Source organism: Pseudomonas sp. GW823-FHT05G12, from assembly GCF_058795575.1.
In genome coordinates this window covers 1935920-1992967 of sequence record NZ_CM179501.1, presented here as the reverse complement: position 1 = coordinate 1992967, position 57048 = coordinate 1935920, and the positions used below count along the sequence as shown (strand labels likewise).

Below are 57048 nucleotides of genomic sequence, written 5' to 3'. Positions count from 1 at the left end.
TTGTCAACGCACCGCGGGTGACCAGCAGCTCCTTGCCGACCTGGACTACGTCCAGCAGCTTGGTCGGGTCGCTGTCCAGGTCGACCATGTTGGCGGCCTCCCGCGCAGCCTGAGTGCCGTCGTTCATGGCCATGCCTACGTCAGCCTGGGCCAGTGCCGGGGCGTCGTTGGCACCGTCGCCACACATGGCAACCAGGCGGCCGTCATTCTGCTCCTGGCGAATGCGCGCCAGCTTCTTCTCGGGCGTGGCTTCGGCCAGCACGTCATCTACCCCCGCTTCGGCGGCGATGGCGGCCGCAGTCAACGGGTTGTCGCCGGTTACCATCACCGTGCGGATGCCCAGCTTGCGCAGCTCGGCGAAGCGCTCGCGGATGCCAGGCTTGACCACGTCCTTGAGGTGGATCACACCCAGCAAACGCTTGTCGACGCACACCAGCAACGGGGTGCCGCCACTCTGCGCGATGCGTTCGACTTCACGGGCCAGCGCCGCCGGCATTTCCAGGCGTTGCATACCGACGAAGGCCAGCACCGCATCGACGGCGCCCTTGCGGTACCGGTGCTGCTGGAAGTCGATGCCCGACAGGCGTGTCTCGGCACTGAAAGCCACCGCTTCGAACTGCCCGGCAAGCGGGTCGACAAAGTCGTGCAACTGGCGCAGGTATTCGACAATCGATTTGCCTTCAGCGGTGTCATCGGCCAGCGAGGCCAGCAAGGCGCCCTCCCCCAGCTCCTTGGCGGTAATGCCCGGTGCAGCATGCAGTGCGCTGCAGCGGCGGTTACCGAAGGTGATGGTGCCGGTCTTGTCGAGCATCAGCGTATGCACGTCCCCGGCCGCCTCGACGGCGCGGCCCGAGCGGGCAATGACATTCAGCCGTACCAGCCTGTCCATGCCGGCGATACCGATGGCCGACAGCAGGCCGCCGATGGTGGTCGGGATCAGCGTCACCAGCAGCGCGGCCAGGAAGATCAGCGGCAGGCTGCCACCCACGAAGTGGGCGAACGGCTGCAAGGTCACCACCACGATCAGGAAAATCAGGGTCAGGCCGATCAGCAGGATGTCGAGGGCGATTTCGTTCGGGGTCTTCTGCCGCTTGGCCCCTTCAACCAGGGCGATCATGCGGTCCAGGGTCGACTCGCCCGGGTTGCTGGTGATGCGGACAAGCAGCCAGTCGGAGACCAGCCGCGTATTGCCGGTCACCGCCGAGCGGTCGCCACCTGATTCGCGTATGACCGGCGCGGACTCGCCGGTAATGGCGGCCTCGTTGACGGCCGCAATGCCTTCAATCACCTCGCCGTCGCCGGGGATCATTTCGCCGGCGACCACGCGTACCACGTCGTCCTTGCGCAGCGCGCTGGCAGCTACCGTCTCGTAGCTGCCATCACGCAGACGACGCTGGGCGGTCAGGCCCTGGCTGCCGGCCTTGAGGCTGTCGGCGCGGGCCTTGCCACGGCCCTCGGCCAACGCCTCGGCGAAGTTGGCGAACAACACGGTGAACCACAGCCACAGGGCAATCTGCACCGCAACGCCGGTGCTCACGCCGCCGCCGGGGGCAAAACACAGCACGGTGGTCAGCACCGCGGTCAGGGCCACCACCAGCATTACCGGGGAGCGCTTGAGCTGACGCGGGTCGAGCTTGACGAACGCCTGCACCAGCGCCGGGCGCCACAGCGCGGCGAAGCGGGTCTGGTCCTTGGCATTGTGCCGGCTATTCACTTCAGGAATGGGCATGTTCATGATCGGTCCTCAAAAACCCAGGCTAAGGTGTTCGGCGATTGGCCCAAGGGCCAGGGTCGGCAGGAAGGTCAGGCCACCGACCAGCAGGATGGTCACCAGCAGCAAGCCGGTGAACAGCGGGCCGTGAGTCGGGAAGCTGTTCTGCCCCAGCGGCGCACTTTTTTTTGCCGCCAGGCTGCCGGCCAACGCCAGTATCGGCAGGATGTAGCCGAAGCGGCCGATGAGCATGGCCAGGCCGATCATCAGGTTGTGGTACACGGTGTTGGCGCCAAACCCGGCAAAGGCAGAGCCGTTGTTGGCCGAGCCCGAGGTATAGGCGTACAGCAACTGGCTGAAACCATGCGCCCCCGGGTTGGTGACCGCCCCGGCCGGGCCGGGCAGGCTGGCGGCGATGGCGCCAAGTACCAGCACGCCGACCGGCATCACCAGCAGGGTTGCCACCAGAAGCTGCACTTCACGGGCCTGCAGCTTCTTGCCCAGGTATTCCGGGGTACGGCCAATCATCAGCCCGGCCAGGAACACCGCGATAAGGACGAACAGCAGCATGCCGTAGAGGCCCGCGCCGACGCCGCCGAATATCACCTCGCCGACCATCATGTTGACCATCGCCACCATACCGGTCAGCGGGTTCAGGCTGTCGTGCATGGCGTTGACCGAACCGTTGGAGGCGGCGGTGGTGGTGACCGTCCACAGCACCGAACCGGTGGTGCCGAAGCGGCTTTCCTTGCCCTCCAGGGGGGCGGTCTGCTGCACCTGCGTGCTTTCCAGGGCCGGGTTTGGCTGGTGCTCGGACCACAGCGCCGTGCTACCGCCGATCAGGAACAGGGCAAGCATGCAGGCGAGGATGGCGCGGCTCTGACGCAGGTCCTTCACGTAGTGACCGAAGGTGAACACCAACGCCACCGGAATGAGGATGATCGATGCCACCTCGAACAGGTTGCTCCAGGCCGTTGGGTTTTCGAACGGGTGCGCCGAGTTGACGCCGAAGAAGCCACCGCCATTGGTACCCAATTGCTTGATGGCGATCTGGCTGGCGGCCGGCCCCAGCGGAATGGTCTGGTCGGCACCTTGCAAGGTCAGCGCGTGGGCGTAGTCGGCAAAGGTCTGCGGTACGCCCTGCCATACCAGCAACAGCGCCAGCAGCAAGCACAGCGGCAACAGGCCGTAGAGGGTGGCACGGGTCATGTCGACCCAGAAGTTGCCCAGCGTCGTCGCGCTGCGCCGGGCGATACCGCGGCACAGGGCAACCAGCACGGCCAGGCCGGTGGCAGGGCTGACAAAGTTCTGCACGGTCAGGCCAAGCATCTGGCTCAGGTAGCTGACCGACGCCTCACCGCTGTAGGCCTGCCAGTTGGTGTTGGTAACGAAACTGACGGCGGTGTTGAACGCCAGCGACCATTCCTGGCCAGGCAGGTGCTGAGGGTTGAGTGGCAGGTAGCCCTGCAACAGCAGCACGCTGAACAGCAGCAGGAAGCCGACCAGGTTGAACGCCAGCAGGGCCAGGGTGTATTGCCGCCAGTTCTGCTCCTGGCTGGCGTTCACACCCGCCAGCCGGTAACAGCCCTGCTCGACCGGCCCCAGCACAGGCGTCAGCCAGGTACGCCGGCCTTCCATGACCTTGAAGTAGAACCGCCCGAGCCAGGGTGCTGGTAGCAGCACAATGGCAAAGAATGCCAGGAGCAAGGCGAAATCGTAACTGTGCATGGCCGCTCCCTAGCTGCGATCGGCGCGCAGCAGCGCCACCAGCAGATAAAACGCCAATGCCACTGCCAGCAGCAGTGACAGCCCGTCGAGCATGTTCATGTGTGGTTCTCCCCGTGTTACGGCTTGGGCCGCTTTGGGGAAATTGTCCGAGGGAGAGGCGTAAAGGGGCGAGATCGGGGGGTGGGGGTGCGTATAAAGAATGCGTAAAAATCAGCGTGGTGGTCTGCCTGTAACGGCCTCTTCGCGGGCTTGCCCGCTCCCACAGATACCACACATGCCTTGAAGGCTGTGCAGTACCTGTGGGAGCGGGCAAGCCCGCGAAAGGGCCGTTACAGGCTTATTGTTGTGGCGGCTGCTGCGCCGCGTTACGGCTCCAGTCCAGCAGCAGGCTGTAGCCTACCGCCAGCAAGGTCGGCCCGATGAACAGGCCAATGAAGCCGAAGGCAAGCAAGCCGCCGAACACGCCCAGCAGCACGATCACCAGCGGCAGGTTGCCACCACGGCTGATCAGGTAGGGTTTGAGCACGTTGTCCACGCCGCTGATGACGAAGGTGCCCCAGACGCCCAGGAACACCGCCATGCCGTATTCGCCCTTCCACACCAGCCAAGCGGTGGCCGGGATCCAGGCCAGTGGCGGCCCCATGGGGATCAGGCTGAGCATGAAGGTCACCAACCCCAGCACGATCGCCCCAGGCACCCCCGCGATCAGGAAGCCGATCAACGCCAGCAGGGCCTGCGCGGCCGCCGTGCCGATCACCCCGTTGACCACCCGCTGCACGGTAGCGGCTACCAGGTCCAGGTAATACTCGGCGCGTTCGCCCACCAGCCGGTGCAGCAAGCGCAGCACGAATGCCGCCAAGCGTGGCCCGTCGCGGTAGAAGAAGAACACGAACACCAGGCTCAGGGTCAGTTCCAGCACGCCGCTGCCGATCTGCGCGCTGCGCGCCAGCAACCAGTTGCCCACCTGCCCAAAGTAAGGCTTGATCGAGGTAAGCAAGGCTGCGCCTTGCTGGTCCAGCGATTGCCAACCGTTGACCAGACGCTCGCCAACGAAAGGAATGCCACCCAGCCAGGCCGGTGCATCGGGCAGGCCGTCTACCTGCACGTCACGCACGAACGCCGTAGCGTCGCGAATGTGATCGGCCAGGTTGAACCCCAGCCACACCAGCGGCAGTGCCACGATCAGGATCCAGGCCATGGTCAGCAGGCCGGCGGCCAGCGTCTCGCGACCGCCCAGCAGGCGCGTAAGAAAGCGCATCAACGGCCAGCTGGCAAAGGCCAGGATGGCGCCCCACAGCAATGCCGATATGAACGGTGCCATCACCCACAGGCCGGCCCCCAGCAATGCCACCAGCAGAATCTGGACCAGCAGGCGATCATTGTTAACCATGAGGGTGCTCGTTCAAGGGATCAGTTCAAGGTGCAGGCCGTCTGTAGGCGCACTGCCGACTTCAAGACGGCGATTGCGCACCCCGGCCTTGACCAGCGCCTCGCGCCAGGCCTCAGCCTGGGCGCCACTGAGGCTGACGCGCAAGGTGCTGTCAAGGTTCAGGCTGCGGGCCAGCAGGTTTACCCAGGCGTCTTGCGGTGCAGCAAGGTCAGGGTAGTCGAGCTTGCCGGTGTCACGCATTTCGCGCAGCACCGTGGCAGCGGTTGGCAGCAGCTCGCCCAGCGGGCTGCCTGCGATGAACTCTTCCACATGCAGATAGGCACGGCGGTTGCCACGGGTAACACTGTACAGCGCGACCAAGGTGTCGGCCTCGTCTGCCGAGCGGCGTAGCAGGATGAACGCCTGCTGCTCGTCGCCTCCGTTGAGGCGGGCATTGGCGAACACATCATTGGCCCACAGGCTGGCCTCACCGCAATCACGCCCCTGACACCAGAACAACGGGTAGCCACCGTCGCGCACAAGTGCTTCGCGGGCACTGGTGAAGGCCTCGCGTGCAGTACGCTCAACAGGCAATTCGTAGGTTACCGAGCTGACCTGACCGCGGCTTTCGACTTTGTCATCGACCCGCAGGCGGCCACTGATCTTGCGTAGCGGGCCCATCGGGTAGACCCGCTCCTGTTCCGTCGCCGGGCGTTGATCGACCACCTTGGCGTCCTGCGGGACCGGCAGGACGCCGGCCCACGACACGGGGGTGGCGAGCACCAGACAGGCAGCCAAGGCAGTGCGAATGGAAACGGGTACGCTCATTGGCGAACCAGGCGGCGCTCAGCGCCGAATTGAAGCTCCAGGATGTCTGGCAGTTGCATGGTTGTCTCCCTGTTCAACCCGCCAAGCCTCGACACTTGTCCGGTGCAAGTCAAGCAAAGCCAAAGAAGCGATTGATACAGTCTGCAACAAGGGCCGCGCCCTGCGCATCGTTCAGGTGCAGGTGATGGCCGCCGGGTAGTGTCACCTGTTCAAAGGGTAGCTGCTCCAGCAACCCGGTGTGGCGCGCCAGCATGCCGTCGGCGGCCACCACCAACAGCGCCGGGCAACTCACCCGCCGCACATAGGCCATGGCCTGGGCCTCGCTCAGGCGCATCGGCGAGGGCAGGGTCAGCCGGCTGTCGCTGCGCCAGCTGTAGCCACCGGGCACTGGCATCAGGCCACGCTGGGCCAGCAGCTCGGCCGCTTCACGGCTGACCGCGACCATGCCTTTCATCCGGGCTTGCACCCCTGCTTCCAATGTCGCATACACCGACTTGCGTTTGCCATCCAGCCGCAACTGGGCTTGCAGCGCCATCCCCAAACGCTCGCCTGCATCCTGCTCGGCGCCGGTCGGCGGGATGACGCCGTCGATGAGCGCCAGGTGACTGACCCGATCGGGCAATGCACCGGCCAGTTGCACCGAAATGATCGCGCCCAGCGAATGCCCCAACAGGGCAAAACGCGGCCAACCCAGTTGCTCGGCCACGCGCAGCACGTCATGGGCATAGTCGGCCAGGGCATACCCGGCGCCGAGCGGGCGGTGCTCCGAATAGCCATGGCCAGCCAGGTCCAGGGCGACGAGGCGTAGACCTTTCAGCTGCGGTGCCAGGCGGGCAAAGCTGTTGGCGTTGTCCAGCCAGCCATGCAGGGCAATCACCGGCAGCCCGTCTTCGGGGCCGAACAGGTGTGCAGCCAGTTCGATATGGCCAAGGCTCAGACGAATTTCCTCAACGTGTGCGCTCATGCCTGGCTCCAGCGGTCGAACAGGCCCTTGATCAGGCTGGCAGTGTCGGCCGGGCGCTCCAGCGGGAACATGTGCCCACCCGGTACACTGTGGTATTCACCTTTGGGCATACTGCGCACAGCCAAGGTGTGGTGGCGACGAATGACGTTGCTGCGGTTGCCGCGCACCATGGCCAGCGGCACCTGCAACTGGCGCGCGGGGGCGGGGCTGGTATGCGGGATGCTGCGGTAGATGCTGATTTCAGTAGCAGGGTCGAAGCGCAACTGTAGCCCTTGCCCCACCACCTGCAGGCCATGTTCCACATAAGCGTCGAGGCAATCGGGATCGAAATGGCGGAACAGTGATTTGCCAGCGAAATAGTCCCGGGCGCTGTCGCGGTCATTGAACGTTTCGCGACGCCCCAGGGTGCGCCCGGCCGGTGTGATGCGGTCGATGAAACCAAAGCGCTTGGCTGTGCGCAGCAGCCATTGATCAGCGCGGGTGAGCACCGGAGAGTCGAGCATCACCAGCCCCCGGTAGTACTCGGGGCAGCGCAATGCCGCGTGCAGGTGCAACACGCCACCCAGCGAATGGCCAACGCCCCAGACCGGCTGGTCCTGCTGCGCCAGGTGATGCAACAATTCATCGACCAGGCTTTGCCAGTTTTCGTCCACGGGAAAGCGCGGGTCATGCGCATGCTGGGCCAGGTGCTGCACCTGATAGTCCGGCGCCAGCGCGGCAAACAGCTTGCCGTAGGTGGCCGATGGGAAACCGTTGGCATGGGCGAAGAAGATCTGCTGCGACATGGCGCCTGGTCCGGACCGGAATGATGGCCCATTGTCGGCATCGCGGGGCAGTTCGGCAATGTCCATAAAGGTCATCGGCGAGGGGGATCAGGTCATGCCGAGCGGTCGAAACTGCTCAGCGACCGACGCAGGCAGGCCTGCATGTAGGCCACTTGGCTCTCCAGCGCCTCGCGGGCCAGACGCTGGTCCTGGTAGTCCAGTTGCAGGCGGCGCAAGGCCAGACAACTGGTTTGCAGCAAGTGCGAGACCCGCAGGCAGGCATCCTGCAGCGTACGCAGGTCCTGCTCGCATTGTTGCCTCGCAGCAGGGTCCAGCCCGGGGTTGTCGGTCACCTTGCGCATCAGGTGGTAAAGCTTGGCATCGGCCGATTCACGCAGCAGGCTGTATTGGGCGAAATCCAGCGAAGTACCTTGGTCAACCTGTTCCAGGGTGGGTTGCAGGTCCAGGGAGCGCAACAGTTCCAGCATTTCACCCCTCATTCGCCGTTCCCTGATATTTGCCATGTGGCAACGCTAGCAAGCGGTGGTGAAGCGCGACAACTGACAAAAATGCCAGTTGCCTTATCGATCTTTACCCATGCCAGCATGCAGACGCGAGCGAAACAGTGGCCTGCACAAGCCATGGGAAGTTCAAGCGGGTGAGTGGATGGCCTGCAGCGTCATCAACCCGGCCAGCGGCCACTCCCCTTCCAGCTCCGCCAGGCTGGCAGTGCTCATGGCTGCCGGCTGTTGCCTGTGGCCGTGCTCCAGCGCACCGACCAAGGTACCTACCAGCGGCTGGTGGCTGACCAGCAGCACATGCTCAAGCCCCAGGCGCTCGATTTCGCCGATGACCTGCTGCACATCACCCTCGGGCGTCAGCCAGGGCACGGTGCGCACCGGTTCGGCGAAGCCCAGGGTGTCATGCACCAGCGCGGCGGTCTGCTGGGCGCGTACGTAAGGGCTGGCAACAATCGCCTGCAATGGCTGCCCGATCAGGTAAGCCGCACTGTGCAGCACCTGCTCGCGACCATGGGCAGTCAACCGGCGCTCGGCATCCGTCTTGGCCCGCGGCTCAGCTTCACCGTGGCGCAGCACCCACAGCTTCACAGCTTGGGTTCCTCGTCACGCACCGGATGCGCGGCCGGTGCCACGGCGTGCGCTGCTTCACCTTCCGGCGCACGCGGGGCCGGCCAGTCTGCGAACGGCCACGGCTTCTGGTCGCTGTGGAAACTGCCGAAGCGGCCGATCTGTGCCAGGTACTGGCTCAGGCTGTCGCCGAAGTTCATCAGGCTGGCGCTGGGCGCGCCATACACCAGTCGGTAGATCAGCTGTACCAGCACCAGGCCACCCAACAGCAACTCGGCCAGTTGCCAGACCACCAGGAACACCAGCATCCACAGCACCCGCAGGATGATCGACTCGCGCTGGGCGCGTTCGGGCGTATCGTTCATGTGTTGCTCCTTGCTCGTGTCAGAGCCGCCAAGGGCTCAGTTGAAACCGCTGATGGAAATGAAATCGACATCGGTCTTGGGCTCGGCGCGCATCAGGTGCTCGATCACCTGGTTCAGCGTGCGCCCTTCGAACAGGATGGCATGCAGGCCAGCCACCAGCGGCATGTACACCTGCACTTGCTGGGCCTTGGTCTTGAGCACCTTGAGCGTGTTGACCCCCTCGGCCACTTCGCCCAGGCGGTTGACCGCCTCTTCCAGGCTTTGGCCCTGCCCCAGTGCGTAGCCAACCTGATAGTTGCGGCTCTTGGGCGAGGAGCAGGTGACGATCAGGTCACCGACACCGGCCAGGCCGAGGAACGTCATGGGGTTGGCGCCCTGGCTGACGGCGAAACGGGTCATCTCGGCCAAGGCCCGGGTAATCAGCATGCTCTTGGTGTTCTCGCCCATCCCCAAGGCCACAGCCATGCCGGCGATGATCGCGTAGACGTTCTTCAGTGCACCGCCCAGTTCGACGCCGAAACGGTCGGCACTGGCGTAGACGCGGAAGGTGCGCCCGTGCAGCACGGCCTGTACCTGCTGGCACAGGTCTTCGTGCTCACTGGCCACCACTGTGGCAGTCAGCGCATGTTCGGCGATTTCGCGCGCCAGGTTGGGCCCCGACAAAACGCCGATGCGCGCCTCGGGGGCGATCTCTTCGAGGATCTGGCTCATCAGCTTGAAGCTTTGCGCTTCGATGCCCTTGGTCAGGCTGACCAGGCCCTTGCCGCGCAGCAGCTCGGCATGCGGTGCCAGCACGCTGCGCAAGGCACTCGATGGCAAGGCAACGAAGATCAGCTCGCTGGCCTGCAGGGTGGCCAGCAAGTCGTTGACCGGCTCAACCCCATCGTGCAGGCGGATACCCTTGAGGTAGCGCGGATTCTCGCGATTCACACGCATGGCCTCGGCCTGCGCCGGGTCGCGCATCCATTGGCGCACCGGCACACCGTTTTCCGCCAGCAGGTTCGCCACGGCGGTGCCGAAGCTGCCGCCGCCCAGAACCGCAACAGGTTGCTGTTCAGTCATATCCAATCCATTAAAGCCAAAAGTTAAGTGGCGACCCCGCCATTATACGGCTCGCCTGCTACAGAACCAGTGTCTGGGCGTTTGCGGTATTTGCCATGGCATTTTCGGAGCCGTCGAGATCGAGCGCCGCCACGCGGTACTTTTCAAGACGTACGCCCGACACCCACTGGCAAAACCCCCACGGTCAGTTACCATGCCTGTTTCAATCCTGAAACAAAGGCCGCTCCGTGTTCCCTGGCACGCCCCCGTACCCGCGCCTGCTGTTATTGACCGCCCTGCTCGGCGGTCAGGCCGTGGCCGACGACCTGTTCATCGACAACACCGACCTGCCACAGGTTCTGACCGCCACACGCCTGAAACAATCCCCCGCCGCTGTCCCGGGCAGCATGACCGTACTCGACAGCGAACTGATTCGCGCCAGCGGTGCCCGTGACATCCCCGAACTGCTGCGCCTGGTACCGGGCATGATGATCGGCTACGGTGCCGGTAATCAACCCACGGTCAACTACCACGGCAGCAACGTCAACGACGCACGGCGCATGCAGGTATTGATCGATGGCCGCTCGGTATACCGCGCAGGCCTGGCCACGGTGGACTGGAGCGACATCCCCTTGGCCATGGAGGATATCGAGCGCATCGAGGTATTCCGCGGCCCGAATACCGTCAGCTATGGCGCCAACGCGCTGATGGCGGTGGTCAACATCCTCACCCGCAAACCCGCCGACAGCCATGGTACGCGGCTGAAAGTGACACGCGGCCAGGACGGTATCAACGACTTCTATGCCAGCCACGGCTTGGGTTGGGACGGTGGCGACATGCGCCTGTCGCTGTCGGGCCAACAGGACGACGGCTTCGATGAGAACCAGTTCGGCCAGGACTACCGCGACAGCCGCCGCCTGACCCGCTTCAACCTCAGCGCCAACCACAACCTGGCGGTCGACCAGACCCTGGAGTGGCAACTGGCGGCCAAGGAAGGCAGCAATCAGCGGCCCTACACCTACCAGCCGGTGTTCCAGCAGTACGAGTCCGGGAACAATGCCGACGTCAACGCCAAGGACTATGCGGGCTCGTTGCGCTGGACCAAGGACTTCAGCGCTGAACACAGCCTTTATATCCAGGGCTCAGCCCAGCATTTTGATCGCCAGCAAGTGTGGCGCGCCTGTGATGCCTTGCAGTCGTTCAGCCCCGAACTGACCCAGCTCTGGCAGATGAACCCCGACTTCGCCGAAAAAGTGGCGCGCGGCATTGCGACTGGCGCCCCCCTTTCCACTGACGACCCTGCCCTGAAAGGGCTTCTGCAGAAAGTGCAGCAACAATGGGATGAGGGTGGAAAGCAGCAGGTCTGCGGCGATGTCGATCAGAGCACCCGTGAAACCCGCTACGACCTGGAAATCCAGGACACCCTGAGCCTGACCGACAGCCTGCGTCTGCTCAGTGGCATGAACTACCGCTATGATCGCGCCGACTCGCAGACCTACTTCAACGGCAGCATCGACGACCAGACATGGCGCCTGTTCGGCCAGCTGGAATGGCGGGCCGACGAGCACTGGATACTGCAAGGTGGGGCCATGTTCGAAGACTCGCGCCTGTCTGGCAGTTCGCTGACCCCGCGCGTGGCGGTCAACTACCTGATCACCCCGCGCCACGGCCTGCGTGCGGTGTACTCCGAAGCGGTGCGCTCGCCCGACATGTTCGAGAACAACGTCAACTGGAGTTACACGGTCAAGAACCTCACCCCCAATTCATTCGGCCTGCAAAACGGTGAGTACTTCGTCAAGACCCGTGGCCCTGGCGACCTTGAACAGGAGCGCATGCGCTCGCGCGAGCTAGGCTACAACGGCTACTTCAGCGACCTCGACCTGAGCCTGGATGTGAAGCTGTTCTACGACGAGATCACCGGCATGATCAGCGAGCCTCTGAGGAACAACCAGTACATCGCCAGCAACGCCAACAAGGCCCGTTTCAGCGGCAGCGAGGCGCAAATGGACTGGCGCCCCACCCTGCGCGACCGCCTGCGCCTGACCTATGCCTACGTCGATGCCTGGGCCAGCAACCCCGACGACCGTCGCCTCAGCGCCCGTAACAGCGGCTCGGCCGGGTGGATGCGCGAATGGGGTGCCGGCTGGTCGAGCGCGCTGTTCTACTACGGCGACGATGCCCTCAACCAGTACCGCTACGAGCGTCTGGACCTGCGCCTGGCCAAGCGTTTTCGGGTGTATGGCAGCAACCTGGAGCTGGCGGCGCTGTGGCAGCAGCGCCTGGACGATGAACCCACCTCGGCCCTGCAGAACCGTTATGACAGCCGTCACCGCCTGAGCGTGAGCGCGGAGCTGGAGTTCTGATGGCCCTGCTGCTGCGCCTGTTGCTGCTCTGCCTGTGGCCGTTGGGGCCTTTGTCCGCCAGCGAAGTCCTGCTGGTGGGGGCTGAGGACCAGCCCGGTGTCCGCAGCTTCATCGCCGCCCTGGAAAGCCGCCGGCCACACGATCATGTGCAGTTTCAAACCACCGCCAACCTGCCGCGCCCGGGCAAGCTCAAAGCCGACCAACGCCTGATCCTGCTCGACAACGCAGCACTGGAATGGCGCCTGGGGGAAACCGCCGGCCCGCCGGCGCTGGTCATGCGGGTCAGCCGGGTACAGGCTGAACAGCGCCTGGGAAAGTCGCGCCCCGCGTTCCTCACACTGCTGTGGAGCGACGCACCGCTGGGACGGCAACTGCGCCTGGCACGTTACCTGTTGCCGCAGGCCAGGCGCATTGGCGTGCTGTACGGCGAGCACAGCAGCTTTCTGCTGGACGAACTGCGCCATGCTGCACGGCCGCTAGGCCTGGAGATCGTGGCCCAGGACTGGTCCGACCCGCGTGACAACAGGCCCCTGCAGCACCTGCTGGGCAACAGCGATGTGCTCCTGGGCCTGGACGACCCTGACTTGTACAACTCCAAGACTGCAAAGAACCTGCTGTTGAGCAGTTATGGCCGGCAGATGGCACTGATCGGCCCGAACGCCGGCTTCGTTCGCGCCGGCGCCCTGGCCAGTACCTACAGCGACCAGGACGACTGGCTGTGGGTGCTCGACCAGTTGCTCGACCAGCCGCCGACGCGCTGGCCGCGAAGCCTGTACCCGGTGCGTTACGGCGTCAGTGGCAACCAGCAGGTGGCCCGTGCCCTGGGTCTTGAACCAATCGATCAGAACGCCGCCGTCAAGGCCCTGGCCGAGGGAGAACCCACCCAATGAGCAAACGCTTGAGCTGGGACATTCATACCCGCACGCAGATCATCAGTCTCGGCCCCGCGCTGCTACTGACCTTGCTCTTGATCAGCTTCTTTACCTTCGTACGCATCCAGGACCTGCGCCAGGAACTCAACCACACCGGGCAACTGATCGCCAACCAGTTGGCACCGGCGTCGGAATATGGGGTGATTTCGGGCAACAACGAAGTGCTTGAAGGGCTGATGCGTGCCACCCTCAGCATCCCGCACGTGCGCTTTCTGGAAGTGCAGGACAGCCGCAACCACATCCTGGTGTACGTCGAGCAGTCCGATGAAAGTGCCAACCGCGCGCAACAGGTCGAGGTGTTCCAGGCGCCCATTCGCCTGCAGCAAATCCGCCTGGACAACGACTTCCTGCAACAGGGCAAAGCCACCACCCCGGCCATCGGTGACGACTACCTGGGCCGCGTGATCGTCGGCATGTCCGATGACGCCTTCAGTCAGCGCCAGCAGGAAATCGTGATCAAGGCCGGGATCCTGGCGATGTTCGCCCTGCTGTTCACCTTCTTGCTGGCACGCCGCCTGGCCCTGAGCCTGGCCAAGCCGATCAGCGACATGGGCCACGCGGTCAAGGCGATTCAGCAAGGCGAGTACAACACCCCCTTGCCGGTCGTCGACGACAGCGAGCTGGGCCACTTGGCCCGCCACATCAATAACCTGGCCAGCGCCCTGGAGCAGGCCAGCGATGAACAGAAGCAGGCCATCGCCGAACTGATCCAGGCCCGCGAGGAGGCCGAACAGGCCAACCGTGCCAAATCGGATTTCCTGGCGATGATGAGCCATGAGTTGCGCACCCCGATGAATGGCGTGCTGGGCATGCTGCAACTGCTGGAAACCACACCGCTAAGCAGTGAACAGGCCGATTACACGGCAGTGGCCAGCGAGTCCACCGGGCATTTGCTCAAGGTCATCAACGACATCCTCGATTTTTCGCGCATCGAACGCGCCGCGCTGCAGCTGGAGCACATCGACTTCAACCTGGGCGAGCTGATCACCAACAGTGTCCAGTCGTTCCAGCACAGCGCCCAGCAACGCGGCCTGGGCCTGCACCTGCAACTGCCGGCCGGCATCGAGCAGCTGCAGGTGAACGGCGACCCCACGCGCATCCGCCAGATCCTGCTGAACCTGATAGGCAACGCCCTGAAGTTCACCGAACGCGGCCAGGTGCAAGTCGACGCACGCTGGCAGGTGCTCGACCGGCAGTTGATCTGGCTGACCTGCAGCGTGCGCGACACCGGCATCGGCATCGACAGCGACCGCCTGGAAATGATGTTCGTCGCCTTCCAGCAGGCCGACAGCTCGATTTCCCGTCGTTATGGCGGCACCGGGCTGGGGCTGTCGATCGCTCGTACCCTGGCCGAGCGCATGGGCGGCAAGCTACGCGGTGAAAGCCGTGAAGGCCTGGGTTCGACCTTCACCCTGGAGATGCCGTTGGCCCTTGCCAACCCTGCCCCCGTCCCGTTGACGCCGCCAACGACTGTACGAACGACGGTGCCGGACAATGATCAGGTACTGCTGGTGGAGGACAATCCGGTCAACCGGAGCGTCGTGGAAGCCATGCTGCGCAGCCTGGGGCTGGCAGTATGCACGGCAGAAGATGGCCTTGAAGCCGTCGAACTGGTCGGCCGGCAGCGCTTTGCTGCCGTGCTGATGGATTGCCGCCTGCCGCACCTGGACGGCTATGAAGCCACCCGACGCATCCGCCAGTTGCCCAACGGCGCTGGGCTACCGATCATCGCCCTGACCGCCAACGCGTTGCAGGGCGATCGTGAACGTTGCATGGCCGCCGGTATGGACGATTACCTGAGCAAACCCTTGCGCCGCACCGAATTGCAGCAGGTGCTGCAGCGCTGGTTACCCGGTCAGACAACCGCGACTGGCGATAAATGCTAAAGTGCGGCAGTCTTAAACACTGGACAGGACCTTCATCGGACCTGAAAATAGACGTTTCAGTGCACACCTGTACTTCTTTCACCAGGTGCGCTGTGACTTTCACCACAACGCAATAGTCTACCTGTAGGCTGCCGTCTCGAAGCGCTTGGTTTTCGGGCCGGCCGGGAAGATTCATCCCCTGCCGCAGGGGGTTATTGAGGAGCTCGCATGACCAAACAACACGCCTTTACTCGGGAAGACCTGCTGCGCTGCAGTCGCGGTGAGCTGTTCGGCCCAGGTAATGCGCAACTGCCCGCGCCGAACATGCTGATGGTCGATCGCATCACCCATATCAGCGAAGAAGGCGGCAAGTACGGCAAAGGTGAATTGGTCGCCGAGCTGGATATCAACCCGGACCTGTGGTTCTTCGCCTGCCATTTCGAAGGCGATCCGGTAATGCCGGGCTGCCTGGGCCTCGACGCCATGTGGCAGCTGGTTGGCTTCTTCCTCGGCTGGCAGGGCCTGCCGGGCCGTGGCCGCGCCCTGGGTTCGGGCGAGGTGAAATTCTTTGGCCAGGTACTGCCTGAAGCCAAGAAAGTCACGTACAACATTCACATCAAGCGCGTCCTGAAGGGCAAGCTGAACATGGCCATCGCCGATGGCTCGGTCAGCGTCGACGGCCGCGAGATCTACACTGCCGAAGGCCTGCGGGTCGGCGTGTTCACCTCCACTGACAATTTCTAAGGGTTATTCGCATGCGCCGCGTCGTTATCACTGGTCTGGGCATCGTATCGTGCCTGGGCAATGACAAAGCTACCGTCACCGAAAACCTGCGCAACAGCCGTCCGGGTATCCGTTTCAACCCGGAATACAAGGAAATGGGGCTGCGTAGCCAGGTTTCCGGGTCCATCGACCTCAACCTCGAAGAACTGATCGACCGCAAGGTTTACCGCTTCGTCGGCCATGCGGCTGCCTACGCCTACCTGGCCATGCAGGACGCGATCAAGGACGCTGGCCTGACCGAAGAGCAGGTTTCCAACCCGCGTACCGGCCTGGTGGCGGGTTCCGGCGGCGCCTCGACCCTGAACCAGATGGAAGCGCTGGACACCCTGCGTGAGAAAGGCGTCAAGCGCGTCGGCCCATACCGCGTTACCCGCACCATGGGCAGCACCGTTTCGGCATGCCTGGCCACCCCGTTCAAGATCAAGGGCATCAACTACTCGATCTCGTCGGCCTGCGCCACCTCGGCTCACTGCATCGGTACCGCACTGGAGCAGATCCAGTGGGGCAAGCAGGACATCGTCTTCGCCGGTGGTGGTGAAGAAGAGCACTGGAGCCAGTCGTTCCTGTTCGATGCCATGGGCGCCCTGTCGACCAAGCGCAACGAAACCCCGGAACTGGCCTCGCGCGCCTACGACGCTGACCGTGATGGCTTCGTCATCGCTGGCGGTGGCGGCATGGTCGTGGTCGAGGAACTGGAACACGCCCTGGCCCGCGGCGCCAAGATCTACGCCGAAATCGTTGGCTACGGTGCGACTTCCGACGGCTACGACATGGTTGCACCGAGCGGCGAAGGCGCCATCCGCTGCATGCAGCAGGCGCTTTCCACTGTCGACACCCCGATCGACTACCTGAACACCCACGGTACCTCGACTCCGGTCGGTGACGTGGCCGAGATCAAGGGCGTGCGTGCCGTGTTCGGCGACAAGGCTCCGAAGATCAGCTCCACCAAGAGCCTGTCGGGTCACTCGCTGGGCGCTGCCGGCGTGCACGAGGCGATCTACTGCCTGCTGATGATGGAAAACAACTTCATCGCCGGCTCTGCCAACATCGACGAGCTGGACGCGGAAGTCGCCGACTTGCCAATCCTGCGTAAAACCGAAGAAAACGCCAAGATCGACACGGTCATGAGCAACAGCTTCGGCTTCGGCGGCACCAACGCCACCCTGGTGCTCAAGCGCTGGGAAGGCAAGTAAGACGCTGCTGCTGTAAATGAAAACGCCCCGACTGGTTCGGGGCGTTTTTGTTTGGTTGCCTGTGCTGGCCTCTTCGCGGGTAAACCCACCACACAAGCCTTCAGCGCTGTGCCCACCCTGTAGGAGCGGGTTTACCCGCGAAGAGGCCCGCACAGGTCACTGCTGTACCTTGGGCAACACCGCCAGAAAGTTCTCCCGGGCCACCTTGTGCGCCACCGACTCCGGCAAGGCATCCAGAAACGGCTTGAACCCGTGCATCTGCTCCCCCAGGCTGCCAAACCGCCCCACCACATCCGACCCCAGCATGAACCGCTCCGGGTACTTCTCGACCAGCGCCAGCCATTCCTTGCGCGGCGCGCCCTGCTCATCCAGCAAATACGGCTGCAGCACACTCCACGACAAATCGACATACAGGTTCGGGTAGTCCTCCAGCAATCGCGTCAGCACCGGCAGTAGAAAGTCCATCTGCGTCTGGTGGCGATGTATCTCCATGCTGCTGCCCGCATGCGCCCAGATGAATCGCGTATGCGGGTGATTGCGCAGCGGCTCTTCGATCTCCGCCAGGTACAGTGGGTTGCGCTCGCGCTTGGAGGTGATGTTGGAATGCAGCAGAACGGGCAGGTCGCGCTCGGCCGCCAGGTGGTAGATACGCGTCATGGCCTCATTATTGGCACGTGGCGTGTCGCCACTGGTCAGCGCTGTCAGGTCATCATGTCGGGTGAACACCTCGCCGATGCCCTGCCAAAGGCCCGGGTACAAATCGAGCATGCGCTCGATATGGCTGACCGCATTCTTGTCCACCGGGTTGAAACCGCTGAGGAACGGGTGGAAGCGCTTGCGCTGCTCACTTGGCAATTGCTGCAGCGCCGCCGCCACGTAAGTATCAGTGGCGCTGTACCAGTAGGCATCAGCGTCATCACCGGCGTAGTAGCGCGGGCGCTTGGGTTCGTCTTCGTGCCATTTCTTGGCCACCGGTATGCCTGAAATCATCGACTGCTCAACCCCTGCGGCATCCATGGCCTTGATCAGCGCCGGCATGCCTTCACTTTCCTGGAAGAAGTCCACGTAGTGCAGGTGGGCATCACTGTAGCGGTACTCGCGCGCCTGGGCCCCCTGGCACAGCCAGCCGAACAACAGCACACAAGCCAGCGCTCTGGCGGTCATGGTCATCCTCCTCTTGCAAGTACGAACCCAGTAGACCAGGCGGCCGCCAAGACGGTTCAGCCACGGCGGGCAAACCGCTATGCTTGAGGCACTTCCACCGTGCCTGGAGCCTTCCCCATGAGCAGCCCACTGGTCATCCACCCCCGAGCCGAGACGGTCGAGGGCCAGCCGATCCTGCGCCCGCTGCCGTCAGCCCAGTGCCGCAGCGTCGGCCCGTTCGTGTTCTTCGACCACATGCTCGAAACAGACTATGCCCCGGGGCATGGCATGGATATCCGCCAGCATCCGCATATCGGCTTGTCGACCCTGACCTACCTGTTCGAAGGCGCAATCCTGCACAAGGACAGCCTCGGCTCGGCGCAGCGGGTGCTGCCCGGTGATGTCAGCTGGATGACTGCGGGCAGCGGCGTCGCCCATGTCGAGCGCACCCCGGAAGATGCCCTGGCCCATGGCTCGCGCCTGCATGGGCTGCAGGTATGGCTGGCATCGCCACGCGAGTTTGAGCAAGGCCCGGCAAGCTACAGCCATCACCCCGCCGCGAGCTTGCCCGTCAGTGACAGCCTGGGTGTGCGTATCTGCATGATTGCTGGCAGCGGGTTCTGCCTGGTGTCGCCGGTGCCGGTGCTGTCCCCTACCCTTTATGCGCATGTACGGATGCAACCGGCAACCACCTTGCTGGTACCGAATGAGCATGTGCAGCGGGCGCTGTACCTGCTCGATGGTGAGCTGACGATGAACGATGAAGACGTGGAACCGTGCAGCCTGGTGGTACTGCCCGAGGGGGAAGAGGTGACGTTGTATGCGGAGGGTGAATGCCAATTGGTACTGATTGGCGGCGCACCGCTGGATGGGCCGCGTCGGATGAACTGGAATTTCGTGGCCAGCGACCCGGAGCTGATCGAGCGGGCTCGGGCCAGGTGGGCTGCGGGGGATTGGCCGGTGGTGCCGGGGGAACATTCGAGGATCGAGTTACCTCGGTGATCGGGGGTGGACACAGGTCGACGGTTGGGCGCAGCCCGTCGTGTAGGAGCGGGTTTACCCGCGAAGAGGCCGGACCTGCCGGCCAATTTCCACCCGCCGTTCACCGTTGATGCCGCTACCGTATTCGCGGGTAAACCCGCTCCTACGCCGAAGCAAGGGTGGACACATTGGTGATTGGACACAGGCCGTCGTGTAGGAGCGGGTTCACCCGCGAAAGGGCCGGCCCTGCTGGCCAATCTCCACCCGCGGTTCACCGTTGCCGCCGCCACCGTATTCGCGGGTAAACCCGCTCCTACACCCAGATCGAGGGTGAACGCACATTGGTGATTGGGCGCAGGCCGTCGCGTAGGAGCGGGTTCACCCGCGAAGGGCTGCAAAGCAGCCCCCTGCAAGCTCAACGCTGGAACACTTCACTCAGCAGATTATGCATCGAACGGAACGCTCGCTCGGAAGTGCGTCGGTCATACTGCATCTTGCCCGGCATATTGGCATTCGGGTCGGTAAACGAGTGCACCGCGCCGCCATAACTGAGCAACTGCCAGTCCACCTTGGCTGCGTTCATCTCGTCTTCGAATGCCGGCAGCTGCTCTTTAGGCACCAATGGATCAGAGGCACCATGCAACACCAGCACCGAGCCCTTGATGCGCTTGGCATCTTCAGGATTCGGCGTGTCCAGGGTGCCGTGGAACGATACGGCCGCACGCAGGTCAGCGCCGCTACGGGCCAGTTCCAAGGCACAGCAGCCACCGAAGCAGAAGCCGAAGGTGGCCACCTTGCCAGGCTCCAGCAACGCCTTCGACTGCCCCAGCAATTGCGCCAAGGCCTCCTGCATGCGCTTGCGCAGTTCGCCACGGTCATTCTTCAGCGGCATCATCGCCACGCCTGCCTCATCGGCATTGGACGGGCGCACCGATTGCCCGTACAGGTCGGCGATCAGCACCACATAGCCCTTCTCGGCCACTTCCTTGGCAATGCGCTCAGCACCTTCACCAATGCCCATCCAGTTCGGCGCCATCACCAGCCCTGGGCGGCCCAGCGCACCCGGCTCATAGACCAAACGGCTTTCGTAGGTCTTGCCAGATAGGTGATAAACCAGCGATTCGACGATTACTTTGCTCATCAAGCACTCCTTTGGCACTCGTCATAAAAAAGCCCGCCGAAGCGGGCTTTGCTGTGCATCAACTCAAGCAGACAGCTCGACCAGTAGCTTGTTCAGGCGACGAACGTAAGCCGCCGGGTCCTTCAGGCTGTCACCAGCCGCCAGGGCCGCCTGATCGAACAGGATGTGCGACAGCTCGGCGAAACGGTCTTCGCTCTGCTCGTGATCCAGCTTCTCGATCAGCGGGTGGCTCGGGTTGAACTCGAAGATCGGCTTGGACTCCGGCACTTTCTGCCCGCTGGCTTCCAGGATCTGGCGCATCTGCAGGCCCAGGTCCTGCTCGCCAATGGCCAGGATCGCCGGCGAGTCGGTCAGGCGGTGCGAGACGCGCACTTCGGCCACGCTGTCACCCAGCGCACCTTTCAGTCGCTCGACCAGACCTTCCTTGTCCTTGGCGACTTCTTCCTGAGCTTTCTTGTCTTCTTCCGAATCCAGCTTGCCCAGGTCCAGGTCGCCACGGGCAATATCGACAAAGGCCTTGCCGTCGAATTCGTTGAGGTAGCTCATCAGCCACTCGTCGATGCGATCAGTGAGCAGCAGCACTTCGATGCCTTTCTTGCGGAAGACTTCCAGGTGCGGGCTGTTCTTGACCTGCGCGTACGACTCGCCGGTGAGGTAATAGATCTTGTCCTGACCTTCCTTGGCGCGGGCCAGGTAGTCGGCCAGGGCGACGCTCTGCTCGCCGCTGTCGTCCTGGGTGGACGCAAAGCGCAGCAGACCGGCGATTTTCTCCTTGTTGGCGAAGTCTTCGGCCGGGCCTTCTTTCAGCACCTGACCGAAGTTTTTCCAGAAGCCCTTGTATTTCTCGGGTTCGTTCTTCGCCAGCTTCTCCAGCATGTCCAGCACGCGCTTGGTCAGCGCGGTCTTCATCGAATCGATGATCGGGTCTTTCTGCAGGATTTCACGCGACACGTTCAGCGACAGGTCATTGGAATCGACCACACCCTTGATGAAGCGCAGGTACAGCGGCAGGAACGACTCGGCCTGGTCCATGATGAACACACGCTGCACGTACAGCTTCAGGCCACGCGGCGCTTCGCGCTGGTACAGGTCGAACGGCGCACGGGCCGGCACGTACAGCAGCGAGTTGTATTCGAGCTTGCCTTCGACCTTGTTGTGGCTCCAGGCCAGCGGGTTTTCGAAGTCATGGCCGATGTGCTTGTAGAACTCCTGGTACTCCTCGTCCTTCACCTCGGTGCGCGAACGGGTCCACAGGGCGCTGGCGCGGTTGACGGTTTCCCACTCTTCGGCCGGCTGCTCTTCACCTTCGGCGGCGGCCTGCTCTTTCGGCAGTTGAATCGGCAGGGCGATGTGGTCGGAGTACTTCTTGACCACGTTGCGCAGGCGCCAGCCATCGGCGAACTCCTGCTCGTCCTTCTTCAGGTGCAGGACGATACGGGTACCGCGCTGTGGTTTGTCGATGGTGGCGACTTCGAACTCGCCCTCGCCTTTCGACGACCAGTGCACACCTTCGGCCGCTGGCTGGCCCGCACGGCGGCTGTACACGTCGACCTTGTCGGCAACGATGAACGCGGAGTAGAAGCCCACGCCGAACTGACCGATCAGGTGCGAGTCCTTCTTCTGGTCACCGGTGAGGTTTTTCATGAAGTCGGCAGTGCCGGACTTGGCGATGGTGCCCAGGTGGGCAATGACGTCTTCGCGGCTCATGCCGATGCCGTTGTCCTCGAGGGTCACGGTACCGGCGTCCTTGTCGAAGCTCAGGCGAATCTTCAGGTCAGCATCGCCCTCGAACAGCTCTGGCTTGGCCAGGGCTTCGAAACGCAGCTTGTCGGCGGCGTCGGAAGCGTTGGAAATCAGCTCCCGCAGGAAGATTTCCTTGTTCGAGTACAGCGAGTGAATCATGAGGTGCAGCAGTTGCTTCACCTCGGTCTGGAAGCCCAGCGTTTCCTTTTGTGTTTCCACAGTCATGGTCTTCGAAACTCCGATCTGATGGCGTTGGCGCCTGGCGGCCGGTTCGGCCAGCGTTAACGGCGGATGTCATGCAGATGGGGGCTGCCCGGATGATTTCAAGGGCTTTTCCGGTTCGATCTTGAAATGCGCACGGGCCGTAGCAATCGGCGACTGCCTGTCGCCCTGCCAGGCGGTGATGGCCACGTTGGTCACCCGCCGGCCCTGGCGCCACAGCTGGCACTGGGCGTAGGTATCGCGAAAATGCCCGGCGCGCAGGTAGTCGATGGAAAAGTCGATGATCTTCGGAATGCTTGCGCTCTCGCTGTAGATCAGCAGGTACAGCGCTGCCGACAGCTCCATGAAGCCGGCGATCACGCCGCCATGAATAGCCGGTAGCAGTGGGTTGCCGATATTGTCCGGGCTGGCCGGCAGGCGGAACAACACGTCATCGCCCTGACGCTCGCATTCGATGCCGATCAGCCCGGCATAGGGAATCAGTGCCAGCAACGGTCGATAGTCGCCCACCGCATGGGCGGCGTTGAGCTGTTGGCGTACCGCGTGCGGAATCATGCCTTGCCCTCCTTCAGACTGTCGCCGAAACGGATGCCGCCCTTGATGTCCTGGCCCAGGCGCATGAACGTGCCCACCACCTGGCAGATGGGCTGGTCGGGGTCGTCCTGGTAGGCGGTGCCACGGGTGAAGATCACGTCGCGGGTAACACGGTAGCACTGGGCGTGGCCGTAGATGTCCTTGCCGGCCTCAGCCGGGTGCATGTAGTCGATGCGCAGGTCCAACGTCGGGCACACTTCGAAGCGCGGCAGCACACACAATGTGGCCATGCCACAGGTGGTGTCCATCAGCGTGGTCAGCGCACCGCCGTGCACGGCACCGGTTTGCGGGTTGCCGACAATCGCCGGCGACCACGGCAGGACCAGGGTCATGCCATCGCCATCAGCCTGCGCCACGCGCATCTGCAACAACTGACAATGTTTTAACGCCGAGAGAAAGCGCTCGGCCATTGCCATCAAGGTTGAATCGCTCATCGGCTGTTCCCATCGGCCGCAGGGCAGCGGCATAAATTCGTTAAAAAGTCCATGTAGAACGGGACGTTATATATCTGTAATCTTCGTTGAACTTATTCCGCGTAGTTGTACTCGAAGGAACAAGTCACTTATTCCACCAAGGAGAAACACCCCCATGCGTAAACCTTTTGCTTTTGCTCTGATGCTGGCCGCTGCCATGGGCCTGGCTGCTTGCGATAAAGCGAGCGAAGACAAAGCCCAGGACGCACAGCAACACGCCGAGCAAGCCCAGGAAAAAATGGGTGAAGCTCAGGATAAGATGAACGAAGCCGCCGAGGAAAACGCCGAAGCTGCCAAAGATCAGGCCGAAGCCGAGCAGAAGGCTGCCGAAGAAGCCGCTCCGGCTACTCCGGCTCCTACTACACCGGCAGAACCTGCCAAGCAGTAATTGGCTAAAACAAAAAAACCCGACGATGTCGGGTTTTTTTGTGCCTGCGAACTTTCGATTAATCGTTTCAGTTGGAAACAACCGAGCTTTCCTTGGCCGGCTCCGACAGTACACTTTCGGTCGGTGTGAACACCATCACATCGAGTACATCCGAATGGAACTCTCGACGGTACAGAATCAGCACTACTCCCACACTCATCGCCATGAACAACCATGGGCTGATAAACCAGCTCAACATGGCCATGCCGAAGTAATACGAACGCAGCCCCAGGTTGAACTGGTTAGCCGCCAACGACAATACCCGCGCCGCGCGGGAGGCGAATGCCTTGCGCTCCAGCTCATTGACCAGCCGTTCGCCGATCATCGGCGCCGAGCCCACCAGCACGGCGGCAAAGTTGTATTGGCGCATGCACCAGCTGAACGTGAAGAAGGCATAGACAAATACCATGGCCAGGCACAGCAGCTTGATCTCCGACATGCCCTGGGATGTTTGCTGAACCAGCGGCAGGTCGGCCAGCAACGACAGTGCCCGGTCGGAGGCACCGAGCACGGTGAGGATGCCAGCCAGAATGATCAGGGTGCTGGAGGCGAAGAACGAAGCGTTGCGCTCCAGGTTACCGATCACGCTGGCATCGGCGATGCGGTTGTCGCGCAGCAGCATGCGGCGCATCCAGTCTTCGCGGTACAAGTGCAGCACGCTGGCCAGGCACGCGGTGTCGCGCCCCTTCCAGATCGCATAGCGGGTATAGCCACCCCAGCACAGGGCGAACCAGGCGATGGCCAGCAGGTTGTTGAGGTTGCTTTGGATGAAGTTCATGCAGGGTTACCGAAAGGGCCATGTGCCTAAAGGATAGGGACCGGATTTCGACGCTGGCAAGCGGCAAAAGGCACACCTGCACACTGAAAAATGCATTACCTGTTGCGAAGAGGCCGAAACCGGCAAACAGCAAAAAGCCCCGCATCCTTTCGGATACGGGGCTCTCTTGTTTTCACCCTTGGCGGGCACCCTTCGGCTTGTGGCCGGTGCCGCCCTCAGGCTTCAACTTGTTCAGTCAGGCCAGCGCCTCGCGCGGCTTGCCGAGCATGCGGTCGCAGGCCACGGCACCCACCAGGGTCACCACTGAAGGTACCAGCCAGGCCATGCCGGCATCACTCAATGGCAGGTGCGCCATGAAGTCTGGCAACACGTGGGCAAGGCTGCTGCCCTTGATCGCATCGACCATGCCGAACAGCAGCGAGACCAGCATCACGGGCGCCAGGATGCGCGTTGGCGAGTTCCACAGGTCTTTCACGAAGCTCAGGCCAACCACCACGATGCACGGCGGATAGATGGCGGTGAGCACCGGGATCGAGAACATGATCAGCTTGGTCAGGCCAAGGTTGGAAATCAGCAGCGAGAAGCCGGCAAGGATCACCACCAGCGCGCGGTACGACAGCGGCAGGATCTGGCTGAAGTACTCGGCGCAGGCACAGGTCAGGCCAACCGCGGTCACCAGGCAGGCCAGCGCGATCAGCACGGCGAGGAAGCCGCTGCCCAGGGAGCCGAAGGTGTGCTGTACGTAGGCATGCAGCACCGCCGCACCGTTGGTGGCGTCAGCCGCGATGTCGTGGCTGGTGGCACCCAGGCGGAACAGGCTGATGTAGACCAGGGCCAGCCCGACACCGGCGATCAGGCCGGCGATGATGGCGTAGCGGGTAATCAGCCTCGGCGACTCGACACCGCGCGAGCGAATGGCATTGACAATGACGATACCGAACACCAGGGCACCCAGGGTATCCATGGTCAGGTAGCCATCGGAGAAGCCCTTGGAGAACGCAGCGGCGGCATAGGCAGGCTGTGCGTCACCAATGCTACCGGCGGGCAGCGCGAAGGCAGCGATGCCCAGTACTGCCAGGGCAATGATCTTCAACGGTGCCAGGAAGCGGCCCACGGTGTCGAGCAACTTGCCAGGGTACATGGACACGGCCAGCACGACGATGAAGTACACCAGGCTGTAGATGAACAGCGCCAGCGGGCTTTCACCGGTCAGCGGTGCAACGCCCACTTCGAACGACACGGTGGCCGTACGCGGGGTGGCGAACAATGGGCCGACCGACAGGTAGCACACGGCTGCCAGCAGGCCGCCGAAGAACTTGCCGATCGGGCTGCTCAGTGCATCCATGCCGCCACCGACCTTGGCCAGAGCGACCACCGTGATGACCGGCAGGCCCACGGCAGTGACCAGGAAGCCCAAGGCCGCCATCCATACGTGCGGGCCAGACTGCAGGCCGACGATAGGCGGGAAGATGATATTGCCTGCACCCACGAAAAGCGCAAACGTCATAAAGCCAAGCGCCAGGATATCCTGGCCTTTGAGAACTTTCATTTAAGGTAGTACCACACTGCTGAAATCGGGATTCGAGAGGGGATTTCCCTTTGGGTAAGGGGAAATGCTGCCCGGCTTGATAGGCCAGACCCGTTTAGCGTGTCGTTCCCTTTTGGGGTACGGGCACAGAGTGAACGCGTAATGTAACTGGTTTGTCAGTCAAACGCACTGGCACAGTGCTGCTTGTCCGATGTGCGTACATGTTTGTCGTCTGTGTGACCGAGGACGGCAGGTATTATCCTCGGATTGAAACATTCGTCTGCGTGAAAATTCCTATCAAACCTATCGAAGAATCTCTATTGCCAGCACCGGCCTCTTCGCGGGTAAACCCGCTCCTGCGAACCCCACATACGACAAAGGCCACCCGAAGGTGGCCTCTGTGCGCGTGGGGGGTGTAGCAGTATTACTTCTTGGCTTCCCAGCCAGTCAGCTCGGCCAGGGCCTTGCCGATGTCAGCCAGGGAACGCACGGTTTTCACACCCGCGTCCTGCAGGGCGGCGAACTTCTCGTCCGCAGTGCCCTTGCCGCCGGAGATGATGGCGCCAGCGTGGCCCATGCGCTTGCCCGCAGGTGCAGTAACACCGGCGATGTAGGAAACGACAGGCTTGGTGACGTGGGCCTTGATGTAGGCCGCAGCTTCTTCTTCAGCCGAACCGCCGATCTCACCGATCATGACGATCGCTTCAGTCTTCGGGTCTTCCTGGAACAGCTTCAGGATGTCGATGAAGTTGGAGCCCGGGATCGGGTCACCGCCGATGCCGACGCAGGTCGACTGGCCGAAGCCGGCGTCGGTGGTCTGCTTCACAGCTTCGTAGGTCAGGGTGCCGGAACGCGAAACGATACCGACCTTGCCTGGCAAGTGGATGTGGCCTGGCATGATGCCGATCTTGCACTCGCCCGGGGTGATGACACCTGGGCAGTTAGGGCCGATCAGGGTCACGCCCAGCTCGTCGCACTTGACCTTGGCATCCAGCATGTCCAGGGTAGGAATGCCTTCGGTGATGCAGACGATCAGCTTGATGCCGCCAAAGGCAGCTTCCAGGATCGAGTCTTTGCAGAACGGAGCCGGTACGTAGATGACCGAAGCGTCAGCGCCGGTCGCTTCCACGGCTTCCTTGACGGTGTTGAACACCGGCAGGCCCAGGTGGGTGGTGCCACCCTTGCCTGGGGTTACGCCGCCGACCATCTTGGTGCCGTAGGCAATGGCCTGTTCGGAGTGGAAAGTACCCTGCGAGCCGGTGAAGCCCTGGCAGATGACTTTGGTATCTTTATTGATCAGGACGCTCATTACTTGCCCTCCGCAGCTTTGACAACTTGTTGAGCAGCGTCGGTCAGGCTGGTTGCCGCAATGATGTTCAAACCGCTTTCTGCCAGTACTTTAGCGCCCAGTTCGGCGTTGTTGCCTTCGAGGCGAACGACGACCGGAACTTTAACGCCGACTTCTTTCACTGCACCGATGATGCCTTCGGCAATCATGTCGCAGCGAACGATGCCGCCGAAGATGTTGACCAGAACGGCCGCGACATTGCTGTCGGACAGAATGATCTTGAACGCTTCGGTAACGCGCTCTTTGGTAGCACCACCGCCAACGTCGAGGAAGTTGGCCGGCTTGCCGCCGTGCAGGTTGACGATGTCCATGGTACCCATGGCCAGGCCGGCACCGTTGACCATGCAGCCGATGTTGCCTTCAAGGGCAACGTAGTTCAGTTCGAACTTGGCAGCGTGGGCTTCACGGGCGTCGTCCTGCGACGGGTCGTGGAAGGTTTTCAGCTTCGGCTGACGGTACATGGCGTTGGCGTCGATGTTGATCTTGGCATCGAGGCAGTGCAGGTCGCCATCGGCCTTGATCACCAGCGGGTTCACTTCCAGCAGCGCCAGGTCATGATCCTTGAACAGCTTGGCCAGACCAACGAAGATCTTGGCGAACTGTTGAACTTGCTTGCCTTCAAGGCCCAGCTGGAAAGCCAGCTCGCGACCCTGGAACGGCTGAGCGCCAACCAGTGGGTCGATGGTGGCCTTGAGGATTTTCTCAGGCGTTTCGTGAGCGACTTTCTCGATGTCCACGCCACCTTCGGTGGAAGCCATGAACACGATACGGCGGCTCGAACGATCGACTACAGCGCCCAGGTACAGCTCTTTGGCGATGTCAGTGCAGGATTCGACCAGAATCTTGGAGACGGGTTGACCGTTGGCATCGGTCTGGTAGGTAACCAGATTCTTGCCCAACCACTGTGCAGCGAACGCCTTGGCGTCTTCCTTGCTGCGAACCAGCTTTACGCCGCCCGCTTTACCGCGACCACCCGCGTGAACCTGGGCTTTTACAACCCACTCGTTCCCGCCGATCTTGTCGCAGGCTTCTGCAGCTTGCTCAGGGGTGTCGACTGCGAAACCCTTGGAAACTGGCAGGCCGTACTCAGCGAACAGCTGCTTACCCTGATACTCGTGAAGATTCATGCTTTTTACCGTCTTCGTTAGGTACTGCGCTTCGGCGCTGCGCCATCAGTGGCGCCGCACCACCTGTGACCGTTGACCCCGGGTTTCCCGTGTGATCCGGTCCGGCGGACTTTCCGCGGTGAGTCATGCACGCAAGACTCACGACGGGCAGCCCGCCGTGGTTTCTTATAATTAACGCTTCTTACGGTTGGCCACGTGAATGGCGCCGCCATTCACCGCCAGCGCTGCTTCATGCAACGCTTCGGACAGGGTTGGATGGCTGAAGACCATCATGCCCAGATCCTCGGCACTGGTGCCGAATTCCATTGCGATTGCGCCCTGCTGCACCAGTTCGGCAGCCGATGGGCCAATCACGTGAACACCCAGAACGCGGTCGGTCTTGGCATCGGCGATGACCTTGACGAAACCACCGGTGTCGTTGGCAGCCATCGCACGGCCGCTGGCCGCGAACGGGAAGGTGCCCACGTTAACCTCAACGCCCTCGGCCTTCAAGGCCTGTTCGGTCTTGCCGACCCACGCGATTTCCGGGTGGGTGTAGATGACCGACGGGATCAGGTCGTAGTTCATCTGGGCCTTGTGGCCCTTGATGCGCTCGACGACCATGATGCCCTCTTCCGAAGCCTTGTGGGCCAGCATCATACCGCGTACCACGTCACCGATGGCGTACACGCCCGGAACGCTGGTGGCGCAGTAATCGTCGACGAAGATGTAGCCACGCTCGTCGATGGTCACGCCGCTGTCGGAAGCCAGCAGATCGGTGGTCACCGGGCGACGACCGACTGCAACAATCAGCTTGTCGAAGGTGATCTTCTGCTCGCCTTCGGCGTTGGTGTAGGTCACTTCGACTTCATTGCCGTTGACTTTCGAGCCGGTGACGCGAGCGCCCAGCTTGATGTCCAGGCCTTGCTTGGTCAGGGTCTTCTGGGCTTCTTTCGACACGGCGGTGTCGGCAGCCATCAGGAAGGTGTCCAGGGCTTCCAGGACGGTCACTTCAGCACCCAGGCGAGCCCATACCGAGCCCAGCTCCAGGCCGATCACGCCTGCACCGATAACGCCCAGGCGCTTCGGTACGGCCTGGAATTCCAGGGCGCCGGTGGAGTCGACGATGACATTCTGGTCGACCGGGGCCGGCGGAATGTCGATCGGGCGCGAGCCGGAAGCCAGGATCACGTTCTCGGCTTCGATGACTTCGGTGGTGCCGTCAGCCTTGGTGACTTCGACCTTCTTGCCGGCCAGCAGCTTGCCGTGGCCCTGGATCGAAGTGACGCCGTTGGCCTTGAACAGGGTGGCAACGCCACCGGTCAGGTTCTTGACGATGCCGGCCTTGCGGCCAACCATCGCGGCGACGTCCATCTTCACTTCGCCAGTGGAGATACCGTGGACGTTGAAGCTCTCTTTGGCTTCCTTGTACTTCCAGGAGCTGTCCAGCAGCGCCTTGGAAGGAATGCAACCTACGTTCAGGCAGGTGCCGCCCAGGGCCAGTTTGCCCTCGGCGTCGGTGTACTTCTCGATACAGGCAGTCTTCAGACCAAGTTGGGCAGCCTTGATGGCAGCCACATAGCCGCCTGGGCCTGCACCGATTACCACTACGTCGAATTTCTGGGTCATAAAAGATTCCTTATCAGCTACAAGCTACAAGCCGCGAACCGCGCGGCCTGGCTTCTTGCGAAGCCAGGCCCGGCACGGTACGCAGCCAGAGGGTTAGATGTCCAGCAGCAGGCGGGACGGATCTTCCAGCAGGTTCTTGATAGTGACCAGGAAGGTTACCGCTTCCTTGCCGTCGATCAGGCGGTGATCGTACGACAGCGCCAGGTACATCATCGGGCGAATCACGACCTGGCCATTGATGGCCATCGGGCGCTGGATGATGTTGTGCATGCCGAGAATGGCGGCCTGCGGCGGGTTGACGATCGGGGTCGACATCATCGAACCGAAGGTGCCACCGTTGGTGATGGTGAAGGTGCCACCGGTCATCTCTTCGATGGACAGTTTGCCGTCACGGGCCTTCTTGCCGAAGGTAGCGATGCCGTTCTCGATTTCAGCCAGGCTCATCGACTCGGCGTTACGCAGCACCGGCACCACCAGGCCACGGTCGCTGGACACGGCAACACCGACGTCGGCGAAGCCGTGGTAGACGATGTCGTTGCCGTCGATCGAGGCGTTGACAGCCGGGAAGCGTTTCAGCGCTTCGGTAGCAGCCTTGACGAAGAACGACATGAAGCCCAGGCGCACGCCATTGTGGGTCTTCTCGAACAGGTCCTTGTACTTCGAACGCAGGGCCATGACTTCGGTCATGTCCACTTCGTTGAAGGTGGTCAGCATCGCCATGTTCGACTGGGCTTCGACCAGGCGCTCGGCGATCTTGGCACGCAGGCGGGTCATCGGCACGCGCTTCTCGGTACGGTCGCCAGCGGCGACGACAACCGGGGCAGCGGCAGCAGCGGCAGGCTTGGCAGCCGGTGCAGCGGCAGGTGCCGACTTCTTCTTGGCAACAGCAGCAACCACGTCTTCCTTGGTGACGCGACCGCCTTTACCGGTACCTGCAACGGTAGCCAGGTCGATGCCGTTTTCTTCAGCCAGCTTGCGCGCAGCCGGGGCAGCGATCGGGTCATCTTCGCCAGCATCAGCGCTGGCAGCAGCCGGAGCAGCTGCAGGCGCGGCGGCCGCGGCTGGCGCAGCGGCAGCACCACCCTCAACGATCGAACCCAGCAATTCGTCGGACAGGACGGTGTCGCCCTCGCCCTTGACGATGTCGCCCAGCACGCCATCGGCAGTAGCCAGTACTTCCAGAACAACCTTGTCAGTCTCGATGTCGACGATCAGCTCGTCACGCTTGACGGCTTCGCCCGGCTTCTTGTGCCAGGTGGCAACGGTGCCATCGGCAACCGATTCCGGGAAGGTTGGGGCTTTGATCTCGATAGCCATTATCTGTGTTTCCTTAAATTCGGTTTCAGGTGCGCGAAGGCGTTAGACAGTGAAGGCGTCTTGCAGCAGTTTTTCCTGCTGTTCGGCGTGCTTCGAAGCGTAACCACAGGCTGGCGCGGCAGAAGCGTCGCGACCGGCGTATTCCAGGACCAGTGCCTTGTTGTGGCGGCCCAGGATACGGCGCATGTGGTGCTGGCTGCTGTACCAGGCGCCCTGGTTCATCGGCTCTTCCTGACACCAGACCGCATGCTTGAGGTTGGTGTAAGGGGCGAGGATTTCGACCAGATCGTCCTCAGGGAACGGATACAGCTGCTCGATACGCAGGATGGCGATGTCTTCGCGGCCTTCGGCACGGCGTTTTTCCAGCAGGTCGTAGTAGACCTTGCCGCTGCACAGCACCAGACGCTCGACCTTGGCCGGATCGATTGCGTCGATTTCCGGGATCACGGTCTGGAACGAGCCTTCTGCCAGGTCTTCCAGGGTCGAGATGGCCAGCTTGTGGCGCAGCAACGACTTCGGCGTCAGGACTACCAGCGGTTTGCGCAGCGGGCGAATGACCTGGCGACGCAGCAGGTGGTAAATCTGTGCCGGCGTCGTCGGTACGCAGACCTGGATGTTGTGCTCGGCGCACAGCTGCAGGTAACGCTCCAGACGCGCGGAGGAGTGCTCCGGCCCCTGCCCTTCATAGCCGTGTGGCAGCAGCATGGTCAGGCCACACAGGCGGCCCCACTTGTGCTCACCACTGGTGATGAACTGGTCGATCACCACTTGCGCACCGTTGGCGAAGTCGCCGAACTGGGCTTCCCAGATCACCAGCGCGTTCGGCATGGTGGTGGAGTAGCCGTATTCGAAGGCCAGTACCGCCTCCTCGGACAGGAACGAATCGTACAGATCGAAACGTGGCTGGCCTGGGAACAGGTTCTGCAACGGAATGTAGGTGCTGGCGTCCTTCTGGTTGTGCAGCACCGCGTGACGGTGCGAGAAGGTGCCACGGCCAATGTCCTGGCCGGTCATGCGGATCGGGTGACCTTCGAACTGCAGGGTGGCGTAAGCCATCGTCTCTGCATAACCCCAGTTGATCGGCAAGCCACCGGCCTGCATCTTCTGACGGTCTTCGTAGATCTTCGACACCTGACGCTGGACCACGAAACCTTCCGGCAGCTCGAGCAGCTTGGCCGACAGATCCTGCAGGGTCTTGAGGTCGAAACGGGTGTCGTGACGCGCGGTCCAGGCATGGCCCAGGTACGGACGCCAGTCGACGAACAGCTCGCGGTTCGGCTCCTTGACCAGGCTTTTCACCACGTGCAGGCCATTGTCCAGCGCGTTGCGGTACTCGTCGATCTTGGCCTGAGCGCGCTCGGCGTCGATGCGACCGGCCTGGATCAGCTGCTCGGCATACAGCTCACGGGTAGTGCGCTGCTTGCTGATTTGCTGGTACATCAGCGGCTGGGTGCCGTTAGGCTCGTCAGCCTCGTTGTGGCCACGGCGACGGTAGCAGACCAGGTCGATGACCACGTCACGCTTGAACTGCATGCGGTAGTCGATGGCCAGCTGGGTGACGAACAGCACGGCTTCCGGGTCATCGCCGTTCACGTGCAGGATCGGTGCCTGGATCATCTTGGCAACGTCGGTCGCGTACTCGGTGGAGCGCGCATCCAGCGGGTTGCTGATGGTGAAACCAACCTGGTTGTTGATCACGATGTGCACGGTACCGCCGGTCTTGAACCCGCGGGTCTGCGACATCTGGAAGGTTTCCATGACCACGCCCTGGCCAGCGAACGCAGCGTCGCCGTGGATCGAGATCGGCAGCACCTTGTCGCCAACGGTATCGTTGCGGCGGTCCTGACGGGCGCGCACCGAACCCTCGACCACCGGCGAAACGATTTCCAGGTGGGACGGGTTGAACGCCATGGCCAGGTGCACTTCGCCACCCGGGGTCATCACGTTCGAGGAGAAGCCCTGGTGATACTTCACGTCACCGGAGCCCAGCTCGTTCATCTTCTTGCCTTCGAACTCGTCGAACAGCTCGCGCGGGTTCTTGCCGAAGGTGTTCACCAGCACGTTCAGACGGCCACGGTGGGCCATGCCGATCACGACCTCCTTGGCGCCGTAAGAACCGGAACGCTGGATCATTTCATCCAGCATCGGAATCAGGCTCTCGCCGCCTTCAAGGCCGAAACGCTTGGTGCCCGGGTACTTGGTGCCCAGGTACTTTTCCAGGCCCTCACCGGCGGTCACGCGCTCGAGCAGGTGGGCCTGCACGTCAGCGGAAAACTCCGGACGGCCGCGCACGCTTTCCAGGCGCTGCTGGAACCAGCTGCGCTGCTCGGAATCGACGATGTGGGTGAATTCGGCGCCAATGGTGCGACAATATGTCTTCTGGAGTGCATCGAAGATGTCGCGTAGGCTCGCCTCCTCTTTGCCGATGAACAGGTCGCCGGCACGGAAGGTCGTATCAAGATCGGCATTGGTCAAGCCGTAGTGATTGATCGACAGGTCTACGGGCGCAGGGCGCTGCCACAACCCCAACGGGTCGAGCTTCGCAGCCTGATGGCCGCGCATACGATAGGCCTGGATCAGTCGCAGAACTTCAACCTGCTTCTTCTCGTGTTCACTGCTCACGCTCCCGGCGGAAACCGGTTGGGCGCGGCGCTGGTTCTTTGCCAGCAGTACGAAATGGTCGCGGATTGTCGAGTGCGATACATCAGTAGCGGTGCTGCCGTCGGCTGGCAACTTCTGGAAGTAAGTGCGCCACTCTTCTGGCACAGCGTTAGGGTCGTGCAGGTAGAGCTCGTAGAGCTCTTCCACATATGCAGCGTTACCACCTGAAAGGTGGGCGCTATCCCACATGCGCTGCATCACGCTTTCTTGCATGCTTGGTCACCCTCGATTAGGGGACTGATCGGCGAGAGCCACAGCAAACCTGGAAAAGTCCGAAAACAGCGACTGAACCACGCCACCTGGATCCTGCTGATTTTCCGGGTACCAGCCCGGAAAGCCCCTGCTGGTCTCATATCTTCATAGGTAATGAACGCGGGCTTTGTGGGCCCTTGTTCGGGTTTTACCTCAGTGCGGGCTCACCACCCGCACCTCGGCTTACTGCAGGTACAACGCTTTGTATCAGGTGCCGCTTTGCAGCAGCATGTTACGTACGTGACCGATTGCCTTGGTCGGGTTCAGACCTTTCGGGCAAACGTTTACGCAGTTCATGATCCCGCGGCAGCGGAATACGCTGAACGGGTCATCCAGGGACGCCAGGCGCTCCTGAGTCTTGGTATCGCGGCTGTCGGCAAGGAAGCGGTAGGCTTGCAGCAATGCTGCCGGGCCCAGGAACTTGTCCGGGTTCCACCAGAACGACGGGCAGGAAGTCGAGCAGCAAGCGCACAGGATGCACTCGTACAGGCCGTCCAGCTTGTCACGGTCTTCCGGCGACTGCAGGCGCTCGATGGCCGGGGCCGGGGTGTCGTTCTGCAGGAACGGCTTCACCTTCTCGTACTGCTTGTAGAAGATGCTCATATCGACCACCAGGTCACGAATGACCGGCAGGCCTGGCAGAGGACGCAGAACCAGCTTGCCGCCTTTCACCACCGCCGACAGCGGGGTGATGCAGGCCAGGCCGTTCTTGCCGTTCATGTTCATGCCATCGGAACCGCAAACGCCTTCACGGCAGGAGCGACGGTACGAGAAACCCTCGTCCTTTTCCTTGATCAGTGCCAATACATCCAGCACCATCAGGTCCTTGCCGCCGGTATCGACGTCGAACGACTCCATTTTTGGCGCCGAATCGGTATCCGGGTTGTAACGATAAACTTCGACTTTCAACATAGCAGCCACCCTTAGTAAGTCCGGACTTTTGGTTCGAAGGCTGGAACAGTCTTCGGCGCAAAGTTGACGCCGCGCTTGGCAACGCGCTTCTCACCCGGGTAGTACAGGGTGTGGCACAGCCAGTTTTCGTCGTCACGGTCTTCGAAGTCTTCACGGGCGTGAGCACCGCGGGACTCTTTACGGGCTTCGGCCGCGATAGCGGTAGCTTCGGCGACTTCCAGCAGGTTCTGCAGCTCCAGCGCTTCGATACGCGCGGTGTTGAAGGCCTGGGACTTGTCGTTGATCTTGACGTTGGCGATACGGTCACGCAGACCGGCCAGCTGCTCGATACCCTTCTGCATGTATTCGCCAGTACGGAATACACCGAAGTAGTTCTGCATGCAGCTCTGCAGCTCGCGCTTCAGGCTGGCAACGTCTTCACCGCTGGTACGCTCGTTGAGCTTGTTCAGGCGGTTCAGGGCAACATCGACGTCGGTGTCGCTGGCGTCGCGGTATTCCACGCCTTCGCTCAGCGCCTTCTCCAGGTGCAGGCCGGCAGCACGGCCGAACACCACCAGGTCGAGCAGCGAGTTGCCGCCCAGGCGGTTGGCACCGTGAACCGATACGCACGCCACTTCACCTACGGCGAACAGGCCCGGGATGATGTGATCCTGGCCGTCGGCGTCCATGGTGATGGCCTGGCCATGAATGTTGGTGGCAACGCCGCCCATCATGTAGTGGCAGGTCGGCACGACCGGCACCGGCGCGACCACAGGGTCGACGTGGGCGAAGGTCTTGGACAGTTCGCAGATACCTGGCAGGCGGCTGTGCAGCACTTCCTCGCCCAGGTGGTCCAGCTTCAGCAGTACGTGGTCCTTGTTCGGGCCCACGCCGTTGCCGGCGATGATTTCCTTGACCATGGAACGGGCAACCACGTCGCGGCCGGCCAGGTCTTTGGCGTTCGGCGCGTAACGCTCCATGAAGCGCTCGCCGTGGGCGTTGATCAGGTAGCCACCTTCACCGCGGCAACCCTCGGTGACCAGTACACCGGCGCCGGCGATACCGGTCGGGTGGAACTGCCACATTTCGATGTCCTGCACCGGCACGCCTGCACGCAGGGCCATGCCGATACCGTCACCGGTGTTGATCAGGGCATTGGTGGTGGACGCGTAGATACGGCCCGCACCGCCAGTGGCCAACACGGTGGCCTTGGACTTGATGTACAGGGTTTCGCCGGTTTCGATGCAGATGGCGATCACACCCACGAATGCGCCGTCCTGGTTCTTCACCAGGTCAACTGCGTAGTACTCGTTGAGGAACGTGGTGCCCGCTTTCAGGTTGCCCTGGTACAGGGTGTGCAGCAGTGCGTGACCGGTACGGTCGGAAGCGGCACAGGTACGGGCGGCCTGGCCACCCTTACCGAAGTCCTTGGACTGACCACCGAACGGGCGCTGGTAGATGCGGCCGGTTTCGGTGCGCGAGAACGGCAGACCCATGTGATCCAGCTCGAAGACCGCAGCCGGGCCTTCCTGACACATGTATTCGATAGCGTCCTGGTCACCGATGTAGTCGGAACCCTTGACGGTATCGTACATGTGCCAGCGCCAGTCGTCGTTCGGGTCGGCCGAAGCGATGGCGCAGGTGATGCCGCCCTGGGCGGATACGGTGTGCGAACGGGTCGGGAAGACCTTGGTGACTACGGCAGTCTTGTGGCCGCCTTGAGCCAGTTGCAGCGCTGCGCGCATGCCGGCGCCGCCGCCACCGATGATGATGGCGTCGAAGGAAATGGTTGGAATGCTAGCCATGGATCAGATACCCCAGAGAATCTGCACACCCCAGACGAAGTAAGCGAACATCGCAACGCCGCATACCGCCTGGAACAGGAAACGAATCGCAGTTGCCGACTTGCCGAACGACATAGGCGTCAGGTAGTCGGTTGCAATGGTCCACATGCCGACCCAGGCGTGAGCGCCCAGGGCAACGAGGGCCAGCAGACTGAAGATCCGCATCGCGTTGTTGGAGAACAGACCATGCCACTGGGTGTAGTCGATGCCTGGGTGGGCGACCACGTAGCCGATCAGGAAGAGGAAGTAAGCCGCGAGAACGACCGCAGAAACGCGCTGCGCCATCCAGTCATAGAGGCCCGAACGCGACAGGTTCGTGACATTGGTTACCATACCCAAACTCCCACCAGAACGATCAGCACCACGGAGATGACGATCACGATTTTCGAGCCCAGCTTGCCGCCTTCCAGCGTCTCACCGATACCCATGTCCATGATCAGGTGACGAACACCTGCCACGAGGTGATAAAGCAGGGCGGACAGCAGGCCCCAGGTCACGAACTTGGCCAGCGGGCTGGTCAGACACGCCTTCACCTCACCGAAGCCTTCCTCGGAACCCAGCGACTTGCCCAGTGCATAAAGCATGATGGCAAGGCCGATGAACAGGATGACGCCGGAGATACGGTGCAGGATGGACGTGTACGCAGTGACGGGGAGCTTGATGGTCCTTAGGTCTAGGTTTACAGGTCGTTGGCTTTTCACGGCTTTTTTCACACTGAAGAGCCCCTAGCGAATCAGGGCAAAGTTGTTGGTAAGTGTACTGGTCAGGTACCCACCACCCAGGGAACGGCGACCCCCAGCAGTTCGGGCTTGCAAGCCCCTGGCGGTCGGGTGCCGAGTATAGACAGTTAGGCTGCTTATGACAACGTGACGGGGTAGCCCAAATAGCGCATTGCCTTTAATGAACAAAAGGCGTAAATGGGCGAGAATTTCGGGAAAAATCAGGCTTGAATGCCTGATTCAACAAGCCTTTAGGCAAATTGACATCTGAATTTATCCCTCTATAGTGGTGCGGGCCCTGCGTGGGGGGTCTGTCTGATGATTTCAAGCATTAATAGGAGGCCACATGGCTGACAAAAAAGCGCAGTTGGTCATCGAGGGCGCTGCCCCCGTCGAGCTGCCCATTTTAACCGGCACCGTTGGTCCTGATGTAATCGACGTCCGCGGGTTAGGGGCCACTGGTCACTTCACCTTCGACCCAGGTTTCATGGCGACTGCCTCGTGCGAGTCGAAGATCACCTATATTGACGGCGACAAAGGTATCCTGCTGCACCGCGGCTACCCGATCGAGCAACTCGCCGAACAGTCCGACTACCTCGAAACCTGCTACCTGCTGCTCAATGGCGAACTGCCGAACGCCGAGCAGAAGGCCCAGTTCGTCAGCACCGTCAAGAACCACACCATGGTTCACGAGCAGCTGAAGTCCTTCTTCAACGGCTTCCGTCGCGACGCTCACCCGATGGCGGTGATGTGCGGCGTAGTCGGCGCCCTGTCGGCGTTCTATCACGACTCCCTGGACATCAATAACCCGCAACACCGCGAAATCTCCGCGGTGCGCCTGGTCGCCAAGATGCCGACCCTGGCTGCGATGGTTTACAAGTACTCCATGGGCCAGCCGATGATGTACCCGCGCAACGACCTGTCGTACGCGGAAAACTTCCTGCACATGATGTTCAACACCCCGTGCGAGATCAAACCGATCAGCCCGGTGCTGGCCAAGGCAATGGACCGGATCTTCATCCTCCACGCCGACCACGAGCAGAACGCCTCCACCTCCACCGTTCGTCTGGCAGGCTCGTCGGGTGCCAACCCGTTCGCCTGTATCGCCGCCGGTATCGCCGCACTGTGGGGCCCGGCCCACGGCGGTGCGAACGAAGCCGTACTGACCATGCTGGATGAAATCGGCGATGTCTCGAACATCGACAAATTCATCGCCAAGGCCAAGGACAAGAACGACCCGTTCAAGCTGATGGGCTTCGGTCACCGCGTGTACAAGAACCGCGACCCGCGCGCCACCGTGATGAAGCAGACCTGCGACGAAGTCCTGCGCGAGCTGGGCATCAAGAACGACCCGCAGCTGGAACTGGCCATGCGCCTGGAAGAGATCGCCCTGACCGATCCTTACTTCATCGAGCGCTCGCTGTACCCGAACGTCGACTTCTACTCGGGGATCATCCTCAAGGCGATCGGTATTCCGACCAGCATGTTCACCGTGATCTTCGCCCTGGCACGTACCGTGGGCTGGATCTCGCACTGGAAAGAAATGCTCTCCAGCCCGTACAAGATCGGCCGTCCGCGCCAGCTGTACACCGGCGAGCAGAAGCGCGACATCGTTGCCCTGAAAGACCGCAAGTAAGCTGCAGTAGCCGAACGCAAGAAGGCTGCCCTCGGGCAGCCTTTTTCATTTGTCCTGTACCGGCCTCTTCGCGGGCTTGCCCGCTCCCACAGGTACTGCACAGATCTCGAGGGCTGCGCTGTACCTGTGGGAGCGGGCAAGCCCGCGAAGAGGCCGGCACAGACACCACAAAACCTCAGTTTTTCTCCGCCCGCTCGCGCAGCCCTTTCAGGGTATTGAACGGCGCATCCACCACGAACTTGTTGGCCACCATCGCCGGCACGCTACCACCTGGCTCGGTGTGCACCTGGTAGGTCACTTCAGTGCTGTCACCCTTGGGCACCAGCTTCCAGAAGCCGTCGACTTTTGCCACCCGAACAAAACCCTTCTCTTCCGGCAGGTAAGTCGGCTCTTCTTTCAGGTTACGGGTCAGGCTGCCATCCGCCTCCTTGACGGTCGTAATGTGCAGCACGGAATCACGCGGCGTCACCGGCCATGGCGTATTGAACTGGGTATAGGTCCAGCTCTGGTCACCTTCGTACTTGAGCAGCTTCTGCGACTTGCATTCGTGAATCCAGGCACAAGCCCCGGACACGTCCTCCTGCAGCGCCTCGACCTTGGCCAGCGGCGCCTTGATCACGGTCACACCGCGATAGGCCTTGTACTTGGACCCGGCCACCTCACTGAGGGATACCTTGATGCCCTCCTCGTCCTTGGCCACTTGCCAGTTTTCAGCCCAGGCCACAGGCGACAGCAGAACACCCACACCACACAGCAGTGCAATACGCTTGAACGATCTCATCATGTTTATCCTTGTTGTCGAAGATCCAGCCTGTCACGCCGCCGTCATCTGCTCCCACCAGCCAAGAATCCTGATTGCCTCGTCACGATCACTGCCGCACACCTCGACATCTGCCTTGAAACCACCGCACACCGCCGGCCGCTCAGGCTTGCCGAACAGGTCGCAAAGGTTGGCCGCAGTCAGGTGCAGGCAGCGCTCACCCGCCGGCTTGCCATTGGGCATTCGCGGCATCGCAGAAGTGATGGACGGGGCGATGCAGCAGGCACCACAGCCCTCACGGCATTGCATGGCTATTCACCAAAATCAGGACTCCCTGGAACAAAACGGGACGAACGTCCCTGGATAGTAACCGCTCAAACAGTCGTTTGAAATTGCTGGCACGATGAAATCTGCTGTGACCTGGCAGTCAGTTCCCGCCTATTGGCGATACTCGAAATCGATGGCAGCTCCTTCCACGTCATGACGGCTGTCATTGCGCAGTTGCAGCTGCATTTCGTTGTTGATCAGCCGGCCATTGAGCTGATACGGACTGTCATTGGTCTCTGGCTTTTCTGTGAACATGGGCGGCAACAAAGGTTTGCGCCGCTGGATTGGCGAAGGCGTGCCCACATTCGGCTCAAGGTTGTCGACCATCTCGACTGGCAGGCTGAGGTCCAGATTTGTCTTGGGCAAGGGCTTGGCAACGGCTTTGCTGACCGGCTTGTGTGCAGTCTTGGCAGTCGCCTTTTTTGGCACGTGCTTACCCTGAGCTGTTTGAGCCTGGTTTGCCGGTTGCGCAGCCAAGGCAGGGACGACCGGGCAGCAGAACGTCAGAAGGCACACGATCAGGACAAAGCAGCGCGAAGCGTTCATGGCAAATGGACAGACTGGCAGGAAAAATGCCTATGCTCCCTGTTCCACAGGCGGCTTGCAAGCCTTACAACAGCGTGACCGCAGTCTCCCTGCACAACTGCTGCGCCAGCAAACCGAGCGTAATCACAGCCCGCTCGGCCTCTTTATTCCAAGGTATGCCGCAATTGAGTCGGACACAGTGGTTGAACTGCTCTGTGTTACTGAATATCAGTCCTGGTGCAATACTGATGCCCTGCTCCAGCGCGCGCACATGCAGCTCCTGGGTATTGACCCGACCAGGCAGGCTCACCCAGAGGATGAAGCCGCCTGTCGGCCGGGTCATCTGGGTACCCTCGGGGAAGTGCTGCTGCACTGCCAGCTGATAGGCACTGAGGTTCTTGCGATATTCCTGGCGTATGTAGCGCAGATGCCGGTCGTAGCCGCCATTTTCCAGGTAGGCTGCCACGCCCATCTGCGTCACGCTACAGGCCGAGTGGGTGGTAAAAGTCTGCAGGCGCTGAATTTCGTCCTGGTAACGCCCGGCGATCATCCACCCCACCCGCACGCCAGGGGACAGGGTCTTGGAGAAGCTCGAACAGTAGATCACCCGGTCCAGCCGGTCGAACGCCTTCAGCGCCTTGGTCTTGCCTTGCTCGAACATCAGCTCACCGTAGATGTCATCCTCGATGATCTGGATATCGAAGTCCGAGGCCAGGCGCAGCAATTGCTTTTGCCGCTCTTCGGGAACGGTGCCGCCCAGCGGGTTGCTCAAGCGCGCAGTGAGCACCAGCGCCTTGATCGACCATTGGTTAGCCGCCAGTTGCAAGGCTTCGAGGCTGATACCGGTGGACGGGTCACTGGGGATTTCGATCACTTTCAAACCCAGCAGGTCTGCCAGCTGCAGCAAGCCGTAATAGGTCGGTGACTCGGCGGCGATCAGGTCACCTGGGCGGGTCAGCACCCGCAACGACATCTGCAGGGCATCGACACACCCATGGGTCACGATCACTTCGCGCGGGTCGACCAGCACGCCGGCATCGCGCATGCGTATGGCGATCTGTCGGCGCAGCGGCTCGAAACCGGGGCTGAACATGTAGCTGAAGGCGCGCGGGCTATGGAAGCGCGTCACCTTGGCGATTTGCTGATGCAGGGCGCGCACTGGCAGGTAGTCGACATGCGGCACAGCAGCGCCAAACGGGAACACACCATCGCGGCGCGCCTCAGTCAGCACCTGCTGGATGATGCTGGCGCGCGTGACCAGGCCCGGGCGCTCCACCCGAGCGATGTCCGGGGTTTGCGCGGTCAAGGCAGGGGTCTGGTGCACGTAATAGCCAGACTGCGGCCGCGCCCGGATAAGCCCCTGGTCCTCGAGATTGGCATAGGCCTGCAACACCGTGGCATGGCTGACATTGAGCTGGGCGCTCATCTTGCGCACGGAGGGTACCCGCTCGCCTGGCTGGTAGACACCGCGACGGATATCATCGGCCAGTTGCTGGGCGATACGCTGGTACAGCAGCAGGTTGGTCATGTCGACATGCTCGTTGTTCTTGTACGGGTCACTGACGGTAGAGGATACCGTAACAGTTGCAAAGTGTACTGGGACAGATTGCAACGTAGTCGACAATACAACAGCGTGACAGCTATCGAAACGATTAAACCGACATAAAACGGGCCGCAAAGCGGCCCATTTCCACAAGACTCAGCGCGCCGGTGCGAGCCGCCCCTTGTCATCGGAGAATACGATCTCCACCCGACGGTTCTGCGCCCTGCCCCTCTCCGAAGCATTGGCCTCGATCGGGTACTGGTCGCCATAGCCTTCAACCTGCAGGCGCTTTTCGTCGATGCCCAGGTCCACAAGCATGTCGGCCACGGACTGCGCCCGGTCGCGCGACAGCTTGAGATTCTCCTCGCCCGCGCCAGTACTGTCGGTATAGCCCTCGATACGCACTACCCGGCGCGGATTGAGCTGCAGGAACTGCACCAGCTTGAGCACAGTCCGACTGGCCGAGTTCTTCAGGTCGGCACTGCCGGTATCGAACAGCACATCGCCCAAGGTCATCACCAAGCCACGGTCGGCCTGCTCCGAAGCCAACGCGGCAATCTGCGACTCTACCCACTTGCCCTGCTGCTGCACGCTGGCCAGTTTGGCCTCACGCAAGGCCAGCTGCAGGCGCTGGCGCTCCAGGTCGAGCTTGGCCTGGCGCTCCTGGTTCAGCGCCAGCTTGGCATGCTCGCGGGCAATCTCGCTGTAGCGCTGGCTGAGGTAAGCATAATGCCGCACATCGGAACCGGTGCCGATGTAACTGGACAGGCGCTCGGCGCGAGCCAGCGACTCACCCGCCCGAATCACGTCACGCGGCGCGCTGCGCAGCACATCGGAATCATCTTTGACCCCCTGGAAGGCAGCGGTGGCCTCATCCAGCGCGGCACTGCTGCGCTGGCTGGCGCAACCTTGCAAACCTGCCGTCAGCGCCAACAATGCCAGTGCAGCCAAAGGCGTACGACGGATCATGGCTGTACCTCCAGTTGCTTGCGCAAGCGCTTGACCCGCGACTGCAGCACCTGCAGCTGCTCTTCGCTCTTCTGGTTCAGCACCTGGGCCTCGGCCAGGCGCGCATCCAGCTCGGCTTGCTCAGCGCGCATGCGCGCATCGCGGTAGTCCTGGGTAAGCATGTTGGCCTTGGCGCGGGCCAACTTGTCTTCAGCCAGTTTCAGCGTTTCGACCTGCTCAGTGGCGCCGACGGCCTTGGCCTGGTCCAGTGCCTGTTCGGAAATGCGCATCTGCTCTTCAGGGGCCGGATCATTGGCGCAGCCAGCCAGGCCGAGCACGGCCAGGGCAAGGATTAGTGGTTGGGTTCTCACGCAATCTTCCTAGTGTTTGGGGGCGTCCGCCGGTACCTGCATCTGCGCTTTCCAGCGCTCGACATTTCGTTGCAGCACAGCTTCGGATGCACCAGAGATCGGCAATTCTGTCAGTTTTTTTGCCAATTGCCCACGCAACCAGCTGTCATTACACGCCGAGTTGTGCGATAGCGCCAGGTACAGGCCCGGCCTGTCCACCGGCAAGCCGCGGGCTATCAGGTCATTGCTCATGCCCAGGCTCTGGGCCATGGCCATACCGGAGTAACGGCCAGCCAGCACATAGTCCACCTGGCCGAGTACCAGTTTCTGAAAGGCCTGGGTCAGGTTTTGCGCCGGCACCAGCTTGAGCTGTGCCTTGGCGAACGCAGTAAAGGCCGGGGTCAGGCGTGCACGCTCGGACAAACTGCCCTGATATCTGGCCAGATCGGCCGGGCCATCAAAGGTCACCGCTGCATCATGGCGGGTCCACACCAGGTACTCATTGAGCTGCAACGGCGGATGGATGTAGTCCAGCGCGGTCAGTTGCTCCACCTGCAAGGGTGTGTCGAGCAGCAGGTCCATGCGCCCACTGCGCACCTCTTCCAGCGCCTGATCACGGCGACCGGCACTCAGCACCTCGACCTTCACACCCAGTTCGCCAGCCACCTGGCGCAACAGGTCGACGTTGGCGCCAATCAGGTGCCCGGGGTCTTTTGGGTCTTGCCACGAATAGGGCGGCGCATCTGGGCTACCGGTCGCCACCAGGCGCTCGCATTTGCCTGCTGCCATAGCCAGTGATGGTAGCAACAGCGCCACGCACGCCAGCACCCTGCCCGTTCCGCGCAACGTCATGCCTTACTCCTCAACCCATAAAAAAACCCGACCCTCAAAGCGAGGGCCGGGTTCTTTATAAGTGAAGCAGGCGGATCAGACCAGCTTTTCCAGCTCCGGAACCGCTTCGAACAGGTCAGCGACCAGGCCGTAGTCGGCCACCTGGAAGATCGGCGCTTCTTCGTCCTTGTTGATCGCCACGATCACTTTGGAGTCTTTCATGCCGGCCAGGTGCTGGATCGCGCCGGAGATACCGACGGCGATGTACAGCTGTGGCGCAACGATCTTGCCGGTCTGGCCGACCTGCATGTCGTTCGGCACGAAGCCTGCGTCGACTGCGGCGCGCGAAGCACCAACCGCAGCGCCGAGCTTGTCGGCCAGGCTGTACAGGTGTTTGAAGTTGTCACCGTTGCCCATGCCACGGCCGCCGGAAACGACGATCTTGGCAGCGGTCAGCTCTGGGCGGTCGGACTTGGCCAGCTCTTCGCCAACGAAAGCCGAAATACCGGCGTTGTGCGCAGCGCCAACAGCCTCGACGGCAGCCGAACCACCTTCGGCGGCCACGGCGTCGAAGCCGGTGGTACGCACGGTGATCACCTTGATGGCCGCGCTCGATTGCACGGTGGCAATAGCGTTACCCGCGTAGATCGGGCGCTTGAAGGTGTCGGCGGACTCGACCGAGATGATCTCGGAGATCTGGTCCACGTCCAGCAGCGCGGCAACACGTGGCAGGATGTTCTTGCCGTTGGTGGTAGCCGGGGCCAGCACGTGGCTGTAACCCTTGGCCAGCTCGACGATCAGCGGCGCGACGTTTTCCGGCAGGACGTGGGCGTAGGCGGCGTTATCAGCCACCAGCACCTTGGCAACACCAGAGATTTTGGCAGCGGCTTCAGCAACGCCGCCGACGTTCTGGCCTGCGACCAGCACGTGCACATCACCACCGATCTTGGCGGCTGCGGCGACAGTGTTCAGGGTGGCCGGGGCTACGGCACCGTTCTCCGGACCTTGTAGAAGGTCAGCGACAACCAGGATAGTCATATCAGATTACCTTCGCTTCGTTCTTCAGCTTCTCGACCAGTTCGGCCACCGATTTGACCTTGATGCCAGCGCTGCGGGCAGCCGGGGCTTCAACCTTCACGGTCTTGTTGGTGGAGGCGAGGGAAACGCCCAGTGCGTCTGGAGTAACAGTCTCCAGTGGCTTCTTCTTGGCCTTCATGATGTTCGGCAGCGACGCGTAGCGTGGCTCGTTCAGGCGCAGGTCGGTGGTGACGATCGCGGGCAGGTTCAGTGCAACGGTCTGCAGGCCGCCATCGATTTCACGGGTGACATTCAGCTTGTCGCCAGCGACTTCGACCTTGGACGCAAAGGTACCCTGGGCGAAGCCAGTCAGCGCGGCCAGCATCTGGCCGGTCTGGTTGTTGTCACTGTCGATGGCCTGCTTGCCGAGGATGACCAGCTGCGGCTGCTCCTTGTCGACAACGGCCTTCAGCGCCTTGGCCACGGCCAGGGAGTTCAGTTCGTCAGCGGCTTCTACCAGGATGGCACGGTCGGCACCCAGGGCCAGGGCAGTACGCAGTTGCTCCTGAGCGGTGGTCGGGCCGACGGAAACCACGACGATCTCGGTCGCAACGCCTTTTTCCTTCAGGCGTACGGCTTCTTCCACGGCGATTTCGCAGAAGGGGTTCATGGACATCTTGACGTTAGCAAGGTCGACGCCGGAGTTGTCCGCTTTGACGCGAACCTTGACGTTGTAGTCGACCACTCGTTTGACAGCTACAAGAACCTTCATGGATTCCTCGTTACTCTCCGGTGAATAGATAGTCGCCTGGGGCAGAGCCCAGCGATGCGCGTGGGTACAAGGGCACCTCTAAAAACGTATCGGGAGGCAGCATCTTCACAGTGACCAAACAGTCTTGTTCGGACTCTTGCGACAAATCCTCACGGGTCATTTCCTGTCGTGGCGTGTAAACTCCACTACAAACCGGCCTAAGCCCGCAAAACCCTGCTCCACACCTGGCCTTTAGAGGTGTACCTGCGCCCGGCTGCAAGCCTACGGCGAACGTAAAACCGCTCGTATCTTGACCGTAACACCCATTCCGGTCAATACGGCAAATCGGTCACCCTCCAGCCGCGTTCCTGTGATTTTACTGGCCTGCGGCAAATTCAAACAAACGTTTGTATTGGACCCGCCAAGTGGTGTAGATATAATGCGCGGCCAAGACAAAACGGTGTAGTCCGTCATTTGCCCAGCTACAGTTCCGCCGTTGCGTAGAACCGCTGCGAATGCCCCGCACCCATAAGACAAAGCAACAGCACGAGCCTTGATGAGTAGGAGAGAACCAGTGGAACGCGAATACATGGAATTCGACGTGGTCATCGTCGGCGCCGGCCCGGCGGGCCTGTCCGCCGCCTGCCGCCTGAAGCAGAAGGCCGCCGAAGCCGGTAGCGAAATCAGCGTCTGCGTGGTGGAGAAAGGCTCTGAAGTCGGCGCCCACATCCTCTCTGGCGCAGTGTTCGAGCCCCGCGCCCTGAACGAGCTGTTCCCCGACTGGAAAGCACTCGGCGCACCGCTGAACACCGAAGTGAAGCGCGACGACATCTACGTGCTCAAGGATGCCGGTAGCGCGACCAAGGTGCCTGACCTGTTCGTGCCCAAGACCATGCACAACCATGGCAACTACATCATCTCGCTGGGCAACCTGTGCCGCTGGCTGGCCCAGCAGGCCGAGAACCTCGGTGTGGAGATCTACCCGGGCTTCGCCGCCCAGGAAGCGCTGTTCGACGACAACGGCGTGGTCCGCGGCATCGTCACCGGCGACCTCGGTGTCGACCGTGAAGGCAACCCCAAGGATGGCCTGTACACCCCGGGCATGGAACTGCGCGCCAAGTACACCCTGTTCGCCGAAGGCTGCCGTGGCCACATCGGCAAGCAGCTGATCAAGCGCTTCAACCTCGACAGCGAGTCCGACGTCCAGCACTACGGCATCGGCCTGAAGGAAATCTGGGAAATCGACCCGGCCAAGCACGAACAGGGCCTGGTGGTGCACACCGCCGGCTGGCCGCTGGACGTGGTGGCCAAGGAAAACACCGGTGGCTCGTTCCTTTATCATCTGGAAAACAACCAGGTGGTGGTCGGCCTGATCGTCGACCTGTCCTATGCCAACCCCTACCTGTCGCCGTTCGACGAATTCCAGCGGCTCAAGCACCACCCGGTGATCAGCCAGTACCTCGAAGGCGGCAAGCGCATCAGCTACGGCGCCCGCGCCTTGGCCAAGGGCGGCATCAACTCGCTGCCGAAAATGGTCTTCAATGGTGGCGCGCTGATCGGTTGCGACCTGGGCACCATGAACGTGGCCAAGATCAAGGGCAGCCATACCGCGATGAAGTCCGGCATGCTCGCCGCCGAAGCAGTGGCCGACGCATTGATCGCCGGCAGCGAAGGCGGCGATCAATTGAACAGCTATGTCAGCGCCTTCAAGGCCAGCTGGCTGTACGAAGAACTGTTCGCCAGCCGCAACTTCGGCCCGGCCATGCACAAGTTCGGCCCGCTGCTGGGCGCGGCGTTCAACTATGTCGACCAGAACTGGTTCGGTGGCAAGCTGCCGTTCACCCTGCACGACACCAAGCCGGACTATGCCTGCCTCAAGCTGGCCGCCGACTCGAAAAAGATCGACTACCCGAAACCGGACGGCAAGCTCAGCTTCGACAAGCTCAGCTCGGTATTCCTCTCCAGCACCAACCACGAAGAGGAACAACCCTGCCACCTGAAGCTGACCGATCCGAGCGTACCGATCGCCAGCAACCTGCCGCTGTACGACGAGCCTGCCCAGCGCTACTGCCCGGCAGGCGTGTACGAAGTGGTCACCCAGGAAGACGGCAACAAGCGTTTCCAGATCAACGCGCAGAACTGCGTGCACTGCAAGACCTGCGACATCAAGGACCCGGCCCAGAACATCACCTGGGTCACCCCTGAAGGCGCTGGCGGGCCGAACTACCCGAACATGTAAGGCCCCTGCCCTTGCAGCAACAAAAAGCCCCCGGTCCTTATGGGCCGGGGGCTTTTTGTTGGCTATCCGCGCCTACAGACAGTGTCATTTGGAAACCCAAGCAAGGCCGGGCAACCGCCTCACGCAGTCCTGACTTCCTCAAAGAGCTCCGGGTGACGGTCGAGCAACTTGAACAATTTGATCAGCGCCACCGGCGGTTTGGTTTTGCCATTCTCATAACGTGAAAAAGCATTGACTCCTCCACCGAATATTTCCCCAGCCTCCCGCTGATCCAGATCAAATTTCTTGCGTACGGAAACGATGAAATCGGGATCAACGTCTAGAGCATTGACTTGGCGATTGAAGGCAGACATCAGATCGCTGACTCGCATAGCCTCGTCATGACTTAGCACTGCCTCACCACAGACAGAACAGTAATCGCCCGTCACATCAGGTATCAGGGTCGATTCCCCCTTATACCGGTAGGGCATGTCCTGAGTGTCTAGCGCGAGCTCGGCACCTCCGCAAATTGGGCATCTCATGTTCACAACTCCTTGAAAGACACGATGAGCGCGTCATCTACCACTGACAGTTTCAGGTACAGATATCCCTTTACCGTAAGCGGCCGATAGACATCTTGCCAAACGCGGTGGTCGGCATAACTGGTCATGCTTTTGTAGAAATCTCTGCGCTCCAGACCGGTGATGACCTCCAGCATGTCCGCATATTCCATTCCCAAGGCCTGAGCGCCTCGTAAGGAAGCGGTTGTAGGGCTGATGCGGCCAGCGCCCACCAGTGCTCTTACCCGCTCCAGCGGGCAATGAGGCATTCTCTTTTCAATGAGAAATTAACCTTCCAGGTTAAATTTGGCTAATAGGTTATTCCAATAGCCCCCACCTGGAAGTCTGCCCCAATGCCCCGCAGCCGTTACCGGCTCATTTGTCGCCGCACATGACCGGCATCGGCTCCGCCGCAAACACCAATGGCTCACGGCGCCCGAAATACAAGGCTGTCAGCAGCCCCACCGCGCCCATGATCAGACAAAACCCGACACACACCCACGGGCTCCACGGCATCAGCGCAATCAGTGCCAGCGGCGTGGTACTGGCCCACACTGCGTAGGCCACGTTGTAGGTGAAGGAAATGCCCGATACGCGGATCTGCGCCGGGAACAGCCCCACCATCACCGAGGGCACCACCCCCACCACGCCGCAGCTCAACCCCGCCAGCGCATAGGCCAGCCAGGTCATGCCCCACTGCCCCACCAGGCTGGCGTACAACGCGCCGATACCCAGCGGCAGCAACAGGCTATACAGCATCAGCGCGCGCCAGGCACCCACACGGTCGACCAGCAGCCCGGCCAGCACGCAGCCAATGTTGAGGAAGACGATGCCCACGCTGCTCAGGGCGAAGGTGTGCCCGGCACTCATGCCGAAACGCTGCTGCATCACCGTCGGCGTGATCACCACCAGCACCACCACCGCCGAGGTCAGCACACAGGTCAGCAACGTGGCAGGGATCAACGCCCGGCGGTGCTCGCCCAGCACTTGCCGCAGCGGAAACGTCACAGGTTGCTCCTGGCGAGCGCGCAGGGCGAGGAACACCGGTGTTTCACTGAGCCAGCGGCGCAGCCACACACCAATCACACCGAACACCCCACCCAACAGGAACGGGTAGCGCCAGGCGTAATCGAGGATTTCCTGCGGAGTGAACAGTTGCGCCAGCAAGGTTGCGGTCAGCGCCCCCAGCAGGTAGCCGAAGGTCAGCCCTGCCTGCAGAAAGCCCAGGGCATAGCCGCGCCGCCCGTTTGGCGCGTGCTCGGCAACGAACGTCCAGGCGCTTGGCACTTCACCGCCTACGGCAGCCCCCTGGAGGATGCGCAAGGCCAACAGGATCAGCGGGGCGGCATAGCCGATGTCGGCATAGGTCGGCATCACACCGATCAGCAGGCACGGCAGGGCCATCATCAGGATGCTCAGGCTGAATACCCGCTTGCGCCCCAGATGGTCGGCGAAGTGCGCCATCAGGATGCCGCCCAGCGGCCGCGCCAGATAGCCGGTGACGAAGATCCCGAAGCTTTGCAGCAGGCGCAGCCATTCGGGCATCTCGGGCGGGAAGAACAGCTGGCTGAGGGTCAGCGCGAAGAACACGAAAATGATGAAGTCGTAGATTTCCAGCGCGCCGCCCAGCGCCGCCAGGCCCAGGGTCCGATGGTCGCCGCGGCTGAACCGGGGCGGGCGAGCGGTATCGATGGCAGTCATGGCAGGGTCCGCAGATCGGCAAAGGGCAAGAGCATAACAAATAGCTGCCCGATTGCCCCGCCGGCAGCACCGCTAGCGGCTGAACACCGTATGCGCGAAGTTGGCTCGCGGCCGTGGCCGCGCTGTACTGGCTGGCAGCGTGCCCGGTAGCGGTAGCTTGCCGACCACCATCGGGGCGTCGATGATTGCCATGAATGTCTCCAGCGCCTCGTTATCAGGCGCCTGAGGCAGGCTCAGGCTGACCGCCTGGCGCTCGGTCTGCGGCACTGCTGGCACTTTCAACTGGCTGGAATGGTAAAGCAGGGCATGCTGGATTTGTGTGCTGACGCGGCAGAAGCGTTCCAGATCTACGCCACAATGGCTGGCCAACTCGATATTGCCCAGCAACAGGTGAAAGGGCTGCAAGGCGCACTGCACCAGGCGCTGCAGTTCCTCGAAGCTATCCACGGGGGCTATCCGGTAATAGCCCAGGCCATTGAGCAACCGCTCCAGTTGCAGGCGCTGGCACGGGTGTGCATCGGCGATGAGGATGCGCAGGGTCTTGTTTGCCATGGTCGGACCTGGGCCATTAGGTAATGGGCACGCTCCATGACCATACTGCGCCGGTAACGGCTATTGCCAGGGCCATGCCTGGCAGCGGTCTTCTTTGATAGAAGTCGGGAAAGCCGCATAAATCAAGTGATTGACTGACGGAATTTGCATTTGCCTTTAACCTGGCAATCAGGATTCCCATTGCCGCATGCGCACCCGGCAGTGCTTCATGGCATTGACGATGTGCTTTTCCACCAGGCTGCGGGAAATGCCCAGGTGCTCGGCGATCTGCTGGTGCGACAGGCCGTCGAGCTTGCGCAGCAAGAAGCACTCGCGGCAGACCTTGCTCAGCTCATCCAGGGCACGCTGCATCAGCGCCAGGCGCTGGTCCTGCTGCATGTCGTGGGCCGGCGCCGGAGTATGCCAGCGCTCGTCGCTATCCAGCACCTCCAGCGGCTCGGCCTGGCGCACCAGGTGGCGGCGGTGGCGGTCGACCACCAGGTTTAGCGCGGTGCGGTAGAGGAAGGCGCGCGGGTGCTCGATGCGCTCGGTGTCGGTGCGCTCCAGTACCCGCAGGTATGCATCGTGGGCAACGTCTTCCGCCGCTTGGCGACTGCCAAGGCGTGCGGAAAGGAAGCTCACCAGTTCACGATAATAATGTTCCACGACGGTACCTGGCGCCACCCTGCCTGGACGGCGGCAGAGGCGCGGGAGTGTGTGATATCAGCTTGCAATCTTACAAATTATAATTATTCTCAGCAACACACAGCCTCCCCCTCCAGTGCGGGTAAATCCCGCCCACTCGTCTTCGTCTAACTGGGACCTCCCTGCGCGCCTCGATTGGCTGCGTATGGCCAACATCCATGGCTGGAAGTCCGCATGAGACGCTTACCCAATACTCGCCGCCGCATCCTCTTCGGTGGCCTGGGCCTGCTTGGCCTGGGCAGCCTGCTGGCCTGGAAGACCCTGCCCTTGGACAATCATCCGGTCAACACCGTGGCCGTGACCCGCGCCGATATAGAAAGCAGCGTCACCGCCCTCGGCACGCTGCAACCACGCCGCTATGTGGACGTCGGCGCCCAGGCCTCCGGGCAGATCCGTCGCCTGCATGTAGAAGCGGGCGACCAGGTCCGCCAAGGCCAGTTGCTGGTGGAAATCGACCCTTCCACCCAGCAGGCCAGGCTTGATGCCGGCCGATACTCGATCGAAAACCTCAAGGCCCAGTTGGCCGAGCAGCGTGCCCAGTACCGCCTGGCCCAGCAACAACTCAAGCGCCAGCGCGACCTGGCCGCTGCCGGTGCCACCCGCGAGGAAGACCTGCAAATCGCCGATGCCCAGCTCAAGGTGACCCAGGCCCGCATCGACATGTACCAGGCGCAGATCCTCCAGGCCCAGGCCAGCCTGCGCAGCGACCAGGCAGAGCTGGGCTACACCCGCATCTATGCGCCCATGGACGGCACTGTGGTGGCGGTGGATGCCCGCGAAGGCCAAACGCTCAACGCCCAGCAGCAAACACCGCTGATCTTGCGCATCGCCAAACTCTCGCCGATGACCGTCTGGGCACAGGTGTCCGAAGCCGACATCGGCAAGGTCAGACCCGGCATGACCGCCTACTTCACCACCCTGGCCGGCGGCAAGCGCCGCTGGACCAGCACCGTGCGCCAAATCCTGCCGATCCCGCCCAGGCCGCTGGATCAGACCAGTCAGGGCGGTGGCAGCCCCGCCAGCGTCACCGCCGGCACAACTGGCGCCCAAGTGGTGCAATACACCGTGCTGCTCGATGTGGAAAACCCGGATGGGGCCCTGATGGCCGAAATGACCACCCAGGTATTCTTCGTCGCCGGCCAGGCCAGCCAAGTGCTCACGGCGCCGCTGGCAGCCCTGGATGATGCCGAAGACGAAGGCCTGCGCCTGGCCCAGGTGTTCACCCGTGACGGCAAGATCGAACAGCGCAAGGTGCGCACCGGCCTGAGCGACCGCCTGCGTGTGCAGATACTCGATGGCCTCGCCGAAGGCGAGCAACTGGTCATCGGCGCCCCAGCCGCCAGCGGAGGTTGAATGACAGCGCCCCTGATTGAACTCACTGACATCCGCAAGCACTACGGCGGCATCGATTCGCCGAAGGTGGAAGTGCTGCGCGGCATCAGCCTGAGCATCCACCCTGGCGAGTTCGTCGCCATCGTCGGCGCCTCCGGCTCGGGCAAGTCGACCCTGATGAACATCCTTGGCTGCCTCGATCGCCCCACCAGCGGTAGTTTTCGCTTCGCTGGCAAGGACGTTGCCGAACTGGACAGCGACGAACTGGCTTGGCTGCGGCGCGAAGCCTTTGGTTTCGTATTCCAGGGCTACCACCTGATCCCCTCCGGCTCGGCCCAGGAAAACGTCGAAATGCCAGCTATCTATGCCGGCACCCCGGCCGCCGAGCGCCATGCCCGCGCCGCAGCCCTGCTCGAACGCCTCGGCCTGGCCAGCCGCACGGGCAACCGGCCGCACCAGTTGTCTGGCGGCCAGCAACAGCGGGTGTCGATCGCCCGAGCCCTGATGAACGGCGGCCACATCATCCTCGCCGACGAACCCACCGGCGCCCTGGACAGCCACAGCGGCGCCGAAGTCATGGCCCTGCTCGACGAGCTGGCCAGCCAGGGCCATGTGATCATCCTCATCACCCACGACCGTGAAGTAGCGGCCCGGGCGCGACGGGTGATCGAGATCCGCGACGGCCTGATGATCAGCGACTCGGCGGCCGACCAGCCCCCCGACGAAACGCATCCAAGCCTGCAGGCCGACGACCTGCGCCAGCGACTGGACCGCGGCGCCACCTTGCGCGGGGCCTGGAAGGGCGAATTGCTCGAAGCCCTGCAAGCGGCCTGGCGGGTCATGTGGATCAACCGCTTCCGCACCGCCCTGACCCTGCTCGGCATCGTCATCGGCGTGGCCTCGGTGGTAGTGATGCTGGCTGTCGGCGAAGGCAGCAAGCGCCAGGTCATGGCGCAGATGGCGGCGTTCGGCTCGAACATCCTCTACCTCAGTGGCCGCCACGCCACGCTGCGCGAACCGGCCGGCATCGTCACGCTGGACGATGTCGCCGCCATCGCCCAGTTACCCCAGGTCCAGCGCATCATGCCGGTGATCGGCGACCAGTTGACCGTGCGCCACGGCAACAACAACCAGCAGTTCTACGTCGGCGGCAATAACACCCAGTTCTCCGAGATCCTCAACTGGCCAGTCGTCGAAGGCAACTTCTTCACCGAAGCTGACGAACAGGCTGCCGCCGCCGTCGCGGTGATCGGCCAGAAGGTCCGGGACAAGCTCATGGAGCCTGGCAGCGATCCGCTGGGCCAGTACCTGCTGATCGGCAACGTGCCCTTCCAAGTGGTCGGCCTGCTCGCCGGCAAAGGTGCCAGCTCCGGCGACCAGGACAGCGACGAGCGCATCGTGGTGCCCTACTCCGCCGCGTCCGTGCGCCTGTTCGGCAAGCAAGACCCGGAATACGTGATCATCGCAGCTGCCGATTCGAGCCGGGTTAGTGAGACCGAGCGGGCAATCGCCCACCTGATGCGCCAGCGCCACCAAGGCAAGCAGGACTTCGAACTGACCAACGACGCCGCACTGATCCAGGCCGAAGCGCGCACCCAGAACAGCCTGTCGCTGATGCTCGGTGCCATCGCCGCGATTTCCCTGCTGGTCGGCGGTATCGGCGTGATGAACATCATGCTCATGACCGTGCGCGAACGTACCCGCGAGATTGGCATCCGCATGGCCACCGGCGCCCGTCAGCGCGATATCCTGCGTCAGTTCCTCAGCGAGGCGGTGATGCTGTCAATGGTCGGCGGGGTGACGGGTATCGTGCTGGCACTGTGCATCGGTGGCGGCCTGATGCTCGCCGGCATCGCCGTGGCATTCGCCCTACCCGCCATTCTCGGCGCCTTCACCTGCGCCGTCATCACCGGCGTGGTGTTCGGTTTCATGCCGGCCCGCAAGGCTGCTCGCCTCGATCCGGTCAAAGCCCTTACCAGCGTATAGCCCATGACATTGCCAAGCCGCATCAGCCTGTTGACCCTCAGCCTGGCCCTGGCCGCCTGCAGCACACCGCCCGCCCCCGAGGCCGGTATTGCCGCGCCGCCAACCTGGCAATCCCGTGCCGACGCTCCCAGCCAGACCCTGCCGGATGCCCATTGGTGGCAAGCCTTCGCCAGCCGCGAGCTGGACCGCCTGATCGAACGCGCCCGGCACAACAGCCACGACCTGGCCGCCGCCGCGGCACGGGTGCGCCAGGCCCAAACCCAAGCCGTGATCGCCGGCGCTCCGCTGCTGCCGGAACTGACGTTCGGCCTGGACGGCAGCCGTCAGCGCCTGTTGCGCGGCGACGGCAACGACCAACTCGACGCCAGCAGCAGCGAGCGCACCAGTACCTCACTCGGCACACGCTTGAGCGCCAGCTACGAGGTCGATTTCTGGGGCGGCATCCGCGCCGCCCGCGACAGCGCCCTGCATGGCCTGGACGCCAGCCGCTTCGATCGCCAGACGGTGGAGCTGACCCTGACCAGCGCCGTCGCCGATAGCTACCTACAGGGCCTGGCTCTGGAGGAACAGCTGCGTATCGCTCGCCTCAACCTCAAAAACGCCCGGGACGTGCTGGGCCTGGTCGAGGCACGCCAGCGTTCTGGCTCGGCCACACGACTGGAGCTGGCGCAGCAACGCAGCCTGGTGGCGGCACAAGAGCGCCAGGTGCCCCTGCTGGAGCAGCAATGGCAGGACAACCGGGTAACCCTCGCCACCTTGCTCGGTGATCCGGTGCAGGCATTGCCGGACACCAACGAATCGATCGGCGCCCTGCGCTGGCCGGCGATCGGCAGCGGCGTCCCCAGCGACCTGCTCGGCCGGCGCCCCGACATTGCCGCCGCCGAGGCCCGACTGGCCGCCGCCAGCGCCAACGTACAAGTGGCGAGGGCCGCCATGTTGCCCAAGCTGACCCTGGGAGCGGACCTGGGCAGCGGTGCACGGACCTTCGGCGATATTCTCGACAGCCCCTTCTATACCCTGACTGCCGGCATTGTCGCACCCATCTTCAACAACGGCCGCCTGCGCGCCGAACGCGAACTGGCCAGTGCCGAACAGGAAGAGCTGCTGCACGACTATCGCACCGCAATCCTGGCAGGCTTCGCCGACGTGGAAAAAGCGCTCAATGCGATCCATGGCGTAGACCGCCAGCAGCAGTGGCAGGACCAGGAGGTACAGGAAGCCCGCACCGCCTTCGACCTTGCACAGCAGCGCTACAGCGCCGGCGCCGAGACGTTGCTGACCGTGCTGGAAACCCAGCGCACGCTGTATGTCGCCCAGGACCAACAGGCGCAACTGCACCTGGCTCGGCTGCAGGGCAGCGTAGCGTTGTACAAGGCATTGGGAGGTGGCTGGCAGGTCGAGCGCTGATGCCTGTCAGATAGCGTCAAGGGGCTGGGTGATCTCCCACAGGTAATTACGCCATTCCTGTGGGAGCTGGCTTGCCGGCGATGGGCCGCAAAGCGGCCCAAGATTACCTAACACTGGCATTAGGCTGAA

53 protein-coding genes (1 of these 53 running past the window's edge) are annotated in these 57048 nt (G+C 62.2%); 12 read left to right on the top strand and 41 right to left on the bottom strand.

What is annotated here, in order from left to right; all coding sequences use genetic code 11:
- The 11 genes from kdpB to AC3RCM_RS08965 form a co-directional block, all read right to left on the bottom strand.
- On the bottom strand, window positions 1-1735 hold the 5' portion of the coding sequence (gene kdpB / locus AC3RCM_RS09015; RefSeq protein WP_492629530.1) for a potassium-transporting ATPase subunit KdpB. The gene continues 320 nt to the left of window position 1, outside the view; the window shows 1735 of its 2055 coding nt (coding positions 1-1735); its start codon is at window positions 1733-1735; its stop codon lies beyond the left edge, outside the window.
- Between the two features lie 9 nt (window positions 1736-1744).
- The gene (gene kdpA, locus AC3RCM_RS09010; protein ID WP_492629529.1) at window positions 1745-3439 is read right to left on the bottom strand and encodes a potassium-transporting ATPase subunit KdpA; all 1695 of its coding nucleotides are present in this window, start codon (window positions 3437-3439) and stop codon (window positions 1745-1747) included.
- Between the two features lie 9 nt (window positions 3440-3448).
- Entirely contained in the window at window positions 3449-3538 is a 90-nt protein-coding gene (gene kdpF / locus AC3RCM_RS09005) for a K(+)-transporting ATPase subunit F (protein WP_003251485.1), read from the bottom strand.
- A 238-nt stretch (window positions 3539-3776) separates the two neighbouring features.
- Window positions 3777-4829 (bottom strand): AI-2E family transporter, encoded by a 1053-nt coding sequence (locus tag AC3RCM_RS09000; protein ID WP_019750854.1) that lies wholly within the window; start codon window positions 4827-4829, stop codon window positions 3777-3779.
- 12 nt (window positions 4830-4841) lie between these two features.
- Window positions 4842-5636, bottom strand: coding sequence for a DUF4892 domain-containing protein (locus tag AC3RCM_RS08995; RefSeq protein ID WP_003251489.1), 795 nt, complete (start codon window positions 5634-5636; stop codon window positions 4842-4844).
- A gap of 109 nt (window positions 5637-5745) precedes the next feature.
- Complete coding sequence (locus AC3RCM_RS08990) at window positions 5746-6600, bottom strand: alpha/beta hydrolase (protein WP_014860314.1); 855 nt, start codon at window positions 6598-6600, stop codon at window positions 5746-5748.
- Complete coding sequence (locus tag AC3RCM_RS08985) at window positions 6597-7385, bottom strand: alpha/beta fold hydrolase (protein WP_029615572.1); 789 nt, start codon at window positions 7383-7385, stop codon at window positions 6597-6599. Before AC3RCM_RS08985 ends, AC3RCM_RS08990 begins: the two co-directional genes overlap by 4 nt.
- 92 nt (window positions 7386-7477) lie before the next feature.
- Window positions 7478-7852 (bottom strand): hypothetical protein, encoded by a 375-nt coding sequence (locus tag AC3RCM_RS08980; protein WP_064493146.1) that lies wholly within the window; start codon window positions 7850-7852, stop codon window positions 7478-7480.
- Window positions 7853-8014: 162 nt separating this feature from the next.
- Window positions 8015-8473 carry a phosphohistidine phosphatase SixA gene (gene sixA, locus AC3RCM_RS08975; protein ID WP_019437943.1) on the bottom strand — a complete coding sequence of 153 codons (459 nt, stop codon included), beginning with the start codon at window positions 8471-8473 and terminating at the stop codon, window positions 8015-8017.
- Complete coding sequence (locus tag AC3RCM_RS08970; protein WP_003251499.1) at window positions 8470-8817, bottom strand: DUF4389 domain-containing protein; 348 nt, start codon at window positions 8815-8817, stop codon at window positions 8470-8472. The genes sixA and AC3RCM_RS08970 overlap by 4 nt, the downstream gene beginning before the upstream one ends.
- A 36-nt stretch (window positions 8818-8853) precedes the next feature.
- Window positions 8854-9879 carry an NAD(P)H-dependent glycerol-3-phosphate dehydrogenase gene (locus AC3RCM_RS08965; protein ID WP_010954935.1) on the bottom strand — a complete coding sequence of 342 codons (1026 nt, stop codon included), beginning with the start codon at window positions 9877-9879 and terminating at the stop codon, window positions 8854-8856.
- Window positions 9880-10106: 227 nt separating this feature from the next.
- Here AC3RCM_RS08965 and AC3RCM_RS08960 point away from each other — a divergent pair, with 227 nt between their 5' ends.
- The 5 genes from AC3RCM_RS08960 (at window position 10107) to fabB (ending at window position 16994) form a co-directional block, all read left to right on the top strand.
- Complete coding sequence (locus AC3RCM_RS08960) at window positions 10107-12221, top strand: TonB-dependent receptor plug domain-containing protein (protein ID WP_064493145.1); 2115 nt, start codon at window positions 10107-10109, stop codon at window positions 12219-12221.
- Window positions 12221-13111 carry an ABC transporter substrate-binding protein gene (locus AC3RCM_RS08955; RefSeq protein WP_020191659.1) on the top strand — a complete coding sequence of 297 codons (891 nt, stop codon included), beginning with the start codon at window positions 12221-12223 and terminating at the stop codon, window positions 13109-13111. Before AC3RCM_RS08960 ends, AC3RCM_RS08955 begins: the two co-directional genes overlap by 1 nt.
- A complete protein-coding gene (locus AC3RCM_RS08950) occupies window positions 13108-15039 on the top strand; it encodes an ATP-binding protein (protein ID WP_492629528.1) in 1932 nt (643 codons plus the stop codon). Before AC3RCM_RS08955 ends, AC3RCM_RS08950 begins: the two co-directional genes overlap by 4 nt.
- Window positions 15040-15246: 207 nt before the next feature.
- Window positions 15247-15762, top strand: coding sequence for a 3-hydroxyacyl-[acyl-carrier-protein] dehydratase FabA (fabA, locus tag AC3RCM_RS08945; RefSeq protein ID WP_003251509.1), 516 nt, complete (start codon window positions 15247-15249; stop codon window positions 15760-15762).
- An 11-nt stretch (window positions 15763-15773) separates the two neighbouring features.
- Window positions 15774-16994 carry a beta-ketoacyl-ACP synthase I gene (fabB, locus tag AC3RCM_RS08940; protein WP_010954940.1) on the top strand — a complete coding sequence of 407 codons (1221 nt, stop codon included), beginning with the start codon at window positions 15774-15776 and terminating at the stop codon, window positions 16992-16994.
- Between the two features lie 156 nt (window positions 16995-17150).
- Here fabB and AC3RCM_RS08935 read toward each other — a convergent pair whose 3' ends face one another.
- The gene (locus tag AC3RCM_RS08935) at window positions 17151-18158 is read right to left on the bottom strand and encodes an amidohydrolase family protein (RefSeq protein WP_492629527.1); all 1008 of its coding nucleotides are present in this window, start codon (window positions 18156-18158) and stop codon (window positions 17151-17153) included.
- 117 nt (window positions 18159-18275) lie between these two features.
- Here AC3RCM_RS08935 and AC3RCM_RS08930 point away from each other — a divergent pair, with 117 nt between their 5' ends.
- Entirely contained in the window at window positions 18276-19139 is an 864-nt protein-coding gene (locus AC3RCM_RS08930) for a pirin family protein (RefSeq protein WP_064493142.1), read from the top strand.
- Window positions 19140-19533: 394 nt separating this feature from the next.
- On the opposite strand, the gene AC3RCM_RS08925 is transcribed toward AC3RCM_RS08930, so the two are convergent.
- The 4 genes from AC3RCM_RS08925 to AC3RCM_RS08910 form a co-directional block, all read right to left on the bottom strand.
- Window positions 19534-20259, bottom strand: coding sequence for a dienelactone hydrolase family protein (locus tag AC3RCM_RS08925; protein ID WP_010954943.1), 726 nt, complete (start codon window positions 20257-20259; stop codon window positions 19534-19536).
- Window positions 20260-20322: 63 nt separating this feature from the next.
- Window positions 20323-22227: a molecular chaperone HtpG gene (gene htpG / locus AC3RCM_RS08920; protein ID WP_014590273.1), complete on the bottom strand. Its 1905-nt coding sequence runs from the start codon at window positions 22225-22227 to the stop codon at window positions 20323-20325.
- Between the two features lie 69 nt (window positions 22228-22296).
- Window positions 22297-22779: a PaaI family thioesterase gene (locus AC3RCM_RS08915; RefSeq protein WP_003251519.1), complete on the bottom strand. Its 483-nt coding sequence runs from the start codon at window positions 22777-22779 to the stop codon at window positions 22297-22299.
- Entirely contained in the window at window positions 22776-23252 is a 477-nt protein-coding gene (locus AC3RCM_RS08910) for a PaaI family thioesterase (protein ID WP_010954945.1), read from the bottom strand. Before AC3RCM_RS08910 ends, AC3RCM_RS08915 begins: the two co-directional genes overlap by 4 nt.
- A gap of 154 nt (window positions 23253-23406) precedes the next feature.
- Here AC3RCM_RS08910 and AC3RCM_RS08905 point away from each other — a divergent pair, with 154 nt between their 5' ends.
- On the top strand, window positions 23407-23679 hold the full coding sequence (locus AC3RCM_RS08905) for a hypothetical protein (RefSeq protein ID WP_019437947.1): 273 nt from the start codon (window positions 23407-23409) through the stop codon (window positions 23677-23679).
- A gap of 67 nt (window positions 23680-23746) precedes the next feature.
- Here AC3RCM_RS08905 and AC3RCM_RS08900 read toward each other — a convergent pair whose 3' ends face one another.
- From AC3RCM_RS08900 to sdhC, 11 genes are all read right to left on the bottom strand, one after another.
- Window positions 23747-24496 carry a DUF599 domain-containing protein gene (locus AC3RCM_RS08900; RefSeq protein ID WP_010954947.1) on the bottom strand — a complete coding sequence of 250 codons (750 nt, stop codon included), beginning with the start codon at window positions 24494-24496 and terminating at the stop codon, window positions 23747-23749.
- Between the two features lie 235 nt (window positions 24497-24731).
- A complete protein-coding gene (brnQ, locus tag AC3RCM_RS08895) occupies window positions 24732-26045 on the bottom strand; it encodes a branched-chain amino acid transport system II carrier protein (RefSeq protein WP_010954948.1) in 1314 nt (437 codons plus the stop codon).
- Window positions 26046-26448: 403 nt separating this feature from the next.
- On the bottom strand, window positions 26449-27333 hold the full coding sequence (sucD, locus tag AC3RCM_RS08890; RefSeq protein ID WP_003254203.1) for a succinate--CoA ligase subunit alpha: 885 nt from the start codon (window positions 27331-27333) through the stop codon (window positions 26449-26451).
- Window positions 27333-28499, bottom strand: coding sequence for an ADP-forming succinate--CoA ligase subunit beta (sucC, locus tag AC3RCM_RS08885; RefSeq protein ID WP_003254205.1), 1167 nt, complete (start codon window positions 28497-28499; stop codon window positions 27333-27335). The genes sucD and sucC overlap by 1 nt, the downstream gene beginning before the upstream one ends.
- 171 nt (window positions 28500-28670) lie before the next feature.
- Window positions 28671-30107: a dihydrolipoyl dehydrogenase gene (gene lpdA, locus AC3RCM_RS08880; RefSeq protein ID WP_010954949.1), complete on the bottom strand. Its 1437-nt coding sequence runs from the start codon at window positions 30105-30107 to the stop codon at window positions 28671-28673.
- Between the two features lie 93 nt (window positions 30108-30200).
- Window positions 30201-31424 (bottom strand): 2-oxoglutarate dehydrogenase complex dihydrolipoyllysine-residue succinyltransferase, encoded by a 1224-nt coding sequence (odhB, locus tag AC3RCM_RS08875; protein WP_064493140.1) that lies wholly within the window; start codon window positions 31422-31424, stop codon window positions 30201-30203.
- Window positions 31425-31466: 42 nt separating this feature from the next.
- The gene (locus tag AC3RCM_RS08870; RefSeq protein WP_003254210.1) at window positions 31467-34298 is read right to left on the bottom strand and encodes a 2-oxoglutarate dehydrogenase E1 component; all 2832 of its coding nucleotides are present in this window, start codon (window positions 34296-34298) and stop codon (window positions 31467-31469) included.
- Window positions 34299-34544: 246 nt separating this feature from the next.
- Entirely contained in the window at window positions 34545-35249 is a 705-nt protein-coding gene (locus AC3RCM_RS08865) for a succinate dehydrogenase iron-sulfur subunit (RefSeq protein ID WP_003254212.1), read from the bottom strand.
- A gap of 11 nt (window positions 35250-35260) precedes the next feature.
- Window positions 35261-37033 carry a succinate dehydrogenase flavoprotein subunit gene (gene sdhA / locus AC3RCM_RS08860; protein ID WP_003254213.1) on the bottom strand — a complete coding sequence of 591 codons (1773 nt, stop codon included), beginning with the start codon at window positions 37031-37033 and terminating at the stop codon, window positions 35261-35263.
- Between the two features lie 3 nt (window positions 37034-37036).
- Complete coding sequence (gene sdhD, locus AC3RCM_RS08855; RefSeq protein ID WP_003254214.1) at window positions 37037-37405, bottom strand: succinate dehydrogenase, hydrophobic membrane anchor protein; 369 nt, start codon at window positions 37403-37405, stop codon at window positions 37037-37039.
- Window positions 37399-37785 (bottom strand): succinate dehydrogenase, cytochrome b556 subunit, encoded by a 387-nt coding sequence (gene sdhC, locus AC3RCM_RS08850; RefSeq protein WP_008091902.1) that lies wholly within the window; start codon window positions 37783-37785, stop codon window positions 37399-37401. Before sdhC ends, sdhD begins: the two co-directional genes overlap by 7 nt.
- A gap of 352 nt (window positions 37786-38137) precedes the next feature.
- On the opposite strand from sdhC, the gene gltA reads away from it, so the two are divergent.
- Complete coding sequence (gltA, locus tag AC3RCM_RS08845; RefSeq protein WP_003254218.1) at window positions 38138-39427, top strand: citrate synthase; 1290 nt, start codon at window positions 38138-38140, stop codon at window positions 39425-39427.
- A gap of 175 nt (window positions 39428-39602) precedes the next feature.
- Here the strand turns inward: gltA and AC3RCM_RS08840 are convergent, their stop codons facing one another.
- From AC3RCM_RS08840 to AC3RCM_RS08800, 9 genes are all read right to left on the bottom strand, one after another.
- Window positions 39603-40211, bottom strand: coding sequence for an START domain-containing protein (locus AC3RCM_RS08840; RefSeq protein ID WP_492629526.1), 609 nt, complete (start codon window positions 40209-40211; stop codon window positions 39603-39605).
- A gap of 30 nt (window positions 40212-40241) precedes the next feature.
- Window positions 40242-40496, bottom strand: a complete 255-nt coding sequence (locus AC3RCM_RS08835; RefSeq protein WP_019437847.1) for a YkgJ family cysteine cluster protein — start codon at window positions 40494-40496, stop codon at window positions 40242-40244.
- Between the two features lie 129 nt (window positions 40497-40625).
- Window positions 40626-41060, bottom strand: a complete 435-nt coding sequence (locus AC3RCM_RS08830) for a hypothetical protein (protein ID WP_336088752.1) — start codon at window positions 41058-41060, stop codon at window positions 40626-40628.
- Between the two features lie 64 nt (window positions 41061-41124).
- On the bottom strand, window positions 41125-42567 hold the full coding sequence (locus AC3RCM_RS08825) for an aminotransferase-like domain-containing protein (RefSeq protein ID WP_003254223.1): 1443 nt from the start codon (window positions 42565-42567) through the stop codon (window positions 41125-41127).
- Window positions 42568-42738: 171 nt separating this feature from the next.
- The gene (locus AC3RCM_RS08820; RefSeq protein ID WP_233693018.1) at window positions 42739-43551 is read right to left on the bottom strand and encodes an OmpA family protein; all 813 of its coding nucleotides are present in this window, start codon (window positions 43549-43551) and stop codon (window positions 42739-42741) included.
- Entirely contained in the window at window positions 43548-43901 is a 354-nt protein-coding gene (locus AC3RCM_RS08815) for a DUF4398 domain-containing protein (protein ID WP_014859265.1), read from the bottom strand. The genes AC3RCM_RS08820 and AC3RCM_RS08815 overlap by 4 nt, the downstream gene beginning before the upstream one ends.
- Before the next feature lie 9 nt (window positions 43902-43910).
- Window positions 43911-44732 carry a substrate-binding periplasmic protein gene (locus tag AC3RCM_RS08810; RefSeq protein ID WP_020193859.1) on the bottom strand — a complete coding sequence of 274 codons (822 nt, stop codon included), beginning with the start codon at window positions 44730-44732 and terminating at the stop codon, window positions 43911-43913.
- Window positions 44733-44807: 75 nt separating this feature from the next.
- Window positions 44808-45749, bottom strand: a complete 942-nt coding sequence (locus tag AC3RCM_RS08805) for an electron transfer flavoprotein subunit alpha/FixB family protein (RefSeq protein WP_004573654.1) — start codon at window positions 45747-45749, stop codon at window positions 44808-44810.
- Window position 45750: 1 nt separating this feature from the next.
- A complete protein-coding gene (locus AC3RCM_RS08800) occupies window positions 45751-46500 on the bottom strand; it encodes an electron transfer flavoprotein subunit beta/FixA family protein (RefSeq protein ID WP_003254232.1) in 750 nt (249 codons plus the stop codon).
- A gap of 553 nt (window positions 46501-47053) precedes the next feature.
- Between AC3RCM_RS08800 and AC3RCM_RS08795 the strand changes: the two genes are divergently transcribed.
- Complete coding sequence (locus tag AC3RCM_RS08795) at window positions 47054-48718, top strand: electron transfer flavoprotein-ubiquinone oxidoreductase (RefSeq protein WP_003254233.1); 1665 nt, start codon at window positions 47054-47056, stop codon at window positions 48716-48718.
- A 119-nt stretch (window positions 48719-48837) separates the two neighbouring features.
- On the opposite strand, the gene AC3RCM_RS08790 is transcribed toward AC3RCM_RS08795, so the two are convergent.
- From AC3RCM_RS08790 to AC3RCM_RS08770, 5 genes are all read right to left on the bottom strand, one after another.
- Complete coding sequence (locus AC3RCM_RS08790) at window positions 48838-49239, bottom strand: type II toxin-antitoxin system MqsA family antitoxin (protein ID WP_019437852.1); 402 nt, start codon at window positions 49237-49239, stop codon at window positions 48838-48840.
- Between the two features lie 2 nt (window positions 49240-49241).
- Window positions 49242-49538 (bottom strand): type II toxin-antitoxin system MqsR family toxin, encoded by a 297-nt coding sequence (locus AC3RCM_RS08785; protein WP_064493136.1) that lies wholly within the window; start codon window positions 49536-49538, stop codon window positions 49242-49244.
- 94 nt (window positions 49539-49632) lie between these two features.
- Entirely contained in the window at window positions 49633-50958 is a 1326-nt protein-coding gene (locus tag AC3RCM_RS08780; RefSeq protein WP_336088753.1) for an MFS transporter, read from the bottom strand.
- 72 nt (window positions 50959-51030) lie between these two features.
- Window positions 51031-51510, bottom strand: coding sequence for a hypothetical protein (locus AC3RCM_RS08775; RefSeq protein ID WP_019437855.1), 480 nt, complete (start codon window positions 51508-51510; stop codon window positions 51031-51033).
- A 168-nt stretch (window positions 51511-51678) separates the two neighbouring features.
- The gene (locus AC3RCM_RS08770) at window positions 51679-52155 is read right to left on the bottom strand and encodes a sigma-70 family RNA polymerase sigma factor (RefSeq protein ID WP_064493134.1); all 477 of its coding nucleotides are present in this window, start codon (window positions 52153-52155) and stop codon (window positions 51679-51681) included.
- Between the two features lie 213 nt (window positions 52156-52368).
- On the opposite strand from AC3RCM_RS08770, the gene AC3RCM_RS08765 reads away from it, so the two are divergent.
- From AC3RCM_RS08765 to AC3RCM_RS08755, 3 genes are read left to right on the top strand one after another with little or no spacing between them, the layout of a single operon-like run.
- Entirely contained in the window at window positions 52369-53547 is a 1179-nt protein-coding gene (locus tag AC3RCM_RS08765) for an efflux RND transporter periplasmic adaptor subunit (RefSeq protein ID WP_064493133.1), read from the top strand.
- A complete protein-coding gene (locus AC3RCM_RS08760; RefSeq protein ID WP_104886408.1) occupies window positions 53548-55512 on the top strand; it encodes a MacB family efflux pump subunit in 1965 nt (654 codons plus the stop codon).
- A gap of 3 nt (window positions 55513-55515) precedes the next feature.
- Window positions 55516-56919, top strand: a complete 1404-nt coding sequence (locus AC3RCM_RS08755; RefSeq protein WP_492629525.1) for an efflux transporter outer membrane subunit — start codon at window positions 55516-55518, stop codon at window positions 56917-56919.
- The last annotated feature ends 129 nt before the right edge of the window (window positions 56920-57048 follow it).

Excerpts from the sequence above, each read along its gene's own strand:
- kdpA (WP_492629529.1), bottom strand. The coding sequence starts at position 3,439 with ATGCACAGTTACGATTTCGCCTTGCTCCTGGCATTCTTTGCCATTGTG.
- kdpF (WP_003251485.1), bottom strand. The coding sequence starts at position 3,538 with ATGAACATGCTCGACGGGCTGTCACTGCTGCTGGCAGTGGCATTGGCG.
- AC3RCM_RS09000 (WP_019750854.1), bottom strand. The coding sequence starts at position 4,829 with ATGGTTAACAATGATCGCCTGCTGGTCCAGATTCTGCTGGTGGCATTG.
- AC3RCM_RS08995 (WP_003251489.1), bottom strand. The coding sequence starts at position 5,636 with ATGAGCGTACCCGTTTCCATTCGCACTGCCTTGGCTGCCTGTCTGGTG.
- AC3RCM_RS08990 (WP_014860314.1), bottom strand. The coding sequence starts at position 6,600 with ATGAGCGCACACGTTGAGGAAATTCGTCTGAGCCTTGGCCATATCGAA.
- AC3RCM_RS08985 (WP_029615572.1), bottom strand. The coding sequence starts at position 7,385 with ATGTCGCAGCAGATCTTCTTCGCCCATGCCAACGGTTTCCCATCGGCC.
- AC3RCM_RS08980 (WP_064493146.1), bottom strand. The coding sequence starts at position 7,852 with ATGCTGGAACTGTTGCGCTCCCTGGACCTGCAACCCACCCTGGAACAG.
- AC3RCM_RS08970 (WP_003251499.1), bottom strand. The coding sequence starts at position 8,817 with ATGAACGATACGCCCGAACGCGCCCAGCGCGAGTCGATCATCCTGCGG.
- AC3RCM_RS08965 (WP_010954935.1), bottom strand. The coding sequence starts at position 9,879 with ATGACTGAACAGCAACCTGTTGCGGTTCTGGGCGGCGGCAGCTTCGGC.
- AC3RCM_RS08955 (WP_020191659.1), top strand. The coding sequence starts at position 12,221 with ATGGCCCTGCTGCTGCGCCTGTTGCTGCTCTGCCTGTGGCCGTTGGGG.
- AC3RCM_RS08950 (WP_492629528.1), top strand. The coding sequence starts at position 13,108 with ATGAGCAAACGCTTGAGCTGGGACATTCATACCCGCACGCAGATCATC.
- fabA (WP_003251509.1), top strand. The coding sequence starts at position 15,247 with ATGACCAAACAACACGCCTTTACTCGGGAAGACCTGCTGCGCTGCAGT.
- fabB (WP_010954940.1), top strand. The coding sequence starts at position 15,774 with ATGCGCCGCGTCGTTATCACTGGTCTGGGCATCGTATCGTGCCTGGGC.
- AC3RCM_RS08935 (WP_492629527.1), bottom strand. The coding sequence starts at position 18,158 with ATGACCGCCAGAGCGCTGGCTTGTGTGCTGTTGTTCGGCTGGCTGTGC.
- AC3RCM_RS08930 (WP_064493142.1), top strand. The coding sequence starts at position 18,276 with ATGAGCAGCCCACTGGTCATCCACCCCCGAGCCGAGACGGTCGAGGGC.
- AC3RCM_RS08925 (WP_010954943.1), bottom strand. The coding sequence starts at position 20,259 with ATGAGCAAAGTAATCGTCGAATCGCTGGTTTATCACCTATCTGGCAAG.
- htpG (WP_014590273.1), bottom strand. The coding sequence starts at position 22,227 with ATGACTGTGGAAACACAAAAGGAAACGCTGGGCTTCCAGACCGAGGTG.
- AC3RCM_RS08915 (WP_003251519.1), bottom strand. The coding sequence starts at position 22,779 with ATGATTCCGCACGCGGTACGCCAACAGCTCAACGCCGCCCATGCGGTG.
- AC3RCM_RS08910 (WP_010954945.1), bottom strand. The coding sequence starts at position 23,252 with ATGAGCGATTCAACCTTGATGGCAATGGCCGAGCGCTTTCTCTCGGCG.
- AC3RCM_RS08905 (WP_019437947.1), top strand. The coding sequence starts at position 23,407 with ATGCGTAAACCTTTTGCTTTTGCTCTGATGCTGGCCGCTGCCATGGGC.
- AC3RCM_RS08900 (WP_010954947.1), bottom strand. The coding sequence starts at position 24,496 with ATGAACTTCATCCAAAGCAACCTCAACAACCTGCTGGCCATCGCCTGG.
- brnQ (WP_010954948.1), bottom strand. The coding sequence starts at position 26,045 with ATGAAAGTTCTCAAAGGCCAGGATATCCTGGCGCTTGGCTTTATGACG.
- sucD (WP_003254203.1), bottom strand. The coding sequence starts at position 27,333 with ATGAGCGTCCTGATCAATAAAGATACCAAAGTCATCTGCCAGGGCTTC.
- sucC (WP_003254205.1), bottom strand. The coding sequence starts at position 28,499 with ATGAATCTTCACGAGTATCAGGGTAAGCAGCTGTTCGCTGAGTACGGC.
- lpdA (WP_010954949.1), bottom strand. The coding sequence starts at position 30,107 with ATGACCCAGAAATTCGACGTAGTGGTAATCGGTGCAGGCCCAGGCGGC.
- odhB (WP_064493140.1), bottom strand. The coding sequence starts at position 31,424 with ATGGCTATCGAGATCAAAGCCCCAACCTTCCCGGAATCGGTTGCCGAT.
- AC3RCM_RS08870 (WP_003254210.1), bottom strand. The coding sequence starts at position 34,298 with ATGCAAGAAAGCGTGATGCAGCGCATGTGGGATAGCGCCCACCTTTCA.
- AC3RCM_RS08865 (WP_003254212.1), bottom strand. The coding sequence starts at position 35,249 with ATGTTGAAAGTCGAAGTTTATCGTTACAACCCGGATACCGATTCGGCG.
- sdhA (WP_003254213.1), bottom strand. The coding sequence starts at position 37,033 with ATGGCTAGCATTCCAACCATTTCCTTCGACGCCATCATCATCGGTGGC.
- sdhD (WP_003254214.1), bottom strand. The coding sequence starts at position 37,405 with ATGGTAACCAATGTCACGAACCTGTCGCGTTCGGGCCTCTATGACTGG.
- gltA (WP_003254218.1), top strand. The coding sequence starts at position 38,138 with ATGGCTGACAAAAAAGCGCAGTTGGTCATCGAGGGCGCTGCCCCCGTC.
- AC3RCM_RS08840 (WP_492629526.1), bottom strand. The coding sequence starts at position 40,211 with ATGATGAGATCGTTCAAGCGTATTGCACTGCTGTGTGGTGTGGGTGTT.
- AC3RCM_RS08835 (WP_019437847.1), bottom strand. The coding sequence starts at position 40,496 with ATGCAATGCCGTGAGGGCTGTGGTGCCTGCTGCATCGCCCCGTCCATC.
- AC3RCM_RS08830 (WP_336088752.1), bottom strand. The coding sequence starts at position 41,060 with ATGAACGCTTCGCGCTGCTTTGTCCTGATCGTGTGCCTTCTGACGTTC.
- AC3RCM_RS08825 (WP_003254223.1), bottom strand. The coding sequence starts at position 42,567 with ATGACCAACCTGCTGCTGTACCAGCGTATCGCCCAGCAACTGGCCGAT.
- AC3RCM_RS08820 (WP_233693018.1), bottom strand. The coding sequence starts at position 43,551 with ATGATCCGTCGTACGCCTTTGGCTGCACTGGCATTGTTGGCGCTGACG.
- AC3RCM_RS08810 (WP_020193859.1), bottom strand. The coding sequence starts at position 44,732 with ATGACGTTGCGCGGAACGGGCAGGGTGCTGGCGTGCGTGGCGCTGTTG.
- AC3RCM_RS08805 (WP_004573654.1), bottom strand. The coding sequence starts at position 45,749 with ATGACTATCCTGGTTGTCGCTGACCTTCTACAAGGTCCGGAGAACGGT.
- AC3RCM_RS08800 (WP_003254232.1), bottom strand. The coding sequence starts at position 46,500 with ATGAAGGTTCTTGTAGCTGTCAAACGAGTGGTCGACTACAACGTCAAG.
- AC3RCM_RS08790 (WP_019437852.1), bottom strand. The coding sequence starts at position 49,239 with ATGAGATGCCCAATTTGCGGAGGTGCCGAGCTCGCGCTAGACACTCAG.
- AC3RCM_RS08780 (WP_336088753.1), bottom strand. The coding sequence starts at position 50,958 with ATGACTGCCATCGATACCGCTCGCCCGCCCCGGTTCAGCCGCGGCGAC.
- AC3RCM_RS08775 (WP_019437855.1), bottom strand. The coding sequence starts at position 51,510 with ATGGCAAACAAGACCCTGCGCATCCTCATCGCCGATGCACACCCGTGC.
- AC3RCM_RS08765 (WP_064493133.1), top strand. The coding sequence starts at position 52,369 with ATGAGACGCTTACCCAATACTCGCCGCCGCATCCTCTTCGGTGGCCTG.
- AC3RCM_RS08760 (WP_104886408.1), top strand. The coding sequence starts at position 53,548 with ATGACAGCGCCCCTGATTGAACTCACTGACATCCGCAAGCACTACGGC.
- AC3RCM_RS08755 (WP_492629525.1), top strand. The coding sequence starts at position 55,516 with ATGACATTGCCAAGCCGCATCAGCCTGTTGACCCTCAGCCTGGCCCTG.